Source organism: Pseudomonas sp. CGJS7 (assembly GCF_036961695.1).
On the sequence record NZ_JBAMDI010000066.1, the window covers coordinates 1 to 57,671 of the forward strand.

A 57,671-nucleotide genomic window follows, 5' to 3' on the forward strand; every position below is an offset into this window, starting at 1 on the left:
CCGATGCGCCGCAACCGCCGACGACCCCGCCGATGACCCTGCGATCCGCCCTGTTTGCCTGGAGTGTGCTGATGACCTCGACCCTTGCCGGCGCGGCCGCCGCCGCCCCGTCCACCGCCGCGGCGTCGACCGAATTGCTGATCGGCTGCTACACCGGCCCGAACTGCAAAGGCATCGGCCGCTACCGTTTCGACCCGGCCCAGGGCCGGATCGGCGCGGAACCGCTGGAGGTGATCGCAACCGACAACCCGTCCTGGATCACCTTCTCGCCCGACGGCGCCACCTTGTACGCGGTCAACGAAAACGGCCCGAAATCGGCCGATCCGGTCGGCCGCGCCAGCAGCTTCGCACTCGCCCGCGGCGCCGCGGCTTCGCGGCGTCTGTCGCAGGCCAACAGCCTCGGCGACGATCCTGCGCATGCTTCGGCCAGCGCCGACGGCAAGTATCTGTTCGTCGCCAACTACTCCGGCAACGCCTCGCCCGGCGGCACCCTGGCGGTGTTGCCCGTCGACGGCGAAGGCCGCCTGCAGCCGGCGGTGCAGTCGCTGACCCATCGCGCCAGTCAGGCCGATCGCGAACGCCAACTCTCGCCGCATGTGCATGCGGTGGTGTCCTCGCGCGATGGCGGCTATGTCTACGCCGCCGATCTGGGCGCGGACAAGGTGTATGGCTATCGCTACGACCCGGCGCGCAGCGCCGAGCGGCCGTTGCTGGCCGCGCCGACGCCTTATCTGGAACTGCCGCCCGGCACGGGCCCGCGTCATCTGTTGTTCGACGCCGACGGTCGTCACGCTTACCTGACCCTGGAAATGAGCGGCGAAGTGGTGGTGCTGGATTACCAGGACGGGCGCCTTAGCATCGCCCAGACCGTCGCGTTGGATCCCGGCCGCGCCAGCGGCAATGCCGCCGCGGCGCTGCATCTGTCGGCCGACGGCCGGTTTCTGTATGCCAGCAATCGCGGTGAGGACAACCACATCGCCGTGTATGCGGTCGATGCCGGCAACGGACGTTTGAGTGCGGTGCAGCGCCGCGCAACCGAAGGCAGGGGCCCGCGCGAGTTCGCGCTGTCGCCGGACGGGCGCTTTGTGGTGGTGGCCAATCAGCACAGCAATACGCTGGTGGTGATCGAACGCGATACGCGCAGCGGCAAGCTCGGCAAGACCGTGCAGACGGTGGCGATGCAGTCGCCTTCGGATGTGAAGTTCGCGCCGGGGCGGTGAGGTTTCGCGGGGCTGCTTCGGGCCTCTATTTCCACGAAAACTAAAGCTCCCTCGCAGACTGTCACTCTCCGAAAGCAGGAGCCCTCTGGCAGACCGCCATTTCCGCGAAGGCGGGAGTCCTCTCCCAGACCGTCATTTCCGCCAAGGCGGGAATCCAGTGCCATGAGACTTCAGCCGGCACTCTCCAGCACGTCATTCCCGCGAAGGCGGGAATCCAGTGCCATGAGACTTCAGCCGGCACTCTCCAAGTCGTCATTCCCGCGAAGGCGGGAATCCAGTGCCTTTCGTGCGAGAACGTTTGAAGTCGCTAGATTCCCGCGTTCGCGGGAATGACGACTTGGAGAGACGACGCTGAAGGCTCTGGATTCCCGCCTGCGCGGGAATGACGTCCTGGAGGGATGGTGCTGAAGTCATTGGGCGATCGGCTTCGCCAAAGCGAAATCCGTCGAAGATTCGATAGTTTTGCCGCCCTCCACCCACCGCACAACGCACCATCCCACCCACATCGATTGAGCCCACGCCCGCAATGGCGTGCAATGCCCCTCTCTCCCCGTTTCGAGGTGCGGCATGGAACATCGTTATCTGGGCGCGTCCGGCCTGCGCGTGCCGGTGCTGAGCTTCGGCACCGGCACCTTCGGCGGCGAAGGCGATTTCTTCAAGGCCTGGGGCCAGACCGATGTCGACGGCGCGCGCCGCCTGCTTGATATCGCGATCGAGGCCGGCGTCAACCTGTTCGACAGCGCCGACATCTATTCCAACGGCGCGGCCGAGTCGATCCTCGGCGCCGCGCTCAAGGGCCGCCCGCGCGACAGCGTGCTGATCTCGACCAAGGCCACCTTCCGCTTCGGCGACGGCCCCAACCAGGTCGGTTCCTCGCGCCATCACCTGATCCGCACCATCGACGACTCGCTCAAGCGCCTGGGCACCGACTACATTGATCTGTTCCAGTTGCACGGCTTCGACGCGCGCACGCCGATCGAAGAAACCCTGTCCACGCTCGACGATCTGGTCCGCGCCGGCAAGCTGCGCTATCTGGGCGTGTCGAATTTCTCCGGCTGGCATCTGATGAAATCGCTGGCGCTCGCCGACCGTTACGGCTGGAGCCGTTACGTGGCGCATCAGGCGTACTACTCGCTGATCGGCCGCGACTACGAATGGGAACTGATGCCGCTGGGCCTGGATCAGGGCGTCGGCGCGGTGGTGTGGAGCCCGCTGGGCTGGGGCCGCCTGACCGGCAAGATCCGTCGCGGCCAGCCGTTGCCGGACAACAGCCGCTTGCACGTCACCGCCGACAAAGGCCCGCCGGTGCAGGACGAATACTTGTTCCGCGTGGTCGACGCGCTCGACGAAATCGCCGCGGAAACCGGCAAGACCGTTCCGCAGATCGCGCTGAACTGGTTGCTGCAGCGGCCGACCGTGGCGACGGTGGTGATCGGCGCGCGCAACGAGGAGCAGCTCAGGCAGAACCTCGGTGCGGTCGGTTGGAACCTCAGCGCCGAGCAAGTGGCCAGGCTCGATGCCGCCAGCGCGCGCGACAAGGCCTATCCGTATTGGCATCAGGCCGGGTTCGAAGAGCGCAATCCCTCGCCGGTGTGAGGTTCGCGCGGGGCGGCCGGCGTCGCCCGCGCGGGCGATGCCGGCTTTGACCTCGCCACCGGCTGCGCCGACACTGGGCGCATCTTCGGATCAAGGACGACCCATGCCGCACGGCCCGCGCCCGAGCCGCCACAGTGCCCGCGTCGTCGCGCGCATGCCCGCGGCGCGCGCATGCGCTTGACGATTCTCGAACGCGACGGCGCGTTGATCGTCGGCCGCAGCCAATGGCCGGCGACCTTGGCCGGCGCCGCGTTCGCGCTGCTGCTGATACTCGGGGCACCGCTGCTGATCGGTGCGGATGAGCTATTCGGCGCCGGCGCGTTCTTGAATCGGATGAGCCGGCTGCGCGTGTTGGATGGTCTGATTCTGCTGTCGTTGTATTCGCTGCTGTGCGGGCTCGGCGCGGTGATGCTGTCGTCAGCGCGCCCGCAGTGGCAATTGCGCTTGATGCGCGAAGCCGGCCGTTGCGAATGTTTCGGCTGGGATTTGCTTGGCCGGCAACGTCTGCAATGGCGCCTGGATTTCGCCAAGCCGCGATCGTTGCAACTGCGCGAGCGTGGCGGCGGGGCGTGGCGCAAGACCGGCCTGGTGCTGATCGATGCGGCCGGTTACGAGCACGCCATCACCGGCGAAGAGTTCGTCCTGCCAGCGCGCAGCGACGAAGCCCGGCAACTGCAAACACGAATCCAGCGCTACCTGGGGCTGGATGCGCAGACGCGCGTCGCTGCGTCCGAGGCGACCGCTGCGGCGAGCGCGCGCAACGATGTCGATGTGTTCGCCGCCGACCTCCAGGCCGAGGCCGAAGCCGCACGCATAAAGCACGCCCGCCGAAGCGAGCGCATTGGCCAGCGCATCGAGCATCGGCGCGGCCGCAAAGGCCATCGCGCACGCGCTGCATCGCCGTCCACGCTGTTGCCTGCGCCGCTTCCACGCAAACGCCCGGCCGCGGCGCGCGTTTCCGAACCGGCCGCCCAGCGCACCGACGGCATCGCGCCTTCGCGTACGGGCAAGCGAATCGCCGGCGCGTTGATCGGCACCTGTACCGGCCTGTTCGTTCTGGCCGGCCTGCGCGACTTGTTCATCGCCCTCACCACCGGCGTGATGTACATACGCCGCACCCGCATGCTGTTCGCCGAAGCGCCGTTCTGGTTTTCGTTCGGGGTGTTCTGCCGGGTGCTGATCTTGCTGCTGTTCCTCGGCGTCTTCTGCGGCGCCATGAACCTGCTGTTCGGCGAGCCGCGGCGTTCCGGCGCGCGCCGACGCTGATCCGCCCGCGCGGGCGCGCGATCCCGGCGACCACGGCCGCGGCTTGAGCCGCCGATCCCGCGCGGCCGGCCATGACGCAGCGCATCCATACCCAGGCCGTCGCACAGCCGCGTGCGCCGCCCCGGCGCCCGGATTCGTCCCAGCGCCCACTCCCCAGGTGACTGCCGTCGCGGAACCGAATTCTGCCGCCGCAAACCCCGGCGGCCAGTACTTGCGCGACAAACAAATGCAGTACAAGGGCGGCGCGGGAATTTTTAATTCTCATGGGGAAGACGAAGATGAACGAATATTCCGTCCGTCGGTCGGATCGCAAGCAGCCGTGGTTATCGCCGTTGCCGTTCGCAGTAGTCGCCGTACTCGCCCTGGCCGCCCCGGCGGCTCTGGCCCAAGCCGCTCCGGAAGACCGCGCCCTGGCGCAGCGGCTGCAAATCCAAGAATCGCTGGAGCGGGTCGACCGGCAGCTGTACGCCGGCTACTTCCGCCAGGCCTATGCGCGTTACCCCGCCATTCCGGCCGGCACCCTGGAGTCGGTGGCGTACGTGATGAGCCGCTGGCAGCACCTGAACCCGCAGGCCGAAAGCTACGGCGAGCAGCACCAGCACATGCCGCGGGCCTTCGGCGTGATGGGCCTGTACCGCGGCGAAGGCTTCGCCGATCAGGTCGGCGAGGGCGCGCGCCTGCTCGGCGTGCCGGCCGCGCAGGTCCAGCGCGACCCGCTCAGCAACATCCTGGCCGCCGCGGCCTTGCTGGATCGCGAACTGCGCGCCGACGGGGTGAATGCCAAGTCGCCGGTCGAAGCCACTCGCGCGGCGTTGGAGCGTTACGCCGGTTTCGCCCGCGGCCAGGCCAAGAGCGCGGTGCAGTCGCACGCGCGCGCCAGCTTCGCCTTCGACGTGTTGTCGGCGCAGGACAAGGGCGTCAACGACCGCGGCATCCGGGTGCCCGAGCGCGCGGTGGCGTGGGAGCGGGCGTTCGATGCCAATGCCTTGGTGCGTTTGCGTGCGCCGTTCGTGCGTCTGGACGTGACTAACGACCGGGTCGAAGCCGGGCGTTTGAACGCCGCGCAAGGCGACGCGTTCGCGATCGATCCGGTCAGCGAAACCTTGCAGGCGCCGGCCGCGGCCGCGGCCGACGAAAAGAGCACCGACTATCCGCCGGCGCTGTGGGTGGCCTCGCCGTACCACTCCACCCGCACCTCCTACGACTCGGTGACCATCCACACGATGCAGGGCTATTACGCCGGCAGCATCTCCTGGTTCCAGAACAATCCCAACAGCGTCAGCGCGCACTACCTGATCCGCAGCTCCGACGGCCAGATCACCCAGATGGTGCGCGAGAACCGCGCGGCCCATCACGTCGGCGTGCACAACAAGACCACCTTGGGCATCGAGCACGAAGGCTTCATCAACAATGCCAGCTGGTACACCGCGGCGATGTACAACGCCTCGGCCGCGCTGACCCGGCACTTCTGCGCGACCTACAGCGCGATCAGCTGCGCCAGCGCGTTCAAGGGCCCGGCCGGTACCGGCATCAACGTGTTGCCGACCAGCGTGAAGGTCAAAGGCCACCAGCATTACAGCAGCCAGACCCACACCGACCCGGGCATCAACTGGGATTGGGCGCGCTATTACAACCTGCTCAATCCGGGCAACCCGCCCGGCGGCGGCAGCGTGATCGACAATTTCGAAAGCACGGTCGGCCACTTCGACACCTCGCCGGCGTACTCGGGCAGCACCACCGGCATCGCCGCGGCGTCGCTGGCCGAGCGCAACTGCACCACGCGCAAGAACGGCGAGTGCTCGCTGCGGGTGTTGCTGAAGGACGACACCGCCAGCGCCGACGCCTGGGCGGTGCGGTTGTTGTCGGGCAGCGGCAATCCCGGCAGCAACGCCGCCTTGACCCGCGCCAACGGCAAGGTCGGTTTCTGGGTCTACACCGGCGCCACCGGCATGAGCGCGGCGATCGGCATCGACGACAGCGACGGCACCGAACGTTCGCTCAGCCGCGCGATCCCGGCCAATACCTGGACTTACCTGGAGTGGAGCCTGACCGACGACGCCCAGTGGGACGCGTGGGTGGGCGGCGCCAACGGCGCGATCACCGCCGCCAGCGTCAAGCTCGATGCGGTGTGGTTGTACCGCGACCAGACCTCGTTCGACGTCAACGTGTACCTGGACGATGTGCAAGTGAAGAACTGATGGGGTGGGCGCGCAGGCCGCAATCCCGCAGCGGCCTGCGCGCTCTTTTCGGTGTTCCCGGTCGGTGCGATTGAAGCACCGGATGCAAGACCGGGCGTAAAGCGCAGGGGGCTGTTATGTCCAAATCCAATGACGCGCCGCGATCCACGGGCCATCGGCCTTCACGCGTGCCCACTTGGCCGGCGATCCTTGCCTTGCTGATCGCCGGTGCGGTGTTCGCGCAGTGGTTGCGCGGCGCCAGCGCGAACGGCGACGGCGCTGACGTGTCCGCCGCCGCGACCGTGGCAGCAGCGAATGCCGGCAACGCCGCGCGCAATCTGCCGATCCGGGTGCGCGACAGCGTCACCGGCCGCAGCTTGAATCCCAATCTGGTGCTGCATGCGCTCGGCGACAGTGCGCGCGTGCGCGATCTGCGCACCGCCGCTGGCGGCGAACGCATCGCCACCCTGGAACCCGGCGACTACCGGCTGCAAGTCGGCGCCAGCGCGCATCAGTCGATCAGCACGCAACTGCGCATCGACGCCGCGCAGCCGTTGCCGGTCACCGTGTGGCTGCCGCCGACGGCGCCGTCGGAGGCGCTGGACCTGCTCGCGCTCAAGGCCGCCGCCTGCGCGCGCTGCGCGGTGTTCAGCGGCCATGTCTACGATCGCGCCAGCGGCCGCGCGCTGGCCGGCGTGCGCATCCAAAGCAGTCAAGGCTCGCGCACGACCACCGACCAGGACGGCTATTTCGAACTCTCCGCGCAATTGCCGCGTTCGCTCGCCGACGACAGCGAGGCCTTGCCGGCGACGCTGGATCTGAGCATCGCCGCCGCCGGTTACCGCGGCCAAGGTTTGAACGGCCTGCCGCTGATCAACGACAGCCGCCATCTCATCGTCGATCTCGAACGCGGCACCGGCGCGGCCGAGACCGACCGCCGCCATGTGCAGCAACGCGCGCGCCAACGCGAAGACCAGCAGCGGCCGTTATCGATCGAAGACGCGATGCGGGCGAACACCGATATCGCCGCGTCCAATGCAGAAACGACTCTCGATCCCGCGCGTGCCGACACGGTTGCGTTAGCCGCGCGCCTGGCCGCGCAGTCGGCCAGCGTGCCGGTGCCGTCCAGCATCCGCGTCGGCACCAACTGCTCGGGCCGCTCCTGCACCGGCGTATCGGTCTACGTGTTCGAAGACTATGTCGGCCGCGGCCTGGACGAAGAATGGATTCCCTCGTGGAATCCGCAATCCCTGGCCGCCGGCGCGGTGGCGTACCGCAGTTACGCCGCGTACTACGTCGCCCATCCGGTCAACAGCCGCTACGACATTTGTTCCAGCACCTCCTGCCAGGCCTTCAACGCCGACAGCGTCGCCGCCACCGTGGCCGCGGCCGCCGCCACCCGCGGTGTGCTGCTCACCCGCGACGGCGCCAGCGCGGCGTTCAGCGAGTACTCCTCGGAGAACAACGCCTGGGACGATCCCGGCGACGGCCTGTCCTGCGTCAACAACGATCTGAGCTGCGGCAACGGCCGCAACGGTTCGCCGCGCAACGGCTGGCCGTGCCTGTCGGACGAAGTCGGCCGCGGTCGCGGTTGCTTCGGCCACGGCCGCGGCATGAGCCAGTGGGGCACCCAGCGCTGGGCCGCCAACAACGGCCGCGACTGGCGCTGGATCGCCAATCATTACTTCAACGGCAACAACAACCCCGGCGGCCAACGCAACGCCTTCCTCGCCAACGACGGCGGCGGACCGGGCGGCGGCGCGGTGGTGTTCGACGATTTCGAAGCCGGCGTGGGCCGGTTCGCCAGCGCGCCTACCGCGTCGGGCAGCACCGTCGGCGTCTCCACCGCGTCGTTGGCGCAGCGCGATTGCGCCACGCGCAAGAACGGTACGTGCTCGCTGCGGGTGTTGCTCAAGGACGATCCCGCCGTCGCCACCGCCTGGTCGGTGCGGGTGCTGTCCGGCGGCGGCACGCCGGCCAATAACCTGGAATTGATCCGCGCCGGCGGCAAGGTCGGGGTCTGGGTCTACACCGGCGCCAGCGGCTTGCGCGCCTCGTTGAGCATCGACGACAGCGACGGCACCGAACGCGCGGTCGAACGCGCGATTCCGACCGGCCAGTGGACCTACCTGGAATGGGCCCTGGACGACGCCGCGCAATGGAACGCCTGGGCCGGCGCCAGCAACGGTCAGATCGACGCGGCCGGCGTGCGTCTGGATGCGCTGTGGCTGCTGCGCGAGCAGACCAGCTTCGATGTGAACGTGTACTTCGACGATGTACAGATCGCGCACTGACTCAACCGTTCGTCCCGTTGTCTCGCCCTGGTCGCCGCGGCGCGCCCGCCCCGGCCCCAACGATGGAGTGAAGCTAGTGATGAAATCCGTCAATCGCAGTGGCCGCGCGCTCGCGCTGTTCGCCTTCGCGGCGTTGTTCGGCTCGGCCGCGCAGGCCGCGCCGACGTTCCAGATGCCGTTCCCGTGCGGCCAGGTCTGGTCCGGCCAGACCCGCACCAACCACAGTCCGCAGAACTCGGTCGACTTCAACCGCGCCAACGACGAAGGCGACCCGGTGGTCGCCGCCGCCGCCGGCACGGTCAGCGTGGTGCGCAATCTGGGCAACACCAGCTACGGCAAGTACGTGGTGATCGATCACGGCGGCGGCTGGAGCACCTTGTATGCGCATCTGAACTCGTACTCGGTGTCGGTGGGCCAGAACGTGGCGATGGGCAAGACCATCGGCACCGTCGGCACCACCGGCGGCTCGACCGGCCCGCATCTGCATTTCGAAGAACGCCTCAACGGCAGCGCGCAGAAGATCAAGTTCAACGGCTCGCAGATCACGTATTGGGGCAGCGCCAACTACACCAGCCGCAACAGCTGCGGCGGTGGCGGCGGCGCCAGCGGCCGGGTCGAAACCAGCGGCACGCCCTTGAACGTGCGCTCCGGGCCGGGCACTTCATACTCGATCGTCGGCAGCTTGAACGACGGCGCGGCGGTGACGATCCAATGCCAGACCACCGGCACCTCGGTCACCGGCACCTACGGCACCAGCAACATCTGGAACCGGATCGGCAGCGGCCGCTTCATTCCCGACGCCTACACCTACACCGGTTCGGACGGGCGGGTGGCGCCGGATTGCTGAGGCGTCGCACCAACCGCGTCCAGCCTCTCTCCCGCGAGTCGGGAGAGGGGCGGGCACGCAGCGTTATGCTTGAACCGTACTCACACCGCGTTAGCCGATGACCGCCGTTCGCATCGCCCTGATCGTTATCGTCTCCGCCGCGGTCGGCGCTTTCGCCGGCAGCGCCTACCAACTGCAGCGCCAGCGCGCGCCGGTCGCGCAGGCCGAGCGCGCGCCGCCGAAGCCGAGCGCGGCCGCCGCGCCGTCGGCGCCGCACGCGCCCAGCGGACACTCGCCGTACCCGGATTACCTCTCGCTCGACGGCGGCGCGCCGGTGAGCTTCGAATCGTTGCGCCAACGCGCCAGCCGCGACCCGACCTTCCTGCGCGGGCTGTTGCAGCGCTACCGCGACGAAACCGATGCGGTCGCGCGCGGCGAGTTGCTGTCGTTGCTCAACGCGGTCTCCGGCGAGGACGTGCTGCGGTTCGCCCTGTCGCTCGCCGCCAGTACCCGCGCCGAGGACGAACGCGACGGCCTGGAACTGCTGCGCGCGTACTCGATGGACCGCGCCGAAGTGCGCGGCGCGGTGCTGGCCAAGCTGCAGCAAGGCGGCACCCCGGAACGCACCGCCGAACTGGTCGGCATGCTGACCCCGACCACGATGCCGGCCGAGGACGCGGTGCCGGTGTTGGCCGAGCTGGGCCAACTCACCCGCCATCCCGATCCGGCCGTGCGCGCCGAAGCGGTGCTGCAACTGGCGCAATGGGACGACGGCGCCCAGGCCGAAGAGCTGTTGCACCGCGCGCTGCTCGACGCCTCGCCGCAGGTGCGCGGCAAAGCCATCGCCGGGGTGCAGAGTTCGCATGCGCGCAGCGACGGGCTCAAGGAGGCGTTGCTGGACATCGCCGACGACCCGGCCAGCAGCGCGGCCGATCGCGGCGCGGCCGCCTTCGCGCTGCAGGACTTCCGCCTCAACCGGGCCGAGTACGCGATCTGGCGCCGGGCCCAGACCCGCGCCGACGCCGACAGCGGCGAAGGCGGCTAGCGCCGGGGTCGGCGCATCTGGTGCCTGAAATGGCGCCTGGACTGCTCTCAAAGGCACCAGCGAGGTGCCAGAGCGCCCGTTCAGCCCGATCGGCGCGAACGCCGGGACCGGCCGCGCCCGGCGGCCTGGCGAATCGTCGTGAATGGATGGCAAAAGTTAATAAAATCACAGAGATAGGCTCAGCGAGCGCACCGGCCCCCTTGCCCGCACCGGGTCGCGACTTGGCCCCCAATCGGTGAATTCGTGCCCGATTTGGCAAATCCGCTGAACATCGGACGTTCAAGCCAATTGATTTTCGTTCCAGACGCCACTACGGTGTGCGAGCTGAGTTAGTCAAGGGTCACCGTAGGTCGTGACCCGATGCCGTAGATCATCGATCCACAGATCCACTCCATCGTTCCACGCTTCCTCCTTGCAACCAGCCCCACCGCCGCGCAAGCGGCATTCCAATACTACGTTTCAAGGAGTTAGCAACATGGCAGATCGTGAAACCGGAACCGTGAAGTGGTTCAACGACGCTAAGGGCTTTGGCTTCATCTCCCGCGAAGGCGGCGATGACGTGTTCGTGCATTTCCGCGCGATCCAGGGCCAGGGCTTCAAGAGCCTGCAGGAAGGCCAGAAGGTCACCTTCGTGGTGACGCAGGGCCAGAAGGGCCTGCAGGCCGACCAGGTCCAGGCGGTCTAATCGCCCGTACCCGCTGACTGGCGGCGCAAGCCGCAGGTCGCTCGAAAAGCCCGGCGCAAGCCGGGCTTTTTCGTTATGGGCCGGCCGCCGCGCGGCGCCCGCGGCCGCACCGGCCGCGCCAATGCCCCGATCGGCTCATTCCCGGTCCGGCCGTTTTCGATCACCATGGGCCGCCCCCACCGCGATCGACCGCCATGCCCGACAACGAATCCGACTACGAAGACGAGGGTTTCGACTTCTCCTCCGACGAAGACGAGGAGTTGAACGAGGAAACCCTGTACTGGCAGTTGCTGCTGCTGATCAATCCAGGCGATGAGGAGACCGCGCTGCAACAGTTCGCGCGCTTCCGCGAAGCGCGCGAGGACGACGACGGCGGCGAGGCGATCGACACCCTGCAGGACGCGATCGACTGGACCTCGGGCTTCTACGTGGACTGGAAGGACACCGAGTCCTTCATCGACGCGATCGCGCAACTGGCCGCGCGCTGGAACCTGCGCGTGGACTGGGGCGTGGAAGACCCCGGCGACGACGACTTCCTCGACGGCACCGACGTGCCCGCGCTGATGTCGACCGCCTACGACCGCTTGCGCGAGCACGGCTACACGCTGTGGAACCGCGACACCGGCGGCGATGCTTACGCCGGCTGGATCGCGCTGCGCCGCGACGACGAAAACATGCAGGCGGTCGCGGCCGCGCTGGGCATCGACCTGCGTCCGGGCAGCGACGCGTTTTGAGTCAGGCCGCGGCCACCGCGCACGAGCGCGATGGCCGCCTCGCCCATCAATGCCGGCAGAACGCCGCGACCTTCGGATGCCGCTGTTCGAAGGTGCCGAGCTTGCCGAACAAGCCGTCGAAGTAACCGACCGCGATCGCCACCACCTTGCGCAACTTGTGCTGCTCGCACACCAGCACGCAGGCGACTTGGTGCAAGGTCAGCAGTTCGATCAGCCAGTGGATCGACCAGCGCGAGGCGTTGGAGCGCAGCGCGTGCACCGCGTTGCGCGAGGCGTAATAGCGGCGCCAGGCGACGTGGTTGCTGGTCGAGAAAATCCCGCGTTTGACGTACTCCCCGACCTTCTGCCGGATCTCCACGCCGGCGTTGACGAACACCGGAACGCCCTCGCGGGTGGCGCGCATGCCGTACTCGATGTCGACGTACTCGATGAAGTAATCCTCGCGGAACTCGCCGAGCTTGCGGAACGCCGCGGCCGAGACCGCCGAGCCGGAGGAGATCACGAACAAGGTCGGGATCAGGCCTTGCTGACGGTCGTCGATGCGCTCGGGTTTGGGCATACGCAGTTCAGGCGAGAACACCGGCAGATAACGGCCCAGGTTGGCCTCGAACACCTTCGGCCCGACGATGAAGGCGTCGCCGCCGGTGCGCGCGCAGGCGCGCATCATCCCGTCGAAGAAATCCGCGCCGAGTTGCGAATCCTGATCGAGCAGGAACATCACCTGGCAGCCGCGCCCGAACAATACTTGCGCGCCGCGGTTGTAAGCGCCGGAGATTCCGCCGCGGTTGGCGTTGTGGACCACCTCGATGTCGGCTTCGCGCAGGCGCGCATGCAGCGCCGCATCGGCCTGCGGCGAATTGTCGACCGCGACCATATGCCGGCACACGGCGCGGGTGCGTTCCAGATGAGCCAAGTGCTCGGCTTCCGGATTCCACAGCACCGCCACCACGCCGAAGGCGTCCAGATCGATCGGCGCGGCCGCCGCGGTGGCGTCGGCGCGTTCGAGTTCGTGGACAGCCGCGGCTTCCGGCGATCCGGCGTCGGCGCGCGCCTCGCTCATGCGGCCTCCTTCAGCGGTTCGCTGCGCGCGGCCGGCGCGTGCGCGCGTTCGTGCAGCAGCGCGATGGCCAGATCGCGCACCCGCTCGGATTGGGCGCGCGACAGCGAAGCGGTATCGCAGGTCAAAGCGAAATCCAGCTCGCCGGCGTAACCGGACATCAGCACCGCAGTGGTGCTGCGCCACGGCAGCCGCGCGGTCGGGCTGAATACGGTTTCGACGCGGAAGTGCTGGTACTCCTGCGGAATGTCGATGCGGCCGATGTTGGACAAGGTGGTGTCGAATTCGTCCAGGTCCGAACGCCGCTCGGCGACGAACTGGGCGAACACCGATTGCATCATTTCCAGGCCGATGAAGTATTCGTGGACGCTGCGCGACATGCGCTCCACGCGCTGGTTCAAGAAGGTCTTGAACTGGCGCGCGTAGTTCCAGAACGCGGCGTCGTCGACCTGATCGGGCGGCAGGCTCTTGTCGATCGGTACGATCGTGCCGGGCGAGGCCGCGAACAACTGGTCCGGGCCGATCAGGGTCAGGAATTTGCGGATATCGATCGGCGCGAACACCTTGCTCTTGGCGCCCGTGCCTTTGATCGTGCGGAACGCCAGCGAGAACGCCACCCCCATCGCCGCGAACATGGTCACGCCTTCGGCGCGCGCGCGCGCGGCCAGCGCCGCGGTCGCTTCGCGCGAAAGCTTCCAGTGCAACACATAGAACTCGCCTTGCGGCACCGGCTTGCGCCGCCGGCGCAGGGCGAAGAACAGCCGGAACGCCAGCGCTTTCAGGCTCGCGTTGCGGCGGATGCGTTTGTCGGCGATCACCTCGGCCGGGACGATGTCGGTCAGGCCGTTGATGCTGGTGTGGCGGCCGATGTCCAGGTCGGGGCGGTCGCACAAGGCCAGGGTTTCGCGCAGCAGCGTCATCATCGACATGCCGTCGCAGATGCAGTGATGGCAGACCACCAGCAACTCGCCGACCGGGCCGTCGCGGTCTTCGCCGTGCACCCACACCACCCGCATCAGCGGCGCGCGCTCGCTGGCGAAACGGGTTTCGCGTTCGATGTCGGACTGGCGCTGCCATTCCTCATCGTCGACGCGTTCGGCCAGGCGCAACGGAATCGGTGCGGGGTCGTTTTCCAGGACGATGTCGGGCGGATCGCCGTCCTGGATCGAACAGCGCAGCATCGGATGCTTGAGTTGGATCTTGTCCAGCGCATGGCGCAGCTGCGCCGGGTCGATGCGACCGCGGATGCGCGCGCCCTGGACGATGGTGAAGGTGGAGTCGCGATCGACGTACATGATCCGCTCGCACAACATCATCTTTCGTTTCATCGGTGACTCGGTGGTGGGGGGAGTTCGGTGGTGCGGGGTGAGTGCGGCACTCACCCCAACCCCTCTCCCGCGCGCGGGAGAGGGGCTTTGATGCGATCAGCAGTCGGGGATCACCGCGCCGTTGTTGTCGCGGGCCTCGTCGTTGCCCCAGCGGCTGAGGTAATACGCCGAGACCCAGGCGCCGGCCGGGCCGACGTCGAGGTCGGTCTTGAGCCAGTAGTGGTTGTAGCTGCTGCCCGAGCGGACTTCCTCGCCCCAGGCCTTGCAGTAGACGTAGTTGGTGCCTTGGTTGAGCGTACCGACCGGCGTCAGCGTCGACGGCCACTTGTAGCCGGTGGCGTTGGCGAAGGTGTCGACCCAGTACTTGCCCGGCGGGTTGGGATTGCCGCCGCCGTTGATCAGGCCGTAGAAATTCGACCAGGGGAAATACTTGCCGGGGTCGTAACGGTTCTGATTGCCCGAGAGCATGCCGTGGCCTTTGACCCGCACGCTGTCGGGGACCAGATGCCAGGTGTCGTAACCCGGGCCGCTCCAGGCGCTGGCGCAGTTGACGCCGCGGCGCGCGCAGATGCTCTTGGTCAGACGCGCCGAGGCGTTGACCATCGCCGACGACCAGTTGCCGGCGTCGGCCGAGCGGCCGTCGTGTTCGATGCCGATGGTGTAGTAGTTATGGTTCTTGGCGTGCCAGGCCTGATGGTACTCGCGCACCATCTGGGTGATCTGGCCGTCGGACTTGCGGATCAGGTAATGCGCCGAGACCTGCGCGCTCGGGTTCTGGAACCACGAGATCGAACCGGCGTAGGAGCCTTCCATCGTGTGCATGATGACCGCGCTCATCGCATTGGATGAGGTGCTGTAGTTGCTGGAGCTGGCCGGGTTCCAGATCGCTTCGCCGAAATCCACCGCCTTGATACCGACATCGGTGGCCGGCGCTAGCTTCGCGGGCGTGGCGAGTTCGGCGCTCAGCGTCTGGTTGATGCGCACGCTGTCTTCATCGGCGTTCATCAGCAGCGCCGGCGCACGCAGCTTGCGCAGTTGGCCAGCATCGAACGCGCGTTCCAGTTCCAGCGACTGCGGCTGGATCTTGATGCCTTGCGCATCCACGCCGCGCTGCAAGGTCTGCAGCACGCCGTAAGCGAAGCTCTGGCGGGCGTAATCGGCGATGCCGCCGTTGCCGGCGCCGTAACCGGCGTAACGCGCCAGCACCGGCGCCATCGCTTCGGGTCCGGCCAGCGCGCGGCTGCGCTTGTCGGGTTGCTGGGCGGCGAGCGCGCGGTCGAGCAGCGCGGCCGCGGCCAGGATGTTGCTTTCCGGATCGTCGATCACCTGCTGCGCGCTGCGCCCGATCAAACGCGCGCCGTCGCCGACCTGATCGGCGAAGCCGCCGCCGTGGTACAGGCCCATGACGCCGTAAGAACGCGGCATGTGCAGGTCGTGCGGGTTCTGCGCCGGGTCGGGGCGCACGTGCATCCAGTTGGTTTCGGCGTAGGCGATGGCTTCCAGCGAGCCCGACGGCAGATTGGGGTAGCGCGCGTAGGCGCGGCGGAAGTATTCGGGATAGGCGGCGCGCTGGGTTTGCGCGAGCACCAGGGCGTGGGTCTTGTCCAGATCGGCGCGCAGTGCGTCCAGGCTGGGACGATCGGCTGCGCCGGCCAGGGCCGAGCTCAACAACAGCGAACAGCCCACGGCTGCGGCGAGAGTGTGCGGATGCATCGAGCGTTCTCCTTCGGGCGCGGCTTCGCTGAAGCCGCGTGGTTTCGAGGCAAGCATGGATCCCGTAGGTTCATTGTCGTGAGCGAAGTGTCGCGTTACGTGATCCGTTGCTGAAAACCGCGGCGTGATGACACGGCGATCTGTGCCCGCGTTTCCACATCGGAGCTTTGACCGCTGTCGCACGCGTGCGATTCATGCCGATGAACGCGTAAGCTGCGCCGGCGATGCGGTTTCACGAACGATTGCAATATTTCGGGGCTGGGGAGCCGCGGTAGGGGAATGCGCGGGCGATGCGTCCGGCGCAAAAAAAGCAGGGCGGCCTGGGCCGCCCTGCTTTTTTGGTAATGCTCGACGCGTTGGACAGTGTATGGGTGAGCTTTGTCACGTCGCGAAGATGACGCAGGCTTTTGCGCGAGCCATTGCCAGCAATCACCGCCCAGCCGTCATTCCCGCGAAATGAGCAGGCTCACCAACTGTCTTCAAGAAACCGCGGCTTGCACGCCAACCGCCCGCCCACCACCAGCACGATCAGACACGCGCCGAGCATCGCGAACGGCCACACCCAGCCGTGGCTGAGTTCATGCAACCAGCCGAACGCCAGCGGCCCCAGACAACTGATGGTGTAACCCAGCCCCTGCATGAAGCCCGACAACGCGGCCGAACCGGCCGGCGTGCGCGTGCGCAGATTGATCAAGGTCAGCGCCAGCGGGAACGTGCTCGGGCCCAGGCCGATCAGCGCCACCCACAAGAACGTGCCGTGCATCGGCGCCAGCAACAGTCCGGCGAACCCGCCCAGATACGCCAACACGCAGGCCAGCACGATCGGAAACGGATTGGCGATGCGCACCGCCAGCATCGGCATGCACAGCGCGCTGATCATGCCCAGCGTTGAGAACAGCGCGACCATGCTGCCGCCGAGCGCGGCGCTGCCGCCGGCTTCGACCAACAGCTTGGGCAACCAGGTGAACATCGAATAGGTGATCAGCGAGGTCATGCCGAACATCAGCGCCATGCCCCAGGCCACCGGCGAGCGCCAGACTTTGCCGCGCGCGCTCGGCGCGGCCGCGCCCAGTTCCGGCGCTTCATCGCCGGCGGCGACCGCGCGGTCGTGGGTGCGCGCCAACTCGCGCGCCTGCGCCGAACGGCCGCGCGCTTCCATCCACAACACCGCCAGCCACGGCAGCGCCGCCGCCACCGCGACCAGCGACCACGACGCCAGCGACACCCGCCAACCCGAGGCCTGCGCCAACGGCACCGCGGCCAGCGCCGGCAGGATCGTGCCCAACTGCAACACGGTGATGTAGGCGGTGCTGACCGTGCCCACGCGATCGGCGAAGTAGCGTTTGACCAGCGGCGGCAACACCACGTTGCCGATGCCCATGCCGGCCAGCGCGACCGCGTTGGCGGCGAGCAACTGGCCGGTGTCGGCGACGAAACCGCGCGCGAACAAACCCAGCGCCGCCGCGGCCATCGCCAACAGCGCCGCGCGTTCCAGGCCGATGCGGTGGGCGATCGCCGGCGTGGCCACGCCGAACAACGCGAACGCCGCGGTCGGGACCATGCCGAACACGCCGGTCATGGTGGAACCGAAACCGAACTCGCGGCCCAGCGCATCCAGCAGCGGCGTCAGCGACGTCACCGCGGTGCGCAAGGTGAACGCCGACAGCACGATGCCGATGAGCACCCAGGCGCGGCCCTGCCACAGCGAGCGGGCGAGAGGGGAGGTGTGGACGGTTGCGCTCATGGACATAGGAATCGAAGGGGGATGCGCGCCATCCGCGCGTAGCGGCGTTCGGCGCGGACAGAGCGACGACTCGACGGCGCGCGCGCCGCTGGGCGCGATGGCGGAAAGGATTGGGGCTTGCACAGTGTGGGCAGTGGCGCGCCGCCGCGCCAGAGGCGATCGGGCAACAGTCAGTTGCGTGCGCGGCGGCGAGCGGGCGCGCTGGTGCATGCGGGCAAGGGCGCGAACGCTGTTGCGGGGCCGCGAAATCGATCGCTCGGTGTCGTCCGCGAAATGCCGTCGGCCGCGGATTCGAGGCCGCAATGTGCAGGCCGGGTGAACGAACCCGGCTATTGCGGCAAAGCGCGGGCGGCGGTTTCGGCCCGCGAACCGCGCGCGCCGAAGCGCGCGCGGGGGTGGATCGCCGTGGGACGGATCAGGCGAAGAACGGCCGCTCGGCCGCGAACAACAAGCGCTTGGCGCCTTCGCGCCAGGCCTGCGGGCAACGCTGACCCAGCAACACCGCGGCAGTGCTGTAGGCCAGCCCGCGCGAGCGAGTGGTCACCGAGCCCAGTGCGCGCTCGGCCTCGGCATCGCTGGCGCCGCGCCGGGCCGCATCCAGGAACGCAGCGATCTGCGCAGCTTCTCTGGGATCGGACTGCAGCGCCAGTTCGCGCAAACGCGGATTTTCGTCGCGCTCGCGCACCGACAACGCCCATGCGGTCCAGGCGCTGACATCGTCCATGTCCTCGCTGCGCGGCCGCAACGCCAAGGCCTTGGCGACCGCATCGCGCGGCGCGCCGTCGGAGGCGGCGACCAAGCGCAGCATCTGCGCTTGCAACGACGGATCGATGGCCGAGGCGCTCAAGGCCGCGGCCAGATCGCCGCGCTTGAGCGCCACATAAGCCGCATGCCCGCTGCCCTCGGGGACCTTTTCCTGCTCGATCGCAAGCAGACGCTGCAACTGGGTCGAGATCTTCTCATCGTCCGCGCGCACCGCCGAAGGCGTGCCGTTGGCTCGCTCGACCCGGGCGATTTCCACGTCCACCCATTCGCCGATCTGCGGCATCTTGCTCACCGCCTGACGCAGCAACGGCAGCGCGTCCGACCATTGCGCGTGTTCGCTATGCGAGTAACCCGCGGCCAGCGCGAACCAGGGGTGCTCCGGCCAGCGCGTATGGCCGGCGTAGAACGCCTGATTCTGGGCTTCGCCTTCACCGGTGCAGCGGGTGGCGACATAGCTCAGATCCGCCGACTGCGGCGACTGCGCGGCCAAGGCTTGGTGGCGCGCGCAGACTTGCGCATAAGCCGGCGTATCCCGCGCCGCGTCCTGCTCGGCGCGCAAGGCGAGCACCTCGCCGGGCGTGCGGCGCAGGCGTTCGGCGATCAAGTGCGGGAAGTCCTTGCGCCGGCCCGCCATCGCCAACCAGGTGGCGAGGTGGCGCGAATCGCCCAAGTCCCAACGCGCGTGCGCGGCGGCGATCTCGCTCTGGGCTTCTTCGCCGTCGATCATTTCGAGCTGATTGATCGGCGCCAGTTCCGCATAGCCCATCAGCACGGTGCGGGTGCCGCCGTTGTCGTACTTGGTGCTGATGGACTTCGGCGGCTCTTCGAAGTTGTAGTCGGCCGACGAAGCCAGCCAGCGCGGCGAACCGAGTTTGCGCGGCGGCACTTCGGCGCGGGCGCCGTACACCGCGGTCCACTCGATCAGCGGCGCGGCGCCGGCGATGTTGTAGACGAAATGCGCGCCGTGGCTGCCGGCGTCGCTGTCGAATTCCTCGACCGGCGCGCCGTCGGCGGTCTGGGTGACGATGTGGTGGGCGCCTTCGCCGGGCAAATCCAGGGTGCGCTGTTCCAGCGGCGCCAACTCCAGCGTGGTTTCGTCGATCCGCACCTGCATCGGCCGGGCCAGACCGTTGATGACGGTGATCTTGGCCATGCCCAGCGAGGTGCCGAAGAACAGCACCGTGCCGACGATGCCGCCGGCGGCGCCGACCCGCGCCAGCGCCGGCATCAGGCCGTCGGCGGTTTGGAAGCGGTCCCACCAGCCCAGCTTGGTTTGCAGTTTGCGGTTCGCGTTCGGCAACAGACGTGCATAGCTCGATGGCGCGGTGGACGGGTGATCGGAGGGCGGCTCGGCGGGCGTGAGGGTCGCGATATCGGCCGTGTCGGTGGCGTCATCGGCGACAGCGCTTGGCGTCTGCGTCGCGGCTGTGCTGGCTTCGCTCACACCCGAGGCGCGCTCATGCAGCTTGCGCGCGACTTCATTCTCGGTCGCCAGCAAACTTTCCAACGCCGCCTTGCGCAGCGCCGACAGCGGCCCGGTAGTGCCGCGCACCCAGTTGTCGATCGCGCCGAGCCACTGGTTGATGTTGTCTTTGCTGGCCGGCGGCAACGAGAACTCGCCCATCGCCTCGGCCCAATCGGCGGCGCCGAGTTTCTCGGCGATGCGTCGGTCCAACTTCACCTGAGCCGCGTGTTCGTGCAGTTCGCGCAGCACCGCGTGCAACTCGTTGGCCACCCGCACCAGACGGTTGAGTTCGCCGGAGGACACCCGCCGGTCGGCGGTCACCACCTGGTAGGTGTTGACCAGCAACGCATTGGCGTCTTGCACGTTGGCGCAGCTGTGATCGGCGTAATGCAACACCGCCAACTGCCCGCGCAGCCATTCTTCCCACGGGCCGCCGAGCGCGCGGGCCGCGGCCAGGTGCACGCTGCGGCAGCGGCGGTCGTGCTCGCGCACGCTTTCGCGCAACGGCTGCAGTTCCGCGTCCAGTTCATCGATGATCTTCGGCAGCGACTTGGCGGGCAGCTCGCTGCCGCGCCAGCGCAGCATTCCGCCGGGCGCGCGCAGATGGCCTTGGCGCATCGCTTCCAGGGTCGCGCGTTCGGATTCCAGTTCGCGCAACCGCTCCAGGCTCTGGCCGTGCGATTCCGGGTACAGATCGGCCAGGTGCGCGCCCAGGTCGGCGCTGGCCGGGACCTCGCGGTACAGCTCGGTGGGCTGATCGATTTCGCGCACGATCGAGCGGCCCAGGTAAGTGCCGCGGAAACGGCGGTCCAGGGCCAGATCGGCGTAGTCGTTCTGCAGATGCTGCAAGGATTCTTCGGTCGGAACCGGCGGCAGCGGATTGGCGGTGTCGATCATCTCGCGCGACATGCGCTGCTTCAGCGCGTCGGCGTCGCGCAGCAGCGAAACGGCCGGACGCGGATCGATCTCGCAAGCGATATAGACGCGCTTGATGTTGGATTCGCGGTCGCTGTTGGCCGGATGGGTCGACCACATCTGCGGCGGCTGGGCCAGTTCGTTGCGGAAGACGCGGTGGCGGTCGCGATCGTTCGCGGGCAGCTGCGGCGGCTCGCCGTATTCGGCGTCGGCGAACACCGTGCGCAGGTTCTCGATGATCCGCGTCTGGATCGCGAACAGATCCAGTACCGGCCGCTTGTGGCGTACTCGCGGTTGGCGAAGCTCAGGGTGCGGTCCCAGGCATCGTCGGCCGCGCCCAGGCGGTGCAGCGCGTGCACCAGCGCGTCGCTGCCGGTCAGCGATGCCGCGACCAGGTCGGCCTGATACTCCATTTCCCGCGACAACGCGCGCTGGGCCAGGATCACCACCCGGAACACGATCTCCACCAGCGAGCGGATCGACCACACCACCAGCGACAGCAGCCAGCCGATCCAGGCCACGCGCAGATCGAAGCGCGACAAGCCGCTGAGGAAATCGTCGAAGGCATCGCGCTTGGCGATGATGTGCGCGGCGATCTGCTGGGCGATGTACACCCAACGTCCGACCGCCATGGTGCGCTGGGCGAAGTGGCCGAACTCGTGCGCCAGCACCGCCTTGAACTCGCCCAGATTGAGCGCGTTGACCAAGGCCAGGCCGATTTCCAGGTTCTTCTTCGACGGCACGATCAGGTTGGCCAGCGACAAGTCGTAGAACACGCCGGCGTTGACCCGCGGCGACAGGAACACCCGATGCGGACGCGGCGCCCCGGCCTCATCGGCCAGACGGTGCAGGAACGCGAACAACTCCGGCTGTTCGGCCGGCTTGAGCTCCATGTCGTGCGCGTCCTTGCTGCCGCGCTTGTTGAAGATCAGCGCCTTGGCCATAAACACGCACAAGAACGCCGCGCAGGCGCTGGCGCCCGCGGCGAGCAACACGTTGTCGCTGTTGCCGCGCACGATGCTGGCGAACAAACGGAACGCGGTCCAACCGAACCAACCGAGCAAAGCGAAGTAGATCGCCACGAACGCCAGCAAACCGGCCATGGCCAGCCATGCGTGGCGCCGATAGGCGGCACTGGGTGCAGTCAATTGCGCAGGCACGGACGCAGGTCCGGCCGGGTAAATCGTTTCCATGTGATCCCCTGTGCGATGTGCGTCCGCCGGGAAGCGGACAGAAGGTGCAGACGGCGGCCGCCCCGATCGCGCGGGCCCCGGCTGCCGGGGCCATTCTGCTACGGTTTTCGTGACTGCGTCATCAGTTTTTGGGTTCCCGATGGGGCTGGCGACCGACCCCGGACCGGCGACAGGCGGTTCGGTCCAAGCCCCGGTCGCCGGTGGAACGCACCGATCCGCTGGCGCGGCGCTGCGTGGCTTGAGGCGCCTGCGGCCCGGCCCTACGTTGTCGGTTCTTCTTGCAGAAAGCCGAGCCGCCCCATGAATCAGTCCTCCGCCCCGACCACCCCGCGGGTCAAGATCGACTTCGTCTCCGACGTGGTCTGCCCGTGGTGCGCGGTCGGCCTGAACTCGCTGGAACAAGCGATCGCGCGGATCGGCGATGAGGTCGAGATCGAACTGCACTTCCAACCGTTCGAACTCAACCCGCAGATGGCGCCGGAAGGCGAGAACATCGACGAACACCTCGCGCACAAGTACGGCCTGGGCGCGGAGCAACTCGCGCAGAACCGCGAAGCCTTGCGCCAGCGTGGCGCCGCGGTCGGCTTCCAGTTCAACGCGCGCGACCGGATCTACAACACCTTCGATGCGCACCGGCTGCTGCATTGGGCCGGTGTGCAAGGCGCCGAGCAGGAACGCACCCTCAAGCACGCGTTGCTGAAGGCGTATTTCACCGACGGCCGCGACATTTCCTCGCGCGACGCATTGGCCGCTGTCGCCGCCGAAGCCGGTCTGGACGGCGAACGCGCCAAGGCCTTGCTGGCCTCGGACGAATACGCCGACGCCGTGCGCGCGCAGGAACAGTTCTATCAAAGCCAGGGCATCCGCGCGGTGCCGTCGGTCATCATCAACGACCGTCACCTGATTCAGGGCGGGCAGCCGGTCGAACAGTTCGAGGCGGCGTTGCGGCAGATCGCCGGCGTCGCCCAGAACGCGGGCTGATCGAGAATCGCCGCGGCTCGGTAACTGCCGAGCCGCGGCTGTTGTCTCCGCATCGCATCGCCCGACACTCCGACGAAGAGCCCCCCGCAAAAACCGCGAAACTCCCCAGGCCGTCATTCCGGCGAAAGCCGGAATCCATTTTGATCTTGATCTTCTAGCCAACAGCGACGCTGTCGGCGACCGACACTAAAAGCCATCGCCTCAAGCTTCACCGATCGGCCACCAAGCCTTGTCTTGATTCCCCCCAATCCGTAGCATGCGCGCCGCGACCAAGCGGATCGCGACCCTCATTGCCAGCCCGGCCCCCGCCCGCCAGCCTTCTTTTTCGCCGCGCGCGCCGCCGCAGAGCAGCCCAAGCCTCCCCGCAAGCATCCCGCGCCCGCGCCACGACACGCGCCCGCGTCACAGATTCACCGATCCGCGCACCCAAGCGCATTCGCACCGACACCGCTGCCATACCGTTGCCACAAAGCCGCTCGCATCCTGCGGCTTTCGCCAACGCCAGAGGTGCCCGATGAACGCCCGCCACGCTTTCGCCCGCGCAACGCGCACCGGCCTTGCCGCCGGCTGCCTCGCCGCCGCCGCATTCGCAACCCAAGCCAACGCCGCCGGCTTATCCGCGCAATCGGCCGCCGACCGCGCCGCGCTAGCGTTGCGCTGGGCACCGGTGCATTACCAAGACGTCGACCAAACCGGCAGCCACGCCCTCGGCGGCGCCGCCGACTACATCGCCCGCTACGACTTCGACGGCGACCTCGACGCCCGCAACAACTGGGACCGCGCCGGCCAGGCCGAGTACCCGCTCGCCGCGCACGGCTACTACTCCGTGGTCGAAACCAGCACCCACTGGTTCATCACCTACCTGTTCTTCCACCCGCGCGACTGGACCGACTCGTTCTTCGACACCGAACACGAGAACGACGCCGAAGGCGTGTTGTTCGCCATCGCCCGCGACGGCAGCACCTACGGCACCTTGAAGGCTGCCGTCACCGTCGCCCATACCGACTTCTTCTCTTACCTTCCCGCCGGCAGCAACTGGACGGCGAACGCGGAGAACATCGACGGCAGCTTGTCGTTCCTGACCTATAACGGCGCCCCGCATCCGGTCACCGCACAGGAAGCCAAAGGCCACGGCCTCAAGGCCTGGCCGGCTTACGACATCAAAGGCGATGGCGTGATCTATTACCCCTCGCTCACTACCGCGGAAGTTCCTTCGGGTCCCGACGATCGCGACGTCAAGTACAAGCTGGTCGATATTTTCGAAGCGGGTGGGATGTGGGAGCAGCGCAACAACAGTTGGTTGTTCGCGGGTTACGGGAGCTTTGCCGGCGATAAGAGCGGCGGCTGCGGGAGTGGGGCGATTGGGTGCAGCACCAATGCGGCGAATGCGCCGTGGGGGTGGGACGATAGCAATGATGGGCCGGGGCGGGGGATGTTGGCTACGGATCCGGTTGGGTTGATCGCGAACTACTTTCGTGTGCCGGAGGTGGTCAGCGCGGCCTACACCTACAACCCGTATCGCTAACAGCCACACCGAGCCTGTCGTTGTCGCGGTCGAAGCGACCAATGGGCGCTACATTCGTACTAGTAGGGGTTGCGGGCAGGCTGTTCTGCTCGCAATGTAACCCTGCATGCACCATCATTCGCGCAAACGTATTCATTTGAGGCCGGTAAATGGACTTCACAAACCTCTTGCGCGGCGCACTCGCCGCCGCCTGTCTTCTGCTTCTGTCCGGCCGCGTGGTGGCCGCTGGTCCTGAAGTCGCTAAGGATCAGTTCTGCACTACCAACCATCACATCAGCCCCAGCACTCGTTGCTTCGATGCGCTTCATAAAGCTGAAGGCTATCTGCGCACCGAGCCTTCACCGGCTGTGGGCAGGCGCCTTCTTGTCAGGGTTAATGCGACGGCCGATGTCGGAAAGAATCATGTTTTTCGTTACGCGGTCAAAAGCGTTCACTATGATCGGCATTTAGGCGATTTGCACGAGGCCGAGGGTAGTTTTCCCTACGATTGCGGCGTGACCAATATCATCCCGGGTCAGGCGATTCGTGGTTGCTTGAGCGAGCAGGCGCTCGCAACCGGACTGATCAATACCTATTTCAATGACGGCCCGGCGAGCTCTCGATTTATCGGGCAATACATCAGCGACCCGCCGCCCTATTGGTACAACCACTCCAGAGATGAAAGTACCGGTTTGTCGTACGCGTACGTTGTGCGGAACCTGTTGCCCCAGGATCAGGATCGTAAGATCGTCATCACCAGAACATATGGTGAGATAATCATGCCGGTAAGGAAGCGCGGCTTTTACCAATGCCGGGCGCCTTACACCGCCGAAGGGCGCGCATCGTATGAAACCTCGGATAATCCCTGGCCCAATATTTGCGCAAACTATGAAAGAGGGGAAATCACCAAGATCTCCCATCAGAACAGCGCATGTAAAACGAGATCTGGTGCCGTTGGCAATCCCTGCGTAGCGTCAACCGGGAACAAGGAATACCGCGAGACGGATTTCAGTTGGGATGGCATCGAGTTCGCTCGCGCGTACAACTCCATACGCGATATGACTCTGCTTTCGGGAATGGACGACAACTGGGCGCATACATTCTCCGACCGTTTACGCGCACCGAGGTACGAGTGGGCGGATGCCTACTGGCAGCGAAGCGACGGTTACTACGAAACCTTCGTAAAGACGCCCGGTGGCCTTTATCGCTCGAAAAATACCGTTGGCTCGATTCTCTATCGAGAGTCCGACGCCACTGCCGCGGTTGACGGCCGCTGGCGGCTTGTGCAGGCGTCGGGTCGGGTACTGCGTTTCAACGATAGCGGCAATCTGATTCGAATCGAGGATGGTACGAGAGCTTATGCGCTTTCTTATTGTACCGGCGATGCCCTCAAGAATCGTCTCTGCGATTCGCCGGTTGGGACGCTGTACCAAGTCGCCAGCGCAACGGGCCGCACCTTGCGGTTCGCGTATACCGTTAAAGCGGCTCGTATAGGCTCCGACCCTGAGATCACTTCGCCGTTATCGCTGATCACCAGCATCAGCGCCGACGGCGTAGTTGTCGCCAGTTACGAGTACGACGACTTCGGAAGGCTGATTCATGCGGCATTGGGCGATCAGGCGCTGAATCAGGGGCGCAGCTACGCCTATGCTGAGCCTGCGAACTTGTGCAAAACCGCGAGCGGCGCGAGCGTTCCCGGTTGCGATCCAGTCGACTTCCCGTATCACCTGACCTCCGTACTGAACGAAAACGGAGCGTTGTTCGCGCACTACACCTACGATGGTCATGGACGAGCGACGTCCAGCGAGCACGCGGGCGGAGTTGGCCGAGTCACCCTGAATTACCTGCCCGATGGCAAGGTGGAAGCAACGTTGCCCGGGGGCGCCACCCGCAAGTTCGAGTTCGATGCCAATGAGGTTCGCCAAGCACTGAGCCAGCAGGATGTCGCCACCGACGGATCGATCTCGGGGGCGACTACGTACACCTACTCCGATACCCGCATGACCAGCTCGACCTCGGGGCTGGGCAACCGCACCAATTTTGAATACGACGACTTTCATCTGGTCAACCGGGTCGAGGCGTTGACCGCAGCCGGCAACGCCACGCCACAGACCAGGAAGACCAGCACGGATTGGCATGCGACGCTGAATCGGCCGATCGAGCGGCGCATTTACAACGCAGCCGATGCGGTCGTGAGCAAAGACGCCTGGACTTACAACCTTCGCGGCCAAGTGCAGACCGAATCCAAGATCGACCCGGTTACCAACCAAGTTCGCTTGGTGACCACGTCCTACTGTGAGCAAGCGGACGTCGCTGCACCAGCCAGCAACTGCCCAGTGGTGGGCTTGGTCAAATCGGTGGATGGCCCTCGCACCGACGTCAGCGATGTCACTACATATAAGTACTACGCAGGCGACGAAGCTTCCTGCGCCACCTCGCCGGCCACCTGCTCGTACCGCAAGGGCGATCTGTGGACCGTCACCAACGCCGCAGGTCAGATCGTGACCGAGGTTCTGCGGTACGACTACGCAGGCCGAGCGTTGAGTACCCTCGACGTCAATGGCGTCCTCACCAATTACGAGTACGATCCGCGCGGGCGCATGACCGCGACCAAGGTCCGCGGCGCCAACGATGCGGTAGAGACCGACGACCGCATCACCAAGATGGAGTACTGGCCCACCGGCACGGTCAAGAAGGTCACGCTGCCCGACGGCGTATTCACCACCTACACCTACGATGGCGACAACCGCCTGACCGACATCGTCGACAACGCCGGCAACACCATCCATTACACCTTGGATGCCGACGGAAACCGCGAGAAAGAAGACACCAAGACCGCTAGCGGCACGCTCAAGCGCACCTTGTCGCGCGTCTACAACCAACTGAGCCAACTGCACGTCGTCAAGGACGCCTCGGGCAATCCCACCACGCTGCGCTACGACGCCGACGGCAACCAAGACCGCACCACCGACGCGCTCGGCCGCATCACCGATCAAGACCACGACCCGCTCGGCCGCCTCAGCCGCACGCTGCAGGACGTCGGCGGCCTCAACGTGGAAACCAACTACGAGTACAACGCGCTCGACCAGATCACCAAGGTCACCGACCCCAAGCGCTTGAACACGCACTACCGCTACAACGGTTTCGGCGACCAAGTGCAGTTGGAGAGCCCGGACACCGGCATCACCGACTACACCTACAACGCCGCCGGCCTGGTTGCGACCAAGAAAGACGCCAACGACCCGGTCCCGCACAGCTACACCTACGACGCGTTGAACCGCCCGAAGACCGTGTCCTACACCGCCAGCGGCCCGGCCGACGTGGAGTACGACTACGACACCGTCAACAGCGTCTGCACTGCCGGTGAAACCTTCGCGATCGGCCGCGTCACCGCGATGCGCACCGACGGCACCGAGCTGAAGTATTGCTACGACCGCTTCGGCCAAGTGACGCGAAAGGTGCAGACGGTCGACGGCAAGAGCCTGACGCTGCGTTATGCGTACACCTTGGGTGGGCAGCTGAGTGCGGTGACTTATCCCGATGGGGCTGTCGCGGATTACGTGCGCGATGGCCAGGGGCGGGTCAAGGAAGTGGGGGTGACGCCGGCGGGTGGGGTGCGCACGGTGTTGCTGACTGGCGCAACGTACGAACCCTTCGGCCCGGTGGCCGGTTGGACTTATGGTAATGGCCGCACGCTGGCCCGTACCTACGATCAGGATTATCGCGCTAAGAGCATTTACGATCCGTCGTCGGGTGGACTGTCGTTGCACTACGGCTACAACGAAGTCGGCGAGCTGGTGGTGCTTAAAGATGGTTTGCAAAGCGCGACGTTGGCCAGGTACGACTACGACAGTTTGGGCCGGTTGACCGTCACCCGCGATGGGCCGACCGGGGCGGCGTTGGAGACGTATGGCTACGACGGCACTGGCAACCGGACCAGTCTGCTGCGGGCGGGCACGACGGACACTTACAGCTACCCGGCGGATAGTCACCGCCTGACAAGCGCCGCGGGATTTGCTCGTGGTTACGATGCTGTTGGCAATACCACAAGTATTGGTGCTATTGCGAAGGAGTTTGTGTACAACGCCAATGATCAGATCAGACTGGTTAAGCTGGGCGGCGTTGCAAAAATGAATTATCGCTATAACGTCACGGGCGAAAAGGTTGCGGTCATCAATGAGGGTTCTGGTTTAGTAAAAAATTACACCCTTTATGATGAAAAAGGATTGTGGGCAGGTGATTACGATAGTGCTGGATTACCGATTCAGCAGGTGGTCTGGATGGGTGAAGTGCCCGTCGGTTTGCTGGTCGGAGCGGGGGGGCAATCAGTAAAATACATACAGCCTGATCCATTGGGTTCGCCGCGATCCATAATCGATCCTGTTCGCAATGTTGCTGTGTGGTCTTGGGGTGCAACGAGCGAGGCATTCGGAAATAATCCACCGAATCAAGATCCGGATATGGACGGCGCATCGTTTGTTTTCAATCTTCGGTTTCCTGGGCAGAGTTTTGATGCCTTGACTGGGCTCAGCTACAACTATTTTCGCGATTACGACACTAGTTCCGGGCGCTATCTTCAATCCGACCCTATAGGCCTTTCGGGTGGGTTGTCTACATATTCATATGCCAATAGTTCTCCGCTGATGTGGTTTGATCGTCATGGCCTCGCCGCAGCGGCGATCACTCCAGACGAAGTCTCATATGCCGCAAGCTTGGGTCAGGCGGCTCGTTGGGGAGGTTTGCTTAATTCAATCTCAGCTGCTGGTGGCGGAACGTTGGTCCGAGGGGCTGCCTCCTGTCCTTCGTGCGTTGCGGCGGGAGCTGGCGGATTGTTGATTGGTTATGTTACTTACAATAACTACTCGATTGAGATTCTAGATGGCGTTGAGTCTTTAGTTCAGTTGGCAGCTCGCGGAAACAAAGTCGATACCCAGGTGGCCGCAGATTACAATGCGGTTGCTAGTGCCGCACGCCTTAATAATTGCCCTCCTCCGGAGCGTTGTGAGTGGCTGAAGGCGAATGCTGCTCGTTATCGTGCGGATCAAGTGAGGGAAACTGCAAAGGCTTGGGGGTGTAAGGGGTCCAGGCACACAAAAGGCGGGAAATCGAAAGGGCTTTGACATGATTGTCGATGACGACAGTGAGAGTGGAGTGCTAGGTACTCTTTTATTTCAAGCGCTTCGGCTTTACTCCGTCGAAGCGTTGCATGCGATTGTTTTCGATGAAAACCCTTTGGTACGAACTGCAGTGGCTCGTGAGCTTCAGGTTCGAGGGGATGTATCGACGTATGAACTTATGTCGCGGTCTTCTTTTGACATCCGAGAGTACGTGCGTGAAATATCGGCTTTTACGCTGGGTCAGTTGGGAACCCCTGAGCGACCATTTCGGGAGCAGTCGATTCCCCTGTTAGTCGCTCTTGCCACGGACGACTGCGTGGATGTTCGCGCGGCGGCCGTCTCTTCACTAGGGCACTCTAGGGCTAACGAGGCGGTTGATGCCATCGTAAAAGCAGGTGGAGATTTATCACCCGAAGTTCGCGCTAGTGCAGCGACGGCGTTAGGGCGTGTGAGTCGTTCTAATGAGGTGATAACTGCTCTTCAGAACTTGTATCACGACGCAGAGCAGGATGTTCGGGAGTGGGCAGGGCTCAGTTTGGAATTGCAAGGTGTCGCGCTGGATGATGAAATCGATTCGAATCGTCGATGAACACTAAGCCGGGCGGAGAAGTAGCGGAGAAGTAGAGGACACCAACTATTCCGCGTTGGCTTTACCCCAAGATCAGATTTTCCCGGCTGTGTGAGTTCGGAAAATTCAGTGAAGCTGCCGCCATGACGCAGTCATGCTCAGGCCGGTACGTTCCATTGCGTAGGGCGTTGCGTACACCGAGCGTTCCTGTGTGGAATCGATCACTACACAGGCCGGTCCTTCGAGCATCTTAAGGGCTGGGTCGAACAGCGGCTGATGTTGCTCGCGAGTGCTTCGCTATTGCCATCCACACTTACGCCGTAATGGGCAACCACCTGCATCTGGTCGTGCAGTTGGAGCCAGCTCGGGTACGGCAAGGGTCGGATGCCGAGGTGGCTGCACGCTGGGCGCGCCCGTTTCCGTTTCGGGAAGGCACGGCCGCTGCCCGCGAGCGCAAACGCGATGAGCTCATGGCCGACGCAACCCGCATGTTGGCTGTTCGCGCCCGTCTCGGTGATCTGTCGTGGTTGATGCGCTGTCTGGCGGAGCCGATCGCTCGCGCAGCCAATGCCGAGGACGATTTCAAGGGGTGTTTCTGAGGGGGAGCGATACAAGGTGCAAGTCCTTTGCGACGACCGCGCAGTGCTGGCCGTCATGGCCTACGTTGATCTGAATCTCATCCGTGCGGTCGTGTGGCAACGATTGGCAAGGGCGGGGGATGTTGGCTACGGATCCGGCCGCGTTGATTGCGAACTATTTTCGCGTGCCGGAGGGGTTAACTGCAGCGTATACGTACAACCCGTATGGTTAAGCGAGGTGATGTGCCGAGATGCCCCATTGAAAATGTCCTAGGCATGCCATCTTTACAATTGCCGTACAAAAGCCGGGAGCTGCGCTTGACTTGCCTCGAACTGATGCCGCGATTTCTCGGCTATGATCTCGACACTCAGTGCTCATGGAAGGCGCATATCCTCCGGGAGCCGAGATCTTGATAAGGCCAATGGAGTAGGGGTATGGCGATGGCGAGCACAGTCCAGGGCGTCTTAGAAAGCGGCAGTCGCGCCGCCGAGCAAGTTAGGCCCAATAAGCGTTCGGCCCGAGCGGGCTTGTGGATGAAGGCGCTGACAACCGTGTTGGCCGTTGTCTGGTCCTTTACGGGCTTTGCAGAGGAACAGAAGATCGAGTACTGCACGCAGAATGTTGACGCGCCAGAACCGATCAATCGCTGCTTCGATACTCTGAAGGCGGCAGAGAATTTTCTAAAACAGGAGCCAACGCCCGCCGTTGGCCGGTCGTTGCTCGTTCCTACAAGCCCCAGTCAATCGGAAAACGGCAATTTCACGATTTACTACAGAGTGCCGCGCCGGGCACCCGATCGTTTGTTCGGCAGTTGGTACTGGAGCACGACAGTAAACGGCGCTGGTAGCTGGGGCACGGTCGACTGCGGTACGCGGGTGCCGATTTCATCGGTGACTAGTAACGGCTGCCCCGACGAGGAAACCCTGAAGGCTCGCTTGTTGACTACATGGCCCTATGGGCCGGAATGGTCTGGCAGCTATCGCGGCGAATACGCACCGATGCCTCCTACCTCGTGGACTGGGACAGGTATTGATACGGCAACGGGTAGAAGCTTCGTCGCAGCATGGATGACCTCCCCGCTGCCCGGTGGCCAAGGCGGTCGTGAGTTCGTTGCGACATCGGGCAACCAGACATACTTCGACACAGTTCGGCGCACCGACTACTACATGTGCCCGCAGTATTTCTACGGCGATTCTTCTGTTCGTGGAGGAGTCTGGCCGCTGGTCTGCTTCAATGAGAAAGATGGCTACATCAGCGTTCATTCCAGGCAGTACGACTCCTGCACCAAGAACGGCAACCCTTGCGTGGCGGCCACGGGCAACAAGGAATACCGTGAAACCGACTTCCAATGGGACGGGCTGAGTTTCGCACGCGCCTACAACTCTATTCGCGACATTCCGACCCTATCGGGCATGGGTGGCAACTGGGCGCATACGTTCTCGGATTGGATCATCAACCGATCCAGTTGCGGCGGAGACACCTGCCTGCGCACCTGGGTGCGCAGCGACGGCTACTACGAAGAGTTTCACTCGGTTGGCGGGAATGCCTTCAAATCGACCAGCCGCCCCAGCATAGTCATGTATCGCGAGCAGGATGATGTGGCGGCGATTTCCGGGCGTTGGCGGATTTCCTTGGGTGGCGGCAAGCAACTCAGGTTTGCCGAGAATGGAAAGCTGATTCGAATCGACCAGGGCGCCAGAAGCTACGACCTCAAGTATTGTTCAGCCCCGGAATTCACCGCAGGCACCTGCGCGGCGCTGGATAAACTGACCAAAGTGGTCAGCGACTCCGGACGCACCCTCAACTTCGAGTACGGCGAAGTAAAAGTCTCGACCGGTCCGAGTGCCGACGATTACAAGATCGAGACGGTCATCAGCCGAATCAAGAACGGCGCGACCGTCTTGGCCGAGTATGGCTATGACACAAGCGCCCGCATGATCGGCGCATCCTTCCCGCTGGGATCGGGCGAACAAGGGCGCAGCTATCTTTATGCCGAGCCGAATCGGCTGTGCCGGGACGGGCTGAGCGCCACTGTCGCACAATGCGATCCCGCGGACTTCCCCGATTACATGACCGGCGTTATCGACGAGAGCGGCAAGCGGATAGCGACCTACAACTATGGCCGCTACGGACGCGTGACCCTCAGCGAGTATGCCCCCGGCATCGGCAAGGTGACTTCCGATTACAAAGACGACGGCAGCGTCGAGGTAACCCTGCCCAAGGGCGCGAAGAAGAAGTACGGGTTCGTCGAAACCCCATTCCGCAAGCCCGCCGAAATACTGGTAACGAGCACCGATGGCTCTCTGCCCCAGCGCATATCCCGTACTTACAACTGGATGTGGCTGACCAGCAGCGTGGATGCCGATCGCTCGCGTACCAATTACGGCTACAACGCGCTGCAGGAAACTAGCCGAGTCGAAGGGCTGACCGAGGCCGGCGCGACCACGGCGTTCACCCGCTCGACTCAGACCGACTGGCATACGAATTTCAACGAGGTTGTCGGCCGCAAGGTCTACGACGCTTCCAACGCATTGGTATCCCAGCAAAGCATCGTCTACAACGCTCGCGCTCAGGTTCTGACCAGCACTCAGACCGATCCGGCCACCCAAACCAATCGGGTTACCACCAATACCTATTGCGAAACGGCAGACGTATCCGCGGGCGCTTGCCCTGTGGTGGGTCGCCTGAAGTCGGTGGATGGCCCGAGAACCGATGTCGCCGACATCACTCAGTATGTTTACTACCCGTCCGACGATCCGGCATGCGCGACGGCCGGAGCGGGCTGCGCTTACCGCAAGGGTGATTTGTGGAAGTCGCTGGATGCGCTCGGACGCGCCACGGAAATACTTCGCTATGACGCCTCCGGGCGAGTGCTGTCGGTGCGCGACGCGAACCAAGTCACGACCGATTCCGAGTACGACGATCGCGGTCGCCTGTTGGCGACGAAGCAGCGTGGCAGCAATGACGCGACTGAAGCCGATGACCGCATCACCAAGCTGGAGTACTGGCCGACCGGGCAAGTAAAGAAGGTAACGCTGCCTGACGGGTCGTTCACCACGTATGCCTACGATGTGGCCAACCGCTTGACCGACATCGCGGATAACGCCGGCAACACCATCCATTACACCTTGGATGCCGACGGCAACCGCGAGAAAGAAGACACCAAGACCGCCAGCGGCACGCTCAAGCGCACCTTGTCGCGCGTCTACAACCAGCTGAGCCAACTGCACATCGTCAAGGACGCCGCGGGCAATCCCACCACGCTGCGTTACGACGCCGACGGCAACCAAGACCGCACCACCGACGCGCTCGGCCGCATCACCGACCAAGACCACGACCCGCTCGGCCGCCTCAGCCGCACGCTGCAGGACGTCGGCGGGCTCAACGTCGAAACCAACTACGAGTACAACGCGCTCGACCAGATCACCAAGGTCACCGACCCCAAGCGCTTGAACACGCACTACCGCTACAACGGTTTCGGCGACCAAGTGCAGTTGGAGAGCCCGGACACCGGCATCACCGACTACACCTACAACGCCGCCGGCCTGGTTGCGACCAAGAAAGACGCCAACGACCCGGTCCCGCACAGCTACACCTACGACGCGTTGAACCGCCCGAAGACCGTGTCCTACACCGCCAGCGGCCCGGCCGACGTGGAGTACGACTACGACACCGTCAACAGCGTCTGCACTGCCGGTGAAACCTTCGCGATTGGTCGCGTCACCGCGATGCGCACCGACGGGACCGAGCTGAAGTATTGCTACGACCGTTTCGGCCAAGTGACGCGTAAAGTACAGGCCGTGGGCGGAAAGAGCTTTACTTTGCTCTACTCCTACACCCTGGGCGGAAAGCTCCGCTCAATGACCTACCCTGATGGCGCCGTAGTCGACTACGTCCGCGACATCCAGGGCCGAATCGCCGAAATCGGGGTGAGGCAAGCCGGCGGCGCGCGGACCGTGCTGCTCAACAACGCGGCCTACGAGCCGTTCGGTCCAGTGGCAGCCTGGACGTACGGCAACGGCCGCATTTTGAGTCGCAGCTATGACCTCGACTACCGTCCAAAGACCGTGTTCGATCCGGCCAGCGGCGGCCTATCGTTGGGCTATGGCTACAATGCCGTCGGCAACTTGATCGAGCTTAAGGATGGCCAGAACAGTGCGATCCAAGTCAAGTACGACTACGACTCAGTGGGTCGCTTGACGGTCACCCGTGACGGCGCGAGCAATACCGCACTGGAAACCTACGGATACGATAAGACTGGCAATCGCACCAGTCTGCTGCGCGCTGGCATCACTGAAATTTATAACTACACGGACACCAGTCATCGTCTGAGCCGTATCGGCGCGGTTGGTCGCGGTTACGACACGGTCGGTAATACCACAAGCATAGGCGGCACCGCGAAAGAGTTTGTCTACAACGCCAGCGATCGGATGAAGCAAGTCAAGCTAAATGGCGTCTTGAAGACCGGTTACCGCTACAACGCCATCGGTGAGCGCGTCGCATCGATCACCGGTGACAGCGGCCCTGTCACGACGCATACGCTCTACAACGAAGCAGGCCAGTGGATTGGTGATTACGACAGCACTGGCGCCACGATCCAGCAGGCGATTTGGCTGGGCGATGCACCGGTGGGCCTGCTTGCAGGCGCAGAGTCGAACCAGTCACTTGCGTACGTGCAGCCTGATCACTTGAACACGCCTCGCTCGGTGATCGATCCGGTGCGCAACGTCGCTATCTGGACTTGGGATGCCAAGAGTGAGGTGTTTGGCAGTACCCCGCCGAATCAAGATCCTGACCTGGACAGTACCGCGTTCGTATTCAACATGCGATTCCCTGGACAGCTTCACGACTCAAGCACAGGATTGAGCTACAACTACTTCCGTGACTATGAGCCAGCCATAGGGCGATATGTACAGAGCGACCCGATTGGCTTGAAAGGTGGGTTGAACACATTCGCATACGTCGGTAGCTCGCCGCTCAGCAGCGTTGACGCACTTGGTCTAGCGTCTGCTATCGCCCCCAGCCCGACTTTGCCCACTCGCGGCTTCATCTTTCCAACCGGCCGGGAGTTGGCGCTAGCGGCGCAAGCCTTAGTCGCCGGCGGGGCGACTGCTGCCGCATATACGACAGGCGCCGTGTTATTGCTGTATTCCCCGTCACTCGGAGTCGCCCCTTGCGAGCAAATGGGGCCCGGTGCCTGTGGGCGAATGTACGCAAAACCTGGCAGGGAAAAAGCAAAGCCCAGTAGGGAACAAAGGCCCAACGATTGCCCGACTGGAACAAAGCCAATTGATAAGATCGGCTTAAGCAAGGAGGATTTACACAGCGTTAAAGATGGGATAAATGCAGGTGCACAGGATTGGGTCGGCATTAGTCCGGATGGGCACGTTTGGATAAACGAAGATGGAAAGGCCAGTGACCAAGGACCTTACGAAAGTTATATCCCATGATTAACTCTGCTCGATACAGGATTTCACTCCGAATCACACACCCAAGCATTGCGAGTGGGCGCATAAGCAAAGAACTTGGACTCATTCCAAAATTTTGTTATACGTCTGGTGATCAGAAATTGACGCCAAAAGGCGAAGTGCTTCCCGGCATAAGGAAGGAGTCATTCTGGACCTACGAACTTGTAGCAACGGACGAACCCTTCGAGCAAACGTTGGAAGCGTTCAATTCGACGTTGAAGGACAAAGAACCATTCTTGAACGAAATCAATCAAACAGGGGGGCGTCTCGAGTACTTTGTTGGTTGGTTTGCGACAGGGGATTCTGGGTTTTCATTGGCTCCTCATCTGCTAAGTCAGCTCGTGGCCATAGGAATCAAACTGACCATCAACGTCTACGTTGAAAAGCCTTAGCCAAAGCCGGTAGCAGCTTCCAGGGAAGCAGAGGACAACCACCATCCCGCATTAGCCCGGCCCCAAGATCAGATTTCCCGTGTGTGAGCTCGGCAAATCAGAGAAGCTGGCGCCATGACGCAGTCCCGCTCTTCGCTGATCCCGCCCGGCCAGTCCGGTACGTTTCATTGCGTAGAGCGTTGCGTGTCCCGGGAGTTTCTGTGTGGGGTCGATCACTACACAGATCGGTCCTTCGAGCATCGTAAGGGCTAGCGGTTGATGTTGCTGGCGGAGTGCTTCGCTATTGACATTCATGCCTACGCCGTGATGAGCAACCACTTGCATCTGGCCGTGCAGTTGGAGACGGCTCGGGCGCGGCAACGGCCGGGTGCCGAGAACGACAGGCCGCTGCCGACTAAGGCGGCGGCCATCGTGAACTTAGGGCTGATGTATGGAGGTAAGCGTGCGTTCGATCTGCCCGGCCCACAAACGAAATACTCGGGCTAAGGCGCGGCGTCGCGATTGCTCGTGCTTCCGGACGGACGAGTTAGTTGGATCCGAGGGATCGATGGTATGGGCAATGCCGACCAATTCGTCGTGAAATGCCTTCAAATCCAGATAGGCATCAACGGGTAGCAAAACGTTGTTCGCGAACGCGGCAGACGGGTTCTTGCGGGACATAGCGGCACTCCTCTCCATGGATTGTCGGCCCGCGCTGCGCGATGTCGCAGGCGGGATGTCGGGAGGTTAAGAACCGTGTACAGACGGCGGGCGTATTCCCCTTGCGGGTGTTGTATTAGCCGCCCTCCCGACGTTGAGACGCGCCGAACTTGCGCCCAAATTTTGGGCGCAAAAAAACCACCGGGTTTTCGGAGGTGGTGCCGCTGTACAAGGAGTTCTTACGCTCCGTGGCGAAGATTGCGGCTTCGATATTCAAGTGTCAATCAGACAAAGACGAAAACGATGCAGGAGTCGTCGCATTGTTTGATTGCTGGAAAAATGTCGCTTCTTCGGATCGTCTAAGGTCGATGCCGCATCGCATCGTTAGCGTTTGTCATGCGACGACTTCAGGCGTTCTCGCATGAAAGGCACTGGATTCCCGCGCTCGCGGGAATGACGATCTGGGGGGCAGTCGGTGACTTCATATCTGTTTTCTATAAAGAGCCTATAGGTCTTTATAGAAAGGTTAGAAGTCCGAGGTCAGTCTGACTGGCGCGAAGCGGCATGGTGGCCAGTCCTTCCGTGTAGCGGACGCCCCAGATCCACCCCGACCAAGGCCAGACAGGCCCGTCCAGCCAAGCATCCAGGCTTAACGCCAGATGCACAGACCTACATAGACCATGCCCAAGGGCCCCAACCCCCGCCTTTCGGCAGGTTGACTTCGCCCACCTCAAAAAAGAGAATGATCGTTCATTCTACGATACGCCCGCGGTCCATCCCGGCCGCAACAACGACCTGAGGCTCCCCCATGCCGTCGCGCAAGTCACTGTCCTATAAGGCAATTCTCACTGTTTCCGTGCTCTCGCTGGCCCTGGCGGCCTGCGGAGGCGGGGGCGAACAAGGCGGCCCCGGCGGCCCTGGCGGTATGAAGGGCCAGGTCACGGTCGTGACCCTCAAGCCCGAGACCATCACCCTGACCCGCGAATTGCCCGGCCGGACCAGCGCTTCGCTGATCGCCGAGGTGCGGCCGCAGGTCAACGGCATCGTCGAGAAGCGATTGTTCACCGAGGGCGGTCTGGTCAAGGCCGGGCAGCCGCTGTATCAGCTCGACGACAAGACTTACGCCGCCGATCTGGAAACCGCCAAGGCCACGCTCGCGCGTGGCGAGGCGGCGTTGAATTCGGCGCGGCTCAATGCCAAGCGTTCGGCCGATCTGGTCAAGATCGATGCGGTCAGCAAGCAGGACGATGAGACCGCGGTCGCGACGCTCAAGCAATCGCAGGCCGATGTGAGCTCGGGCCGTGCGGCGGTGCAGAGCGCCAGCGTGATCTTGGGCCGCGCGCGCATCTCTTCGCCGATCAGCGGCCGCATCGGCAAGTCGGCGGTTACCGCCGGTGCGCTGGTCACCGCCAATCAGGCCGATGCGCTGGCGGTGGTGCAGCAGCTCGATCCGGTGCACGTCGACATCACTCAGTCGAGCGCGGAGTTGCTGGCGCTGCGCAAGCAGATCGCCGCGGGCACGCTGACCGAGGCGAGCACGCCGGTGACGATCCTGCTGGAAGACGGCAGCAAGTATCCGCTGGAAGGCAAGCTGGCGTTCTCCGAAGTCACCGTCGATGAAGGCACCGGCAGCTTCCTGCTGCGCGTGGTGGTGCCCAATCCCGACAACATCCTGATGCCGGGCATGTACGTGCGCGCCTTGGTCGGTACCGGTGTGCGCAGCAACGCGATCCTGGTTCCGCAGCAGGGCATCTCGCGCGATCCCAAGGGCAACGCCACCGCGATGGTGGTCAACGCCAAGGGCGAGGTCGAACCGCGCGAGCTGCAGGTCAGTCAGGCCATCGGCGACAAGTGGCTGGTCGAAAGCGGTCTGAAGGCCGGCGACAAGGTCATCGTCGAAGGCTTGCAGAAGATCGGCCCGGGCATGCCGGTGGACGCGACCGAGAAGGGCGCCGCGCCGGCCAAGCCGGCCGCCGCGCCCGCCGGCGCGCCGAAGCAGTAATCGGAGACATTCATGGCACGGTTCTTTATCGATCGCCCCATCTTTGCGTGGGTGCTGGCGATCATCATCATGTTGGGCGGCGCGATCGCGATCACCCAACTGCCGATCTCGCAATATCCAACCATCGCGCCGCCGACCGTATCGGTGAACGCGTCCTACCCCGGCGCTTCGGCTAAGGCCGTGGAAAACTCGGTGACCCAGATCATCGAGCAGAACATGAAGGGCATCGATGGCCTGATGTACATGTCGGCGACCAGTTCGTCCGACGGTCAGGCCGGCGTCACCCTGACGTTCGAAAGCGGCACCGATCCGGACATCGCCCAGGTGCAGGTGCAGAACAAGCTGCAACTGGCGACGCCGTTGTTGCCGCAGATCGTGCAGCAGCAGGGCGTGAGCGTGTCGAAGGCGAACTCGGCGTTCTTGCTGGTGATCGGCTTCGTGTCCGAAGACGGCAGCATGAACGGCGCGGACATCGCCGACTACGTGGCCGCCAACCTGGTCGATCCGCTGGCGCGCGTCAACGGCGTCGGCAGCACCCAGTTGTTCGGCACCAAGTACGCGATGCGCATTTGGCTCGACCCGGACAAGCTCAACACCTACAAGCTCACCCCGACCGACGTGATCAACGCGCTGCGCGCGCAGAACGCCCAGGTCGCGGTCGGTCAGCTCGGCGGTACCCCGTCGGTGAAGGGGCAGCAGCTCAACGCCACCATCACCGCGCAGGACCGTCTGCAGACCGCCGATCAGTTCAAGAACATCGTCGTGCGCGCCAACAGCAGCGGCGCGGTGCTGAAGTTGTCCGACGTCGCCCGGGTCGAACTGGGCCAAGAGGACTACAGCACCATCGCCCGCTTCAACGGCAAGCCGGCGACCGGTATCGCGATTTCGCTGGCGACCGGCGCCAACGCGCTGGCCACCGCGCAGGCGATCCAGGCCGAACTGGAGCAGCTCAAGCCTTCGTTCCCGAAGGGCCTGAAGGCGGTGACGCCGTTCGACACCACCCCGTTCGTGCGGGTGGCGATCGAGGAAGTGATCAAGACCCTGCTCGAAGCGATCGTGCTGGTGTTCCTGGTGATGTACCTGTTCCTGCAGAACTTCCGCGCCACCTTGATCCCGACGATCGCGGTGCCGGTGGTGTTGCTGGGCACGTTCGGCTTGCTGGCGCTGTTCGGTTATTCGGTGAACATGCTGACCATGTTCGCGGTGGTGCTGGCGATCGGCCTGTTGGTCGACGACGCCATCGTCGTGGTCGAAAACGTCGAGCGCGTGATGAGCGAGGAAGGTCTCTCGCCCAAGGAAGCCACGCGCAAGTCGATGGATCAGATCACCGGCGCGCTGGTGGGCATCGGCCTGGTGCTGTCGGCGGTGTTCGTGCCGATGGCGTTCCTGGGCGGCGCGACCGGCGTGATCTATCGCCAGTTCTCGGTCACCATCGTTTCGGCGATGGCGCTGTCGGTGCTGGTGGCGATCGTGCTGACGCCGGCGCTGTGCGCGACCATGCTCAAGCAGATCGAGAAGGGCCATCACGCGTCCGACAAGGGCTTCTTCGGCTGGTTCAACGACAAGTTCGACCGCGGCAACAGCAAGTACCAGGGCATCGTCCGCGGCATCGTCACCCGCACCGGCCGCTTCATGATCGTGTTCGCGGCGATGGCGGCGTTGATGGCGGTGCTGTTCTTGCGCCTGCCGTCTTCGTTCTTGCCGCAGGAAGATCAGGGCTTCTTGTTCACCATCGTGCAGGCTCCGGTCGGCGCGACTCAGGAACGTACCGGCGAAGTGCTCAAGAAGGTCGAAGAGCAGTTCCTGTCCGATCCGGCGGTGGATTCGCTGTTCACCGTGCAGGGCTTCAGCTTCGCCGGTAACGGCCAGAACGCGGGTATGGCGTTCTCGCAGCTCAAGCCGTGGGAAGAGCGCGCCACCACCTGGGGCGATCGCTGGCGCTGGTTGACCAGCTTCGGCAAGACCCCGATGCCCGACAACAGCGTCAACGGCGTGGTCGGCCGGGCGATGGGCAGCTTCATGCAGATCAAGGACGCGTTCGTGTTCGCGCTGGCGCCGCCGGCGGTGTTCGAACTGGGCAACTCCAACGGCTTCGTGTTCTACATGAAGGACAACGGCGCGCTCGGTCACGATGCGCTGGTCGCCGCGCGCAATCAGTTCCTCGGCATGGCCGCGCAAAGCAAGCTGTTGCAGAACGTGCGTCCGAACGGCATGGAAGACACGCCGCAGTTCCGCGTCGACGTCGACAATCAGAAGGCCGCGGCATTGGGCCTGAACATCGCCGACATCAACTCGACCCTGCAGGCGGCTTGGGGCGGTCAGTACATCGACGACTTCGTCGATCGCGGCCGGGTCAAGCGCGTCTACATCCAGGCCGATGCGCCGTTCCGCATGGCGCCGACCGACTTCAACCGCTGGTACGTGCGCAACGACAAGGGCGCGATGGTGCCGTTCTCGGCCTTCGCCACCACCCGTTGGGAATTCGGTTCGCCGCGTCTTGAGCGTTACAACGGCGTCTCGGCCCTGGAAATCAACGGCGAAGCCAAGCCGGGCGTGAGCTCGGGCGAGGCGATGGCCGAGGTCGAGAAGCTGGTCAAGCAGTTGCCGCCGGGCATCGGCCTGGAATGGACGGGCCTGTCGTATCAGGAACGTCAGGCCGGCGCGCAAACGCCGCTGTTGTACACGCTGTCGCTGTTGATCGTGTTCCTGTGCTTGGCCGCGATGTACGAAAGCTGGGCGATCCCGACCTCGGTGCTGTTGATCGCGCCGATGGGCATCCTGGGTACTGTGCTGGCGACGTGGCTGCGCGGCATGGAGCGCGACGTGTACTTCCAGGTGGCGATGCTGACCACAGTGGGCTTGTCGAGTAAGAACGCGATTCTGATCGTCGAGTTCGCCAAGGAAAATCTCGAGAAGGGCATGAACCTGATCGAAGGCACGCTGGCCGCGGTACGCGACCGTCTGCGCCCGATCATCATGACTTCGCTGGCGTTCGGTCTGGGCGTGTTGCCGCTGGCCTTGGCGTCCGGCGCGGGTTCCGGCGCGCAGCGCGCGATCGGTACCGGCGTGCTCGGCGGCATGGTGGTGGGTACGTTCCTGGGCATCTTCTTCGTCCCGCTGTTCTTCGTGGTGGTGGAGAAGTTGTTCGTCAGAAAGAAACACGCGCCCGCTGAGCACAGCGCCCAAGGAGCGCAGAGCCATGAGTAAGTTTTCGATCCACGCCCTGGCCCTGGCGATCGCGGTGGCGACCACCGGTTGCCTGACCCTGGCGCCGAAGTTGCCCGAACAGAACGCGGCGATCCCCGGCGAATGGCCGTTGCCGCCGACCACCCAGTCCTTCGTCGGCGCGCAACCGCTGACCTCGGACCCGGCGGCCTCGGCCGCCACCGCGACGGATTCGTCCGTCGCGGTGGCCGACATCGGTTGGCGCGATTTCTTCGCCGACCAGAACCTGGAAGACCTGATCGGCCGCGCGCTGGAGAACAACCGCGATCTGCGCGTGGCCGTGCTCAACGTCGAGAAGGCGCGCGCGCAGTACCGCGTCCAGCGCGCCGACCTGATGCCCGCGGTGGGCGTCGGCGGGCAGCTGCGTCGCAGCGGCACCAACTCGGGCGAGGGCGTCACCGACGCCTATACGGCCGGTGCGTCCATCACCAGCTTCGAGATCGATTTGTTCGGCCGCGTGCGCAGCCTGAGCCAGTCGGCGTTGCAGCGTTACTTCGCCGAAGAAGAAGCGCGCCGCGCCGCCCAGCTGAGCTTGATTTCCGAAGTCGCCAACGCCTACCTGACCTTGGCCGCGGACCGCGAGCTGCTGTCGGTGTCGGAAGCGACCTTGAAGAATCAGCAGGCCGCTTACGACCTGACCGAGAAGCGGCGTGAGCTGGGCGCGGTGTCCGGGCTCGAACTGAGCCAGGCGCGGACCCAGGTCGAGCAGTCGCGCGCCGATGCGGCGCGTTATGCCGGGCAGGTGGCGCAGGACATCAACGCGTTGAACCTGCTGGTCGGCGAAACCGTCGATCCGGCGTTGCTGCCGCAGAAGCTGACCGACGGCGTGACCGGCCTGTCCGCGTTGCCGGCGCAGTTGCCGTCGGAAGTGCTGCTGCGTCGCCCGGACGTGCTGCAGGCCGAGCACATGCTGCGCGCGCAGAACGCCAATATCGGCGCGGCGCGCGCGGCGTTCTTCCCGTCGATCAATCTGACCGGTTTCTTCGGCAGCGCCAGCAACGAGTTGTCGGGTCTGTTCGATGCGAACACCCGCAGCTGGTCGGTCAGCCCGGTGATCAATCTGCCGATCTTCCAGGGCGGCAAGCTGCGCGCGAATCTGGCTTCGGCCAAGGCCGATCAGCAGATCGCATTGGCCCAGTACGAAAAGGCGATTCAGTCGGGCTTCCGCGATGTCGCCGATGCGTTGGCGCTGACCAAGACCCTGTCGGAACAGCGTCAGGCGCAGGAAGCGCTGGTGGAAGCGGCCGGCCGCGCCGACCAGCTCTCCACCGCGCGTTACAAGGCTGGCCGCGACAGCTACCTCAACCAGCTCGACGCTCAGCGCACGCTGTACGGCGCGCAGCAGGGCTTGGTGACCGTGCGTCTGTCCGAACAGGCCAATCGGGTCACGCTCTACAAAGTGCTCGGAGGTGGCTGGAACGAGCGCAGCCAATGAGCACTCCGGGCAAGCCCACCGCCAAGGCCGCCGCGCGCGCGCAAGCGCAGCGCGAGCGGATCCTCGTGGCGGCGCAGAAATGCTTCGTTGTGCACGGCTTCCACGCCGCCAGCATGGCCAACATCGCCGACACGGCGGGCATGAGCGCGGGCCTGATCTACCGCTATTTCAAGGGTAAGAACGACATCATCCTGGCCATCATCGAGCGTCAGCTCGAAGAGGCCAGGGCCGATGTGGCCAAACTGCACGCGGCCAGCGATCTGGTCGCGGGCATTGCTGAAGTGTTTCAGCAGTGGCAGGCCAACGATCCCAACATCACCAGCGCGGCGTTGTTTCTGGAACTCACCGCCGAGGCCACGCGCGATGAAGAGATCGCCGCGGCCACGCATGCCTCGGACCGGGTGTTCCGCTCGGATCTGGCGGCGTGGTTCGCGCGCAGCGGCAGCGACGGCGGCTTGGGCATTCCCAGCGAGCAGGTCGATACGCGGGTGTTGATTCTGCAGTGCTTGATCGAAGGCCTGGCGATGCGCGCGATTTCGCAGCCGGATTTGAGCGTGGAGCAGGTGAAGTCGGCGTTGGATCAGTTTTTGCCGAGTTTGCTCAAGGCCGAAAGCTGAGCGTAGTTTTGCTTGCCACCCGCCGCCTGCCACCGGCCGCGACGAAGCTTCATTACCGTCATTCCGGCGAAAGCCGGAATCCATTTTGACTTTGCTCTTATCGCCGGCTGAAGTGCTGAGCAACAGCAAGATCAAAATGGATTCCGGCTTTCGCCGGAATGACGGTGTTGAGGGATGCGGTGCGACCTGGGTGTCGCGCTCGCAATCAGCGGGCCAATTGCTTAGCCAAATCGCCCAACGTCTTCATCGCCGTCTCGGTCTTGCGCTCCCAAGGCTGCCCGCAACTCAATCGCACATGGTGGGTGTAATCGCCGCGATTGGAGAACAAATGCCCCGGCAGAATGCCGATGCCGCGCGCCAACGCCGCTTCGAACAAGGCCTGCCCTTCGATCTTCGGCGGCAATTCGATCCATAACGTCATCCCGCCCGCGGGCTCGGCCACGCAGGTGCCGTCGGGCCAATGGTCCAGCACCGCCTGCCGATACACCTGGGCGTTGCCGGCCAGGGTCCGGCGCAAGCGGCGCAGGCCGCGTTCCATGTCGTGGCGGGCGAAGAATTCGATCAGCGCCATCTGCGGCAAGGTCGCGGTGGCGACGGTGGAGAAGCTCTTGGTCCGCAACAGCTCCGAGCGGCGACGGCCGCCGAGCATCCAGCCCACGCGCAGTCCCGGCGCCAGCATCTTCGAATACGAGCCGCAGGTGATCACGTGTTCGCCGTCGTCGAAGCGGCGCAGCGGCGACGGGCGTTCGCCGGAATAAGCCAGTTCGCCGTACAGATCGTCCTCGATCACCACCGTGCCGTGCGCGGCGCAGGCGGCGACGATTTCGCGTTTGTTGGCTTCGCTGGTCAAGCTGCCGAGCGGATTGTTGAAGTTGGGCACCAGCAGCGCGGCGCGGACGGCGTGGCGTTCCAGCAACTCGCGCAATTGGGTCGGGTCGATGCCGTGGCCGGGGCGGTTGGGGATTTCCAGCACACGTAGACCGTGCGCGGACACCGCCTGCAGCAGGCCGTGATAGGTCGGCGATTCCAGGATCACGATGTCGCCGGGGCGGGTGATCGTGCGCAAGGTCAGGCTGATGGCTTCCATCGCGCCGGCGGTGACGATGACTTCGTCGGGATCGATCTCCACCCCGCACTGCGCGTAGCGCTGAGCGATGCGTTCGCGCAGTTGCGGCAGGCCTTGCGGCACGGTGTAGCTGAGCGCGGTGTACGGATCGCGGCGCATCGCCCGCGCGACCGCAGTCGCCAGCGCCGCGCTGGGCAGCATCGATGCGTCGGGGGTGGCGGCGTGCATCGGGATCAGGTCGCGTCGCGATTGTACGTCGAGCACGCCGAGCAGGGCGGGATTGCGCACCGGCATCGGCGCGCGCGACAGATGCCGGGCGCGGCTGCTTCTCGGCGCGGCGCCAGCGGCGGCGCGGACGTAATAGCCCGAGCGCGGCCGTGCTTCGATCAGGCCTTCGCGTTCGAGTTGCTGATACGCCTCCACCGCGGTGGCCAGGCTGATGCGCTGGTCGCGGCCGAGCCGGCGCAGCGAGGGCAGGCGCTCGCCGGCGCGCAGGACGCCGCGTTGGATTTGCCGGCGCATGCGGTCGGCGAGGCGTTCGTAAAGCAGGTCTTGGGACATGGCGTGTACCTGGAGCCACTGCGTTCTAAAGCCCCTCTCCCGCTTGCGGGAGAGGGGTTGGGGTGAGGGCACGGGGGCTGGAAGAGCATTCGCGCCTGCGGCGCTCATCCCCTCACCCCAGCCCTCTCCCGCAAGCGGGAGAGGGAGCAAAGCTACTCAACTGTACCGGTCGAAATCCATCCTAACTGAATCTGTATCGGTCCGCCGCCCACCCCTAACCTGGGCTTCCCCCACTCCGCCTCGCCCCACGCGAGCCCCACCGCCATGAGCCCCGTCGCCACCCCCGCCGAATCGCGCACCGCGCTGATCCAACTGCTGATCGCCGAACTGCTGATCGGCTCGGTCGGCGTATTCGTCCACGAGAGCGGCCAGAACGCGATTACCGCGGTGCTGTTCCGCTGCATCTTCGGCAGCGCGTTCCTGCTGGTCTGGGGCTCGGCGCGCGGCTTGTTCCAGGGCTTGCTCGGCGAGCGCGCCTTGATCCGCTCGGCGATCTTCAGCGGCGTGCTGCTGGTGTTGAACTGGGTCGCGCTGTTCGCCGGCATGGCGCGTTCGTCGATCGGCGTGGCGACGATGGTCTACCACTTCTTCCCGTTCGTGATCCTGGGCATGGCCGCGATGTTCTACGGCGAGCGCACCCGCGCGGCCGACATCGGCTGGACCGCGATCGCCTTCGTCGGTGTGTTGTGTTCGGCCGATCCGTTCAAGCTGTGGACCAGCGCCGGCACCGGATATCTCATCGGCGTGGGGCTGACCTTCGTCGCGGCGATCCTGTGCGGCGCTTCGTTGCTGCTGTCGCGGCGCATCAGCCGCGAACGCCCGTTCGCGGTGGTGTTGATCCAATGCCTGGTCGGCATCGTCATGCTCGCGCCGTTCGCCGATTACGCGGCGGTGTGGGCGCCCGGTTCGCACTGGTTCTGGCTCGCCGGCCTGGGTCTGATCCACAGCGGCGTGTGTTACGTGCTGTTCTATTCGTCTTATCCGCGGCTGCAGGTGGCGACCATCGCGGTACTGGCCTTCATCTATCCGGTGATCGCGCTGCTGCTGGACTATCTGGTCTACGGCCGCACGCTGGCGCCGGTGCAGAGTCTGGGCGTGGCGCTGATCGTGCTGGGCACTTTGGGCGTCAACCTGAAATGGCGGTGGCGCCGGCCGGTGCCGGCGCGGGCCTGAGCGTATTCAACGAACGACGGATTTCTCGACCCGGTTCGCCCGCGCGGCGGATCAGCAGGCGGTTGCGTCTGCTCGGCCGGCACAGGGAGGCGCCGGCGGGGTATTTCATGGGGGGCTCTGCCCGAGTGGGTGAGCGCCAAGAGCAAAAAGGGTTCCGGCTTTCGCCGGAATGACGGGTGTGGGAGGGCATGGTTGGTTGGCGAGGGTTAGTCGGCCAACACCAAGCGCCACGCGCCTTCGACATCGTTCTCGATCGCCGACCACGGCACCCGTTCGGCGCCGCGCAAGCGTTCCCAGCCGCGCGCGAGTTCTTCGCGGATATCGTCCCAATGGCGCTCGCCATGATGCAGCCGCGCGCCGATGCCGTAAGTGATCGCCAACTCGCGGGTGCGGTGCGACACCGTGGCCGCAGCGTCCGGATCGTGGTTGGGCGAGGAGGAAAGCCAGTCGAAGTTACGAGGCGGCATAGGCAGGTCCGTTGGCATTCCTTTTGCATTGGCAAGATATCGCTTTTATCTTCCGTTAGGGTTACCGAAGTCTCCTGGCTCACGCCTAAAACGCGAGCTGCGTCGCAAACGCGCATTCGGGTTTTCGCGCGCTTGTTCGTTACCGGCGCCGAAGCGCGACGCGAACTGAACCCCGCACCCCTCGCTGTCTGAATGCGCGTGACTGCGGTCACCGTTGCCGGCGATGGAAAAAAGAACGCCGCCCACGTGGGGCGGCGTCTAAAGCGCATCCTTGCGCTCAACCCTTGATGCAGACCACCTGGCGCAAGGTGTGGACCACCTCAACCAGATCGGCCTGTGCCGCCATCACCGCTTCGATCGGCTTGTACGCCGCCGGCGATTCGTCGATGACCGCCGCGTCCTTACGGCATTCCACGTGGGCCGTGGCCGCACGGTGGTCCTTCAGCGTGATCTTCTGCCGCGCTTCGGTGCGGCTCATCACCCGGCCGGCGCCGTGGCTGCAGCTGTGGAAGCTGTCGGCGTTGCCCTTGCCGCGCACGATGTAGCTGCGCGCGCCCATGCTGCCGGGGATGATGCCGAGCTCGCCCTCGCGGGCGCTGACCGCGCCCTTGCGGGTGACCCACAACGATTCGCCGAAGTGGTCCTCGCGCTGCACGTAGTTGTGGTGGCAGTTGACCGCGGTCTTTTCCAGCTGGAACTTCGGCAACTGGATGCGCATGGCATGCAGCACCCGATCCATCATCGCTTCGCGGTTGTGGCGGGCGTAGTCCTGCGCCCAGCCGACCGCTTCGATGTAGTCGTCGAACAAAGGCTCGCCTTCCAACAGAAAGGCCAGGTCCTTGTCCGGCAGGTGGAAGCCGAGCACGCGCCGTTCCAGTTTCAGCCGAGCCAGTTCGATGAAGTAACTGCCGATCAGGTTGCCGGTGCCGCGCGAGCCGGAGTGCAGCATCGCCCAAACCGCGCCGGCCTCATCCAGACAAATCTCGATGAAGTGGTTGCCGCCGCCGAGCGTGCCGATTTGCTTGTCCAGCTTGTCGGTGCGCAGCTTGCGGTGCTTGGCGTGGATCGCGTCCAGCCGCGTCGCCAGGCCCGATTTGGCCAGCCGCGTGGCATGGCTGTCGGGCAGGCGCCGGTGTTCGCCGCCGCGGCCGTTGCCGACCGGGACGCAGTGCTCGATCGCCGAGCGCAACTTGGCCAGGCTGTCGGGCAGATCCTTCGCCCGCAGCGTGGTGCGCACCGCGGCCATGCCGCAGCCCAAGTCGACGCCGACCGCGGCCGGGATGATCGCGCCGCGGGTCGGCACGACCGAGCCGACGGTGGCGCCTTTGCCCAAGTGCACGTCCGGCATCACCGCGACCCAGGGCCCGACGTGGGGCAGGGCGGCGATGTTGCGCAGCTGCCGCCGCGCGCCTTCGTCGATCGGCACGCCGCGGACCCAGCCTTTGACCGGCACCGCGCCTTCTTCGGCGTGGAGCAGTTCGTAGCTTGAGGTACTCATGTCAATGTTCCTTATGAAGCAGGCCGGTTCGTATCGGCCCGCGGTACTTGAAGGCGTTGCGAGCCCGAGGCGCGGCGAGCAAGCTCGCGGCGTACGAATCGGGTTCGGTGCCGTTGCGAAGTCCGTGTTGCAGCAGTTCGGCGCGGCTCAGTTGTCGCTTGCTGCGGGCGTACAGCGAACAGGCGCCGTACTGCCGGCAGCGTTCGCCGCCGCAGTTGCCGATCTTCTTGTGGCTGACCGCATCGAAGACGTCCTGTTTTTCCAGGCTGCGCCTGCGTTGCCCGGGCTTGCGCACGGGCTCGCGCGGCGGCACCGGCGCGAGTTCGATCTCGTACCAGAGGCCGTCGATGCGCCGCAGCTGGGTGCGCTCATCCAACTTGCGCACTTCGTCCTGCCATCCCGCCTGCCGTTCCTGCACCGCCAGGCAATGCGCGCGGCGGCGTCGCAGGCGCAGCGCGATCCCGGCGTCGTTGCGCATCAGGCAACCGTTGCGCGGGTCTACATACAGCCGTTGCCAGACTTCGTTGAGCGGCTTCAAACCGCCCCAGCTCTGCATTACATGAAGTTCTCCATCGATCTCGAACAGCCGGATGGCGACGAAATTGTCGATATGTTGGTGGATGTGTTGTTGAACGGTGTTGCGCCGGTCCACGCGCGCGCACAGTTCGGAGTAGACGAAATCCCAGCGCCGGCCGACCTGACGTTCCAGATAGCGTTGCAGCGGGCGCAGGTTTTCGTTGAGCCATTTGGGGTCGTGACGATGACGGAACTTCAGGCTCTCGCGTTGCCGGTCGTCTTGCCGATCGCGCGGAGGCCGCGAGGAATGAAAACCTCCTCGGCGCGGCCGTTCGACGATCACCTTGTACATGTCGTTACGCATACAGATTGGGATCCGATAGATATCCCCGCGCCGCGGCCCACGGCCGCGCACGGTGAGATGGCCGCCCCTCGGGGCGGCGTTCGCGTTTTGCCGGCGGCTTGCGCGCTATCGGAATCCGGACGGCAGCGATGCCGTCCGGTCCAGCGTTCAGCCGTCGCTCTTCAGGCTGACCAATTGCTTCATGACTCCCTCCAGACCGCCGAACACGGTCAACTTGTCGATCTTCTCGGTGATCTTTTCCAGCGCCTCGAGTTCCTTCAGGCGCATCAACACCGGGCTTTCCTCGATCAGCTTGGCGGTGTTGAGCAGGCTGCGGGTCGCGTTCGCCTCTTCGCGGCGACGGATCACGTTGGCCTGCGCGGACTTCTCCGCCTGCACCACGCCGTTGAGGATGTCCTTCATCTCGCCCGGCAGGATCACGTCCTTGACGCCGACGCCGAGCACTTCCACGCCGACCGCGCCGATCGGGCCGCGCACGGCGGCGAAGATGTCCGCGTCCAGCGAAGCCTTGTCGCCGAGCAACTCATCCAGGGTCTTGGACGAGATCGCCTTGCGCAGTCCGTACTGCAACTCGCGGTAGACGTGATCGGAGTACTTGGCCACCTGGGTGCGCGCGGCGACCGGATCGGTCACGCGCAGGCTCGCGGCCAGATTGACGCGCAACGACACCTTGTCGCGGGTCAGCAGTTCCTGGCCGGAGACTTCCATCGACTGCACGCGCAGCTCCACGGTTTCCACCGCGACGTTGTTGCGCAGGTTCCAGAACGCGTACGCACCCGGCTCCAGACGACGCGCGAACTTGCCGTCGACGAACAATAGGCCGGCGGATTCGGTCGGGACGTTGCCGGCGACGGCGACGCGCGCGAGGTTGCCCAGCTGACGCAGACCGTTGACGACTTCGCGCTCCAACTCCAGGCCGTCGCTCAAGGCGATGGCGCGGATTTCGATGGTGGCCAGGCCCTTCCAGTACAAGCGTCGGCTGCCCGGCGCGAGCACATCGGCGATACGGCCGTTGCGCAGCATCAGGCCGACTTCGTCGTTGCCGATGTCGGCCAGCACGAAGTGTTCGCCGAGCTTGTCGCCCAGGCCGACGATCAATGCTTCACCGTCGGTACCGGCGTACTGGCTGTTGGCGATGGAATGCTCGACCAGCTGCAGATCGCGCTTGAACTCGTTGAGTCGGTGCACGCCCGGGCCGAGCACGCGCTCGATCCGGCGGTTGCGGTAAACCAGCACGCGCTCGGCATCGCCGACCACGACTTTCTTCATCCAGAACATGATTTTCTCCTTGGCGTTCCGGTGGTCCGATCCGTGGCGATGGCCGTTGCGACCGAATCGGTTGTCGCAAGGCGCTGTGGGTGCGGCGCGATAGGCGCAGCGGGACTCGCGTCGTGCGTTTTCGCACAACGTTGTGGCGGGCTCGCCGCGTTGAGCGGCGAACGGGAATAGGGCGGAAACGCCCCGACGCCGGCATCGCGGAACCCGCGCGCGGTGAGCGCGGGATCGATGCCGCCGGACACCGCGACGATCCTTGTCGCCGATGTCCGCGCCGCGCCGTCCTTGCGCCTGCTGGGCGCGGGTCCGGCGGTGCCGCCGTTGCTGCGTTCGGCCGCGCGTCCCGTGCCGGCGACGTTTGCCGAAACGCCGCGCGGGGCGTTTCCTGGGTTGGAACTTTCGTTCCTTTACGACTGCGTTTCAGGCAGTGGGTGGGATAGCGGGATTCGAACCCGCGTATGCAGCATTAACCGTGCTGTGCTCTACCGCTGAGCTATATCCAGTGTGAAAGAATCGGACTCGAACCGATGACCTGCGCACTAAGTCGCCGCTCTGACCTCTGAGCTACCTTCCTGGAGCAAAACCCAACCACGCATTCGGCATACGCCACGGCAAAGCCGCGCGCACCGGACGGGACTTGAGCCCGTACCGCGGACATGCGTTTATGAGGTTCTGCTTATTGCCGTCCGTTGCCGGACGGCAATGCGTTCGGGCGCAAGCGCCCATGTTTGTCGATCCCGCGCACCGCTCGTGCCGAAGCACCCAAGCACGGCGCTGTAAGCGCCTCCACGGTCGAACCCCTTCCTCTCGGATGCTTCGGGGCCGCGCGATCGTATTGTTTTTAAGGGGTTTTGCAGTGTTCCTTTGCGGACGCTGAAACGAAAACGCCCCCGGTGTTTGACCGAGGGCGTCAGCGTTCCTCGGAAGATCGGGGCGACCGATCTCCCTTGGCGAAGGAGATCAGTCCGGCGTGATTTGCTGGTCGCTGCGACCGCGCATCGACAACGCGCAGTCGAACCCGCCGGGGCACGAAGGCCGCGGTGCGTTCTGCTTGGCGATGTGAATGTCGAAATGCATGGGAAGGCGGTCGGTTGGATTGCGTCGCAAGGACGATGGGCGCGAACTCTACGCGGGCGAAATTACGGATGCAAGACCGTTCGTCGTGTCGCGAAAGGTTTTGTTGTGGGTAGGAGTGCGGCGAGGAGTGTCGATTGCGATGCTGACTGCGGGGGCGTTTGCCCTCACTCCGACCCTCTCCCGCGCCCCGAAGGAAGTCACCTTGGGTGGCAAGCGGGAGAGGGAGAGAGACGATGTCGCTTAGATCGCTGCCAGCAATATGTCGGTGTCGATCACTTCGGCGAACTCCGCGCGCAAGGTCGCCAGATGTGCGCGGGCGATGGTTTCGGCGGGGATGATCGCGCCGTCGGCGTCGGTCAGATCGAAACAGCAACATGCATCGCCGACCACCACCGTGCGGTAGCCTAGATTGCTCGCCACTCGCGCGGTGGTCGATACGCACATGTCGGTGCTGATGCCGAACAGGATCACGCAGTCCACGCCGAGCCGACGCAAGCGCAGATCCAGGTCGGTGCCGATGAACGCGGCGTTGACCGACTTCCCGATTACCGCTTCGCTCGGCAAGGGTTCGAAGCCTTCGCGAAGCGCATTGCCCGGATGCGATGGATGCAGCGGCGATCCGGTGTGCACCGAATCGTGGCGCACGTGGATCAGCGGCAGACCGCGTTGGCGCCAGGCCGCCAGCAATCGTTGGCCGTTGCGTTCCATTGAAGGATTGTCGCGGCGGCCCCACGGCGGATAGTCGAAGCCGCGTTGCACGTCGATGGGGATCAGGGCGGTGTTGGGCGAAAGTTTCATGGGGCAGGGGTCCGTGATTGGATCGACGGCCGCGATACGGCCGCGCCCCATCCTGCGGATTCGCCTATGCCGGTCTCAACCCGGCAGAATGACGGCTCCGGCCGGCGCGCCGCCCCTGATACCGCCACGATGAAGACGCTGGACGAAGTCGACCGCAAGCTGATCGCTCTGTTGCAGGACAACGCCCGTCTGTCTACGGTCGCCCTGGCCAAGGCGGTGGGGCTCTCGCGCAGTACCGTGCAGGAGCGTTTGCAGCGGTTGGAATCGGCCGGGGTGATCGCGCAATACACGGTGCGTCTGGGCAGCGGCGCCGATCCGCTGTGCGCGTGGCTGTTGTTGCGTTACGCCGAAGGCTTCAGCTGCGACGACATCGTGCCGCCGCTGGCGCAATGGCCGCAGGTGCGGCTGGTGCACAGCGTGGCGGGGGAAACCGATCTGATGGTGCTGGTGGAGACGCGCTCGCCCAGCGAGCTGGCCGATCTGCGCGAGCGGGTGGCGGCGATGAAGGGGGTGGATGATGTCACTACGATTCCGATTTTGCGTACGGCGTTGGATCGGTTGTAGCAGTTGTAGCGTGGTCGTGCCTTTGTGGTCGACCGCACCGAAATTCCCCACCCTCCCTACCGTCATTCCGGCGAAAGCCGGAACCCATTTTGACGTTGCTGTTATTGCGGTGTGGGGCTTGGAGCAAAAGCAAGATCAAAATGGGTTCCGGCTTTCGCCGGAATGACGGTAGGGGAATTTCGACGCTACGGATCGCCGCAATCGCGATGTGTGCGGTTGCAACCTCACTCCGAATCGAGCTGAGCCAGATTCATCACCCACTCGGGCACTTCCGGCTCATTGGCGAAGAAGCTCGCCGGTTTCTTCTCGCCGATCGCCCAACGGTGCAGCCAGCTCGGCCCGGCCGGGCCGGTGTAAGCGTCGGCGCGCTCGTAGGCCGGATCGCGCATGGCTTCGTCCAGGCCGATGAATCGGTAGCCGCGCTTGCGCGCCATCGCGATCAGGTCGCCGTAGCAGGCCGCGTTGAGCGCGTTGGCGTGGATCAGCCAGACCTGCGGCAGGTTGTAGCCGAGCAGGGCGATGGACTGTTGTTCGTAGTAGTCGAGCTTGCGGCCCATGTACTGGACGTAGTCGCGGCGCAGCTTCTTTCTGAGTTTGTCCGCGTCCGGCGCGGCGGCCGCGCGCAGGTAGGCGCCGGCCCAGATCCAGTCGGAGTTGTCGACCGTCACCGGCGCGATGCGGTAGCCGTGCGCGGACAGGAATTGCGCCAGATCGGTCTTGTCCTGGGCGCTGCGGCCGGCGCGCAGATACGGATGGCGGAACCAGTGCGGGGTCTGGCCGCGGCTGCTCAGCAACGGGCGCAGCTGGCGTTCGCCGCGCAGGATGTCGTCGCGGTACGCCGGCAGGCCGACCGCGTGCAGATCGGCGTGGCTGAAGCTGTGGTTGCCCAGGGTCGCGCCGGCGTCGAGCCAGTCGCGCAGCATCGCCAGGCGCTCGGGTTGCACTTGGCCGTCGGCTTCCAGCTTGCCTTCGTTGACGAAGCCGATCGCGGGCACGCCAGCCTTGCGGATCGCCGCCATCAAACGATGGTGGTCGGCGAGGATCGATACGGTTTCGACCTGCGGCAACTGCACCCAGGGCAAGTCGTCGACGGTCATCGCGATGCGCCGGTCCGGCGCGGTCTTGGCGGGGCCGGGTTGTTTGGCCGCGGCTGGCGCCAGCGCGGCGTGGGTGAGCAACAACAGGCAGGCGAGCAGCGGGGCGAGCGGGCGCATGCGGATCTCCGGTCGGGGACGCAGCGATGATCGCTGCGTCCGCGCCGGCTGCCTACCGCCCGAAGTCGCAGCTGCGCAGCCGGTCGCGCAATCGGCGCGACGCGGCCGGCGGAGCCGCGCCGGTGCTCAGTCGAGTTTGCGCGAGATCACGTAGTACGCCAGATTGCCCAGGCCGACCGCGGCCAGCAGCACGGCGATGGTGCCGGCGTTGGCGTTGCGCCAGCCGGCGGCTTCGATGATGCCGAAGCCGATCGCCAGCAGCACCATGACGATGCCCCAGCGCAGCGCGCCGTGGCGGCGGCGGATGTCTTCGTCGCGGGCCATCGAGCGCAACAGTTCGTCGTTGCCGCCGGTTTGCAACAGTTTGCTGCGGAAGCGCGCTTCCACGACGATCTTGATCGCGAAGACGATGCAGACGAACAGGGTGATGGGGACAAGGATCTCGGGCATGGCGGCAGTCTCTTCGGGTTAGGGGCTCGCTGCAATGGATACGGGGCGGTCGCGGGCGGTTGCAGGCGGTCGGAAAGGCGGGGGGAATGGTTGGGGGGCTGGCTTCGGCCCCAGGCCCTCAGCCCAGCCCACCCGGGTCCAAACGCTTGGCGTTTGGGCGTTCGCGGACGCGCGAGCCAGTGGCTCGCAGGCGGCGGCCACTCTCTCGGCAAGCGGGAGAGGCAGTGGAACTGGCGGGGGACCAGGTGAGAGAGGGCGCTGGTAACCAAGGGCGACGGACAAGTGACAGGTATCATCGCCAGACCGGTGGCTCGGCACTGCAACCGATGGCGCCTAGGCCGCATCCTGGTTCTCCGATGACCGGTCCTACCCCATGAACGACGATCGCAGCCTGGTCGAAGCCGTCCTGGCTCGCACGCCGGGCGCGTTCGAGCGCCTGGTCCGCGAGTACCAGGGGCTGTGCTGGCACATCATCCAGCGGATGGTCCGCCATCCCGACGACACCCGCGAGCTGTGTCAGGAAGCGTTCCTGCGGGTGCACCAGTGCCTGCATCAGTACCGCCACGAGAGCGCGCTGAAGTCCTGGATCGGCCAGGTGGCCTATTCGGTGGCCAAGCGGCATCTGGAGCGCAAGCGCATCCCGATCGTGGAAACCCCGGCCGATGAGGACGCGCTGTCGCCGCTGGAACTGGTCAGCGACGGCTTCGACCTGGAAGCGGCCTGCGCCGACGAAGAAATCGCCGCCGGCCTGCACGCCGAAATCGAGGCGCTGCCGCCGTTGCAGCGGACGCTGCTGACCCTGTATCACCTGGAAGAAGTGCCCATCGGCGAGATCGCCAAGATGACCGGCCTGGCCGAGGGCACCATCAAGAGCCACCTGTTCCGGACCCGCGCGCGGCTGCGCCAGCGTCTGGAAGAACGGCTGGGAGAAATCGCATGAACCGCAAATCCGACGACATCCGCTCCGGCGCCGAGGCGACCGATTTCGACGATCGGCGCATCGCCCGCGAGTGGGACTTGCAAGAACGCGCGCAACGCGATGAGCGCGCCGGCGCGCCGATGAGCGAAGCCGATCCGCGGCTGGCCCAGTACCGGTTGCTGACCCGGGCCCTGCGCGCGCCGGTGATGGAGCCGATTCCCTACGGCTTCGCCGAACAGGTCGCGCGCCGGGTCGAGGCCGCCGCCGGCGCCAGCGACCGGGTCGAGCGTTATCTGCAGCAACTGCTGCTGGTCGCGCTGGTGGTGGCGGGCGCGGGCATGGCGTGGTCGGGCAGCGCGAATTGGTTGCCGAGCCTGCAGGCGCCGTTGCAGCAACTGCCGCAAGGCAGCCTGACCTGGGGCGGATTGGCCGGCGCATGCTGCTTGCTGACCTGGGGATGGGACGGGCTGGCGCGTTTGATCGGCGCGGACGCGCCTAGCGGCGGTCGGGCCGCCTGAGCCGCGGCGCGCGCGGCTTTGCCGTATCGGAAACTCGACCCGGCTTCGAACCGCTGCTTGGTTTAGGCGCTCCTCGCGCGTGCGCGCGCACGGCCGCGCGCCGCCGGCGACTGTGAGCGCCGACATGCTTTAAACGATCACTCGCGCAGGCGCGCGCACGCCGCCTGGCATGCGTTCGCGCGCGTGGAAGCGACGCATCGCGCGTCGGATGTGTTGTATCGCGACGGCGTGCGCAGTTCCTCGCCATCAGCGTCCCGCGCGTGTCACCCAAGTAACAGCCATCGCCCGACCCCCTCACCAGACTCGGCTCACATGCCGACAACAGGAGAGGCGAGTGATGGAACGTACCCGGCCGGAACGACCCGATTTCAAGGCCGCAGATGAAATGTTCGCCAATGCCTGGCGGATCAGCCTGCCCGAACTGGAAGCGCGCGCGCGCCGCTTCGCCGAAGGCCAGCGCGATCGCGCCGAGGAATTGCTGGCCAATACCGCGATCAAGGCGTTGCTGTTCATGCGCCGCTCGCCGGAGACGGTGACCGACCCGTGCGGATTTTTGTTCGTGGTGCTGCGGCACGTGTTTTTGGACAGCGTGCGCCGGCGCGGCCGCGACCGCGAAGTGTTCGACCGCAATCGCGAAGTCGACAGCGAGGCCGGCGGATTC

Annotated in this window: 39 protein-coding genes and 2 tRNA genes (1 of these 41 running past the window's edge); 25 read left to right on the plus strand and 16 right to left on the minus strand. The window is 64.9% G+C overall.

Annotated elements, in window-relative coordinates; translation table 11 throughout:
* The first annotated feature begins 71 nt into the window (after nucleotides 1-71).
* The 9 genes from V7787_RS30990 (at nucleotide 72) to V7787_RS31030 (ending at nucleotide 11,843) form a co-directional block, all read left to right on the plus strand.
* Nucleotides 72-1,220, plus strand: a complete 1,149-nt coding sequence (locus tag V7787_RS30990) for a lactonase family protein (RefSeq protein ID WP_442965341.1) — start codon at nucleotides 72-74, stop codon at nucleotides 1,218-1,220.
* A 567-nt stretch (nucleotides 1,221-1,787) separates the two neighbouring features.
* Nucleotides 1,788-2,816, plus strand: coding sequence for an aldo/keto reductase (locus V7787_RS30995; protein WP_336091223.1), 1,029 nt, complete (start codon nucleotides 1,788-1,790; stop codon nucleotides 2,814-2,816).
* A gap of 171 nt (nucleotides 2,817-2,987) precedes the next feature.
* Nucleotides 2,988-4,082, plus strand: a complete 1,095-nt coding sequence (locus V7787_RS31000; protein WP_336091225.1) for a hypothetical protein — start codon at nucleotides 2,988-2,990, stop codon at nucleotides 4,080-4,082.
* Nucleotides 4,083-4,360: 278 nt separating this feature from the next.
* Nucleotides 4,361-6,280 (plus strand): N-acetylmuramoyl-L-alanine amidase, encoded by a 1,920-nt coding sequence (locus V7787_RS31005; RefSeq protein WP_336091226.1) that lies wholly within the window; start codon nucleotides 4,361-4,363, stop codon nucleotides 6,278-6,280.
* A gap of 116 nt (nucleotides 6,281-6,396) precedes the next feature.
* A complete protein-coding gene (locus V7787_RS31010) occupies nucleotides 6,397-8,553 on the plus strand; it encodes a SpoIID/LytB domain-containing protein (RefSeq protein WP_336091227.1) in 2,157 nt (718 codons plus the stop codon).
* A gap of 79 nt (nucleotides 8,554-8,632) precedes the next feature.
* Entirely contained in the window at nucleotides 8,633-9,400 is a 768-nt protein-coding gene (locus tag V7787_RS31015) for a peptidoglycan DD-metalloendopeptidase family protein (RefSeq protein WP_336091228.1), read from the plus strand.
* 97 nt (nucleotides 9,401-9,497) lie between these two features.
* Complete coding sequence (locus V7787_RS31020) at nucleotides 9,498-10,424, plus strand: HEAT repeat domain-containing protein (protein WP_336091229.1); 927 nt, start codon at nucleotides 9,498-9,500, stop codon at nucleotides 10,422-10,424.
* Between the two features lie 475 nt (nucleotides 10,425-10,899).
* Nucleotides 10,900-11,109, plus strand: coding sequence for a cold-shock protein (locus V7787_RS31025; RefSeq protein WP_336091230.1), 210 nt, complete (start codon nucleotides 10,900-10,902; stop codon nucleotides 11,107-11,109).
* A gap of 194 nt (nucleotides 11,110-11,303) precedes the next feature.
* Nucleotides 11,304-11,843: a DUF6630 family protein gene (locus V7787_RS31030; protein WP_336091232.1), complete on the plus strand. Its 540-nt coding sequence runs from the start codon at nucleotides 11,304-11,306 to the stop codon at nucleotides 11,841-11,843.
* Between the two features lie 46 nt (nucleotides 11,844-11,889).
* Here the strand turns inward: V7787_RS31030 and V7787_RS31035 are convergent, their stop codons facing one another.
* The 5 genes from V7787_RS31035 to V7787_RS31055 form a co-directional block, all read right to left on the minus strand.
* Nucleotides 11,890-12,903, minus strand: coding sequence for a glycosyltransferase (locus V7787_RS31035; protein ID WP_336091233.1), 1,014 nt, complete (start codon nucleotides 12,901-12,903; stop codon nucleotides 11,890-11,892).
* Nucleotides 12,900-14,228, minus strand: coding sequence for a condensation domain-containing protein (locus V7787_RS31040; RefSeq protein ID WP_336091234.1), 1,329 nt, complete (start codon nucleotides 14,226-14,228; stop codon nucleotides 12,900-12,902). The genes V7787_RS31035 and V7787_RS31040 overlap by 4 nt, the downstream gene beginning before the upstream one ends.
* A 96-nt stretch (nucleotides 14,229-14,324) precedes the next feature.
* The gene (locus V7787_RS31045) at nucleotides 14,325-15,941 is read right to left on the minus strand and encodes an N-acetylmuramoyl-L-alanine amidase (protein WP_336091236.1); all 1,617 of its coding nucleotides are present in this window, start codon (nucleotides 15,939-15,941) and stop codon (nucleotides 14,325-14,327) included.
* A 466-nt stretch (nucleotides 15,942-16,407) separates the two neighbouring features.
* Nucleotides 16,408-17,685 (minus strand): MFS transporter, encoded by a 1,278-nt coding sequence (locus V7787_RS31050; protein ID WP_336091238.1) that lies wholly within the window; start codon nucleotides 17,683-17,685, stop codon nucleotides 16,408-16,410.
* 3,147 nt (nucleotides 17,686-20,832) lie between these two features.
* The gene (locus V7787_RS31055) at nucleotides 20,833-21,990 is read right to left on the minus strand and encodes a M48 family metallopeptidase (protein ID WP_336091240.1); all 1,158 of its coding nucleotides are present in this window, start codon (nucleotides 21,988-21,990) and stop codon (nucleotides 20,833-20,835) included.
* A gap of 333 nt (nucleotides 21,991-22,323) precedes the next feature.
* Between V7787_RS31055 and V7787_RS31060 the strand changes: the two genes are divergently transcribed.
* The 7 genes from V7787_RS31060 to V7787_RS31090 all read left to right on the plus strand — a co-directional run bounded on the left by V7787_RS31060 (nucleotide 22,324) and on the right by V7787_RS31090 (nucleotide 36,632).
* Nucleotides 22,324-23,004: a DsbA family oxidoreductase gene (locus V7787_RS31060; protein ID WP_336091242.1), complete on the plus strand. Its 681-nt coding sequence runs from the start codon at nucleotides 22,324-22,326 to the stop codon at nucleotides 23,002-23,004.
* 256 nt (nucleotides 23,005-23,260) lie between these two features.
* Nucleotides 23,261-24,529 carry a hypothetical protein gene (locus tag V7787_RS31065; protein ID WP_336091243.1) on the plus strand — a complete coding sequence of 423 codons (1,269 nt, stop codon included), beginning with the start codon at nucleotides 23,261-23,263 and terminating at the stop codon, nucleotides 24,527-24,529.
* Nucleotides 24,530-24,678: 149 nt separating this feature from the next.
* Nucleotides 24,679-29,628 (plus strand): RHS repeat-associated core domain-containing protein, encoded by a 4,950-nt coding sequence (locus V7787_RS31070; protein WP_336091245.1) that lies wholly within the window; start codon nucleotides 24,679-24,681, stop codon nucleotides 29,626-29,628.
* A 1-nt stretch (nucleotide 29,629) separates the two neighbouring features.
* On the plus strand, nucleotides 29,630-30,214 hold the full coding sequence (locus V7787_RS31075) for a HEAT repeat domain-containing protein (RefSeq protein ID WP_336091247.1): 585 nt from the start codon (nucleotides 29,630-29,632) through the stop codon (nucleotides 30,212-30,214).
* Between the two features lie 302 nt (nucleotides 30,215-30,516).
* Entirely contained in the window at nucleotides 30,517-30,792 is a 276-nt protein-coding gene (locus V7787_RS31080) for a hypothetical protein (protein ID WP_336091249.1), read from the plus strand.
* Between the two features lie 414 nt (nucleotides 30,793-31,206).
* Nucleotides 31,207-36,222 (plus strand): RHS repeat-associated core domain-containing protein, encoded by a 5,016-nt coding sequence (locus V7787_RS31085; protein ID WP_336091250.1) that lies wholly within the window; start codon nucleotides 31,207-31,209, stop codon nucleotides 36,220-36,222.
* Entirely contained in the window at nucleotides 36,219-36,632 is a 414-nt protein-coding gene (locus V7787_RS31090; protein ID WP_336091252.1) for a DUF4279 domain-containing protein, read from the plus strand. The genes V7787_RS31085 and V7787_RS31090 overlap by 4 nt, the downstream gene beginning before the upstream one ends.
* A 417-nt stretch (nucleotides 36,633-37,049) precedes the next feature.
* Here V7787_RS31090 and V7787_RS31095 read toward each other — a convergent pair whose 3' ends face one another.
* Nucleotides 37,050-37,292 (minus strand): XAC0095 family protein, encoded by a 243-nt coding sequence (locus tag V7787_RS31095; protein ID WP_336091254.1) that lies wholly within the window; start codon nucleotides 37,290-37,292, stop codon nucleotides 37,050-37,052.
* A gap of 805 nt (nucleotides 37,293-38,097) precedes the next feature.
* Here V7787_RS31095 and V7787_RS31100 point away from each other — a divergent pair.
* Genes V7787_RS31100 through V7787_RS31115 form a run of 4 tightly spaced genes read left to right on the plus strand, consistent with a single transcriptional unit; the run spans nucleotide 38,098 to nucleotide 44,550 of the window.
* Nucleotides 38,098-39,273, plus strand: a complete 1,176-nt coding sequence (locus V7787_RS31100; protein WP_442965342.1) for an efflux RND transporter periplasmic adaptor subunit — start codon at nucleotides 38,098-38,100, stop codon at nucleotides 39,271-39,273.
* Between the two features lie 12 nt (nucleotides 39,274-39,285).
* Entirely contained in the window at nucleotides 39,286-42,480 is a 3,195-nt protein-coding gene (locus tag V7787_RS31105) for an efflux RND transporter permease subunit (RefSeq protein ID WP_336091257.1), read from the plus strand.
* On the plus strand, nucleotides 42,473-43,933 hold the full coding sequence (locus V7787_RS31110) for an efflux transporter outer membrane subunit (protein ID WP_336091258.1): 1,461 nt from the start codon (nucleotides 42,473-42,475) through the stop codon (nucleotides 43,931-43,933). The genes V7787_RS31105 and V7787_RS31110 overlap by 8 nt, the downstream gene beginning before the upstream one ends.
* Complete coding sequence (locus V7787_RS31115) at nucleotides 43,930-44,550, plus strand: TetR/AcrR family transcriptional regulator (protein WP_336091259.1); 621 nt, start codon at nucleotides 43,930-43,932, stop codon at nucleotides 44,548-44,550. Before V7787_RS31110 ends, V7787_RS31115 begins: the two co-directional genes overlap by 4 nt.
* Nucleotides 44,551-44,755: 205 nt before the next feature.
* Here the strand turns inward: V7787_RS31115 and V7787_RS31120 are convergent, their stop codons facing one another.
* Entirely contained in the window at nucleotides 44,756-46,177 is a 1,422-nt protein-coding gene (locus tag V7787_RS31120) for an aminotransferase-like domain-containing protein (RefSeq protein ID WP_336091260.1), read from the minus strand.
* A gap of 264 nt (nucleotides 46,178-46,441) precedes the next feature.
* On the opposite strand from V7787_RS31120, the gene V7787_RS31125 reads away from it, so the two are divergent.
* On the plus strand, nucleotides 46,442-47,350 hold the full coding sequence (locus V7787_RS31125; protein WP_336091261.1) for a DMT family transporter: 909 nt from the start codon (nucleotides 46,442-46,444) through the stop codon (nucleotides 47,348-47,350).
* A gap of 206 nt (nucleotides 47,351-47,556) precedes the next feature.
* On the opposite strand, the gene V7787_RS31130 is transcribed toward V7787_RS31125, so the two are convergent.
* The 7 genes from V7787_RS31130 to V7787_RS31160 form a co-directional block, all read right to left on the minus strand.
* Nucleotides 47,557-47,817 carry a hypothetical protein gene (locus V7787_RS31130; protein WP_336091262.1) on the minus strand — a complete coding sequence of 87 codons (261 nt, stop codon included), beginning with the start codon at nucleotides 47,815-47,817 and terminating at the stop codon, nucleotides 47,557-47,559.
* 277 nt (nucleotides 47,818-48,094) lie between these two features.
* Nucleotides 48,095-49,315 carry an RtcB family protein gene (locus V7787_RS31135; RefSeq protein ID WP_336091264.1) on the minus strand — a complete coding sequence of 407 codons (1,221 nt, stop codon included), beginning with the start codon at nucleotides 49,313-49,315 and terminating at the stop codon, nucleotides 48,095-48,097.
* Nucleotide 49,316: 1 nt separating this feature from the next.
* Entirely contained in the window at nucleotides 49,317-50,195 is an 879-nt protein-coding gene (locus V7787_RS31140; protein WP_336091265.1) for a hypothetical protein, read from the minus strand.
* 147 nt (nucleotides 50,196-50,342) lie between these two features.
* The gene (locus V7787_RS31145; RefSeq protein ID WP_336091267.1) at nucleotides 50,343-51,473 is read right to left on the minus strand and encodes a slipin family protein; all 1,131 of its coding nucleotides are present in this window, start codon (nucleotides 51,471-51,473) and stop codon (nucleotides 50,343-50,345) included.
* A gap of 425 nt (nucleotides 51,474-51,898) precedes the next feature.
* Nucleotides 51,899-51,973: transfer RNA gene (locus tag V7787_RS31150), tRNA-Asn, on the minus strand.
* A 1-nt stretch (nucleotide 51,974) separates the two neighbouring features.
* Nucleotides 51,975-52,044, minus strand: a tRNA-Thr gene (locus V7787_RS31155).
* A 743-nt stretch (nucleotides 52,045-52,787) separates the two neighbouring features.
* A complete protein-coding gene (locus V7787_RS31160) occupies nucleotides 52,788-53,345 on the minus strand; it encodes a cysteine hydrolase family protein (RefSeq protein ID WP_336091269.1) in 558 nt (185 codons plus the stop codon).
* A gap of 66 nt (nucleotides 53,346-53,411) precedes the next feature.
* On the opposite strand from V7787_RS31160, the gene V7787_RS31165 reads away from it, so the two are divergent.
* The gene (locus V7787_RS31165) at nucleotides 53,412-53,909 is read left to right on the plus strand and encodes an Lrp/AsnC family transcriptional regulator (protein WP_336091270.1); all 498 of its coding nucleotides are present in this window, start codon (nucleotides 53,412-53,414) and stop codon (nucleotides 53,907-53,909) included.
* 224 nt (nucleotides 53,910-54,133) lie between these two features.
* Here V7787_RS31165 and V7787_RS31170 read toward each other — a convergent pair whose 3' ends face one another.
* Together V7787_RS31170 and V7787_RS31175 are read right to left on the minus strand one after the other, a co-directional pair.
* Entirely contained in the window at nucleotides 54,134-55,123 is a 990-nt protein-coding gene (locus tag V7787_RS31170; protein WP_336091271.1) for a polysaccharide deacetylase family protein, read from the minus strand.
* Nucleotides 55,124-55,249: 126 nt separating this feature from the next.
* Complete coding sequence (locus V7787_RS31175) at nucleotides 55,250-55,573, minus strand: DUF6249 domain-containing protein (RefSeq protein ID WP_336091273.1); 324 nt, start codon at nucleotides 55,571-55,573, stop codon at nucleotides 55,250-55,252.
* A gap of 373 nt (nucleotides 55,574-55,946) precedes the next feature.
* Here V7787_RS31175 and V7787_RS31180 point away from each other — a divergent pair, with 373 nt between their 5' ends.
* The 3 genes from V7787_RS31180 to V7787_RS31190 all read left to right on the plus strand — a co-directional run.
* The gene (locus tag V7787_RS31180) at nucleotides 55,947-56,513 is read left to right on the plus strand and encodes an RNA polymerase sigma factor (RefSeq protein WP_336091275.1); all 567 of its coding nucleotides are present in this window, start codon (nucleotides 55,947-55,949) and stop codon (nucleotides 56,511-56,513) included.
* Nucleotides 56,510-57,010 carry a hypothetical protein gene (locus tag V7787_RS31185; RefSeq protein WP_336091277.1) on the plus strand — a complete coding sequence of 167 codons (501 nt, stop codon included), beginning with the start codon at nucleotides 56,510-56,512 and terminating at the stop codon, nucleotides 57,008-57,010. The genes V7787_RS31180 and V7787_RS31185 overlap by 4 nt, the downstream gene beginning before the upstream one ends.
* 337 nt (nucleotides 57,011-57,347) lie before the next feature.
* Nucleotides 57,348-57,671: the 5' portion of an RNA polymerase sigma factor gene (locus V7787_RS31190; protein WP_336091278.1), read on the plus strand. Its footprint extends 234 nt past the window's final position; the window shows 324 of its 558 coding nt (coding positions 1-324); the start codon lies at nucleotides 57,348-57,350; the stop codon falls past the right edge of the window.

Coding starts and splice junctions, on each gene's coding strand:
- V7787_RS30990 (WP_442965341.1), top strand. CDS start 72: ATGACCTCGACCCTTGCCGGCGCGGCCGCCGCCGCCCCGTCCACCGCC.
- V7787_RS30995 (WP_336091223.1), top strand. CDS start 1,788: ATGGAACATCGTTATCTGGGCGCGTCCGGCCTGCGCGTGCCGGTGCTG.
- V7787_RS31000 (WP_336091225.1), top strand. CDS start 2,988: ATGCGCTTGACGATTCTCGAACGCGACGGCGCGTTGATCGTCGGCCGC.
- V7787_RS31005 (WP_336091226.1), top strand. CDS start 4,361: ATGAACGAATATTCCGTCCGTCGGTCGGATCGCAAGCAGCCGTGGTTA.
- V7787_RS31010 (WP_336091227.1), top strand. CDS start 6,397: ATGTCCAAATCCAATGACGCGCCGCGATCCACGGGCCATCGGCCTTCA.
- V7787_RS31015 (WP_336091228.1), top strand. CDS start 8,633: ATGAAATCCGTCAATCGCAGTGGCCGCGCGCTCGCGCTGTTCGCCTTC.
- V7787_RS31020 (WP_336091229.1), top strand. CDS start 9,498: ATGACCGCCGTTCGCATCGCCCTGATCGTTATCGTCTCCGCCGCGGTC.
- V7787_RS31025 (WP_336091230.1), top strand. CDS start 10,900: ATGGCAGATCGTGAAACCGGAACCGTGAAGTGGTTCAACGACGCTAAG.
- V7787_RS31030 (WP_336091232.1), top strand. CDS start 11,304: ATGCCCGACAACGAATCCGACTACGAAGACGAGGGTTTCGACTTCTCC.
- V7787_RS31035 (WP_336091233.1), bottom strand. CDS start 12,903: ATGAGCGAGGCGCGCGCCGACGCCGGATCGCCGGAAGCCGCGGCTGTC.
- V7787_RS31040 (WP_336091234.1), bottom strand. CDS start 14,228: ATGAAACGAAAGATGATGTTGTGCGAGCGGATCATGTACGTCGATCGC.
- V7787_RS31045 (WP_336091236.1), bottom strand. CDS start 15,941: ATGCATCCGCACACTCTCGCCGCAGCCGTGGGCTGTTCGCTGTTGTTG.
- V7787_RS31050 (WP_336091238.1), bottom strand. CDS start 17,685: ATGAGCGCAACCGTCCACACCTCCCCTCTCGCCCGCTCGCTGTGGCAG.
- V7787_RS31060 (WP_336091242.1), top strand. CDS start 22,324: ATGAATCAGTCCTCCGCCCCGACCACCCCGCGGGTCAAGATCGACTTC.
- V7787_RS31065 (WP_336091243.1), top strand. CDS start 23,261: ATGCGCGCCGCGACCAAGCGGATCGCGACCCTCATTGCCAGCCCGGCC.
- V7787_RS31070 (WP_336091245.1), top strand. CDS start 24,679: ATGGACTTCACAAACCTCTTGCGCGGCGCACTCGCCGCCGCCTGTCTT.
- V7787_RS31075 (WP_336091247.1), top strand. CDS start 29,630: ATGATTGTCGATGACGACAGTGAGAGTGGAGTGCTAGGTACTCTTTTA.
- V7787_RS31080 (WP_336091249.1), top strand. CDS start 30,517: ATGGGCAACCACCTGCATCTGGTCGTGCAGTTGGAGCCAGCTCGGGTA.
- V7787_RS31085 (WP_336091250.1), top strand. CDS start 31,207: ATGGCGATGGCGAGCACAGTCCAGGGCGTCTTAGAAAGCGGCAGTCGC.
- V7787_RS31090 (WP_336091252.1), top strand. CDS start 36,219: ATGATTAACTCTGCTCGATACAGGATTTCACTCCGAATCACACACCCA.
- V7787_RS31095 (WP_336091254.1), bottom strand. CDS start 37,292: ATGTCCCGCAAGAACCCGTCTGCCGCGTTCGCGAACAACGTTTTGCTA.
- V7787_RS31105 (WP_336091257.1), top strand. CDS start 39,286: ATGGCACGGTTCTTTATCGATCGCCCCATCTTTGCGTGGGTGCTGGCG.
- V7787_RS31110 (WP_336091258.1), top strand. CDS start 42,473: ATGAGTAAGTTTTCGATCCACGCCCTGGCCCTGGCGATCGCGGTGGCG.
- V7787_RS31115 (WP_336091259.1), top strand. CDS start 43,930: ATGAGCACTCCGGGCAAGCCCACCGCCAAGGCCGCCGCGCGCGCGCAA.
- V7787_RS31120 (WP_336091260.1), bottom strand. CDS start 46,177: ATGTCCCAAGACCTGCTTTACGAACGCCTCGCCGACCGCATGCGCCGG.
- V7787_RS31125 (WP_336091261.1), top strand. CDS start 46,442: ATGAGCCCCGTCGCCACCCCCGCCGAATCGCGCACCGCGCTGATCCAA.
- V7787_RS31130 (WP_336091262.1), bottom strand. CDS start 47,817: ATGCCGCCTCGTAACTTCGACTGGCTTTCCTCCTCGCCCAACCACGAT.
- V7787_RS31135 (WP_336091264.1), bottom strand. CDS start 49,315: ATGAGTACCTCAAGCTACGAACTGCTCCACGCCGAAGAAGGCGCGGTG.
- V7787_RS31140 (WP_336091265.1), bottom strand. CDS start 50,195: ATGCGTAACGACATGTACAAGGTGATCGTCGAACGGCCGCGCCGAGGA.
- V7787_RS31145 (WP_336091267.1), bottom strand. CDS start 51,473: ATGTTCTGGATGAAGAAAGTCGTGGTCGGCGATGCCGAGCGCGTGCTG.
- V7787_RS31160 (WP_336091269.1), bottom strand. CDS start 53,345: ATGAAACTTTCGCCCAACACCGCCCTGATCCCCATCGACGTGCAACGC.
- V7787_RS31165 (WP_336091270.1), top strand. CDS start 53,412: ATGCCGGTCTCAACCCGGCAGAATGACGGCTCCGGCCGGCGCGCCGCC.
- V7787_RS31170 (WP_336091271.1), bottom strand. CDS start 55,123: ATGCGCCCGCTCGCCCCGCTGCTCGCCTGCCTGTTGTTGCTCACCCAC.
- V7787_RS31175 (WP_336091273.1), bottom strand. CDS start 55,573: ATGCCCGAGATCCTTGTCCCCATCACCCTGTTCGTCTGCATCGTCTTC.
- V7787_RS31180 (WP_336091275.1), top strand. CDS start 55,947: ATGAACGACGATCGCAGCCTGGTCGAAGCCGTCCTGGCTCGCACGCCG.
- V7787_RS31185 (WP_336091277.1), top strand. CDS start 56,510: ATGAACCGCAAATCCGACGACATCCGCTCCGGCGCCGAGGCGACCGAT.